55 protein-coding genes and 1 tRNA gene (1 of these 56 cut by a window edge) are annotated in these 57671 nt (G+C 40.5%); 4 read left to right on the top strand and 52 right to left on the bottom strand.

What is annotated here, in order from left to right; all coding sequences use genetic code 11:
* A protein-coding gene (gene rpoN / locus HNQ85_RS07975) for an RNA polymerase factor sigma-54 (protein WP_181537407.1) crosses the window boundary here: on the bottom strand, window positions 1-890 show its 5' portion. 409 nt of this gene lie to the left of the window's left edge; only the first 890 of its 1299 coding nucleotides appear in the window; the start codon lies at window positions 888-890; its stop codon lies off the left edge, out of view.
* An 82-nt stretch (window positions 891-972) separates the two neighbouring features.
* Between rpoN and yvfG the strand changes: the two genes are divergently transcribed.
* Window positions 973-1188: a protein YvfG gene (gene yvfG, locus HNQ85_RS07970; protein ID WP_181537211.1), complete on the top strand. Its 216-nt coding sequence runs from the start codon at window positions 973-975 to the stop codon at window positions 1186-1188.
* Between the two features lie 243 nt (window positions 1189-1431).
* Here yvfG and HNQ85_RS07965 read toward each other — a convergent pair.
* Window positions 1432-1503 (bottom strand) — tRNA-Arg (locus tag HNQ85_RS07965).
* A 228-nt stretch (window positions 1504-1731) separates the two neighbouring features.
* On the opposite strand from HNQ85_RS07965, the gene clpP reads away from it, so the two are divergent.
* Window positions 1732-2322 (top strand): ATP-dependent Clp endopeptidase proteolytic subunit ClpP, encoded by a 591-nt coding sequence (gene clpP, locus HNQ85_RS07960; protein WP_181537210.1) that lies wholly within the window; start codon window positions 1732-1734, stop codon window positions 2320-2322.
* A gap of 172 nt (window positions 2323-2494) precedes the next feature.
* Here clpP and HNQ85_RS07955 read toward each other — a convergent pair whose 3' ends face one another.
* The 16 genes from HNQ85_RS07955 to HNQ85_RS07880 form a co-directional block, all read right to left on the bottom strand.
* On the bottom strand, window positions 2495-2752 hold the full coding sequence (locus HNQ85_RS07955) for an HPr family phosphocarrier protein (RefSeq protein ID WP_181537209.1): 258 nt from the start codon (window positions 2750-2752) through the stop codon (window positions 2495-2497).
* A 21-nt stretch (window positions 2753-2773) separates the two neighbouring features.
* Window positions 2774-3736, bottom strand: a complete 963-nt coding sequence (whiA, locus tag HNQ85_RS07950) for a DNA-binding protein WhiA (protein WP_181537208.1) — start codon at window positions 3734-3736, stop codon at window positions 2774-2776.
* Between the two features lie 83 nt (window positions 3737-3819).
* Window positions 3820-4779, bottom strand: coding sequence for a gluconeogenesis factor YvcK family protein (locus tag HNQ85_RS07945; protein WP_181537207.1), 960 nt, complete (start codon window positions 4777-4779; stop codon window positions 3820-3822).
* Window positions 4776-5669 (bottom strand): RNase adapter RapZ, encoded by an 894-nt coding sequence (gene rapZ, locus HNQ85_RS07940; protein ID WP_181537206.1) that lies wholly within the window; start codon window positions 5667-5669, stop codon window positions 4776-4778. The genes HNQ85_RS07945 and rapZ overlap by 4 nt, the downstream gene beginning before the upstream one ends.
* A 26-nt stretch (window positions 5670-5695) precedes the next feature.
* Window positions 5696-6154, bottom strand: a complete 459-nt coding sequence (locus HNQ85_RS07935; RefSeq protein WP_181537205.1) for an NUDIX hydrolase — start codon at window positions 6152-6154, stop codon at window positions 5696-5698.
* 257 nt (window positions 6155-6411) lie between these two features.
* Window positions 6412-7359, bottom strand: a complete 948-nt coding sequence (gene trxB / locus HNQ85_RS07930) for a thioredoxin-disulfide reductase (protein ID WP_181537204.1) — start codon at window positions 7357-7359, stop codon at window positions 6412-6414.
* A 94-nt stretch (window positions 7360-7453) separates the two neighbouring features.
* Complete coding sequence (locus tag HNQ85_RS07925; protein WP_181537203.1) at window positions 7454-8941, bottom strand: tetratricopeptide repeat protein; 1488 nt, start codon at window positions 8939-8941, stop codon at window positions 7454-7456.
* Window positions 8942-9132: 191 nt separating this feature from the next.
* The gene (gene hisIE / locus HNQ85_RS07920; RefSeq protein ID WP_181537202.1) at window positions 9133-9768 is read right to left on the bottom strand and encodes a bifunctional phosphoribosyl-AMP cyclohydrolase/phosphoribosyl-ATP diphosphatase HisIE; all 636 of its coding nucleotides are present in this window, start codon (window positions 9766-9768) and stop codon (window positions 9133-9135) included.
* Entirely contained in the window at window positions 9765-10523 is a 759-nt protein-coding gene (hisF, locus tag HNQ85_RS07915) for an imidazole glycerol phosphate synthase subunit HisF (RefSeq protein WP_181537201.1), read from the bottom strand. The genes hisIE and hisF overlap by 4 nt, the downstream gene beginning before the upstream one ends.
* Entirely contained in the window at window positions 10520-11257 is a 738-nt protein-coding gene (gene hisA / locus HNQ85_RS07910; protein ID WP_181537200.1) for a 1-(5-phosphoribosyl)-5-[(5-phosphoribosylamino)methylideneamino]imidazole-4-carboxamide isomerase, read from the bottom strand. The genes hisF and hisA overlap by 4 nt, the downstream gene beginning before the upstream one ends.
* Window positions 11257-11892, bottom strand: coding sequence for an imidazole glycerol phosphate synthase subunit HisH (gene hisH, locus HNQ85_RS07905; RefSeq protein WP_181537199.1), 636 nt, complete (start codon window positions 11890-11892; stop codon window positions 11257-11259). The genes hisA and hisH overlap by 1 nt, the downstream gene beginning before the upstream one ends.
* Window positions 11893-12480: an imidazoleglycerol-phosphate dehydratase HisB gene (gene hisB, locus HNQ85_RS07900; RefSeq protein ID WP_181537198.1), complete on the bottom strand. Its 588-nt coding sequence runs from the start codon at window positions 12478-12480 to the stop codon at window positions 11893-11895.
* Window positions 12481-12495: 15 nt separating this feature from the next.
* Complete coding sequence (hisD, locus tag HNQ85_RS07895) at window positions 12496-13764, bottom strand: histidinol dehydrogenase (RefSeq protein ID WP_181537197.1); 1269 nt, start codon at window positions 13762-13764, stop codon at window positions 12496-12498.
* Between the two features lie 15 nt (window positions 13765-13779).
* On the bottom strand, window positions 13780-14403 hold the full coding sequence (gene hisG, locus HNQ85_RS07890) for an ATP phosphoribosyltransferase (RefSeq protein ID WP_181537196.1): 624 nt from the start codon (window positions 14401-14403) through the stop codon (window positions 13780-13782).
* Window positions 14404-14406: 3 nt separating this feature from the next.
* A complete protein-coding gene (locus tag HNQ85_RS07885; RefSeq protein ID WP_246326816.1) occupies window positions 14407-15585 on the bottom strand; it encodes an ATP phosphoribosyltransferase regulatory subunit in 1179 nt (392 codons plus the stop codon).
* 393 nt (window positions 15586-15978) lie between these two features.
* Window positions 15979-17196, bottom strand: coding sequence for an MFS transporter (locus tag HNQ85_RS07880; protein ID WP_181537195.1), 1218 nt, complete (start codon window positions 17194-17196; stop codon window positions 15979-15981).
* 202 nt (window positions 17197-17398) lie between these two features.
* On the opposite strand from HNQ85_RS07880, the gene HNQ85_RS07875 reads away from it, so the two are divergent.
* Window positions 17399-17770 (top strand): winged helix-turn-helix transcriptional regulator, encoded by a 372-nt coding sequence (locus HNQ85_RS07875; protein ID WP_181537194.1) that lies wholly within the window; start codon window positions 17399-17401, stop codon window positions 17768-17770.
* 440 nt (window positions 17771-18210) lie between these two features.
* On the opposite strand, the gene HNQ85_RS07870 is transcribed toward HNQ85_RS07875, so the two are convergent.
* The 12 genes from HNQ85_RS07870 to HNQ85_RS07815 form a co-directional block, all read right to left on the bottom strand.
* Entirely contained in the window at window positions 18211-18729 is a 519-nt protein-coding gene (locus tag HNQ85_RS07870) for a DapH/DapD/GlmU-related protein (RefSeq protein ID WP_181537193.1), read from the bottom strand.
* Window positions 18730-18733: 4 nt separating this feature from the next.
* Complete coding sequence (gene ppaX, locus HNQ85_RS07865; RefSeq protein ID WP_181537192.1) at window positions 18734-19375, bottom strand: pyrophosphatase PpaX; 642 nt, start codon at window positions 19373-19375, stop codon at window positions 18734-18736.
* Window positions 19372-20310, bottom strand: a complete 939-nt coding sequence (locus HNQ85_RS07860; protein WP_181537191.1) for a nucleoside recognition domain-containing protein — start codon at window positions 20308-20310, stop codon at window positions 19372-19374. The genes ppaX and HNQ85_RS07860 overlap by 4 nt, the downstream gene beginning before the upstream one ends.
* An 18-nt stretch (window positions 20311-20328) precedes the next feature.
* The gene (gene lgt, locus HNQ85_RS07855) at window positions 20329-21138 is read right to left on the bottom strand and encodes a prolipoprotein diacylglyceryl transferase (protein ID WP_181537190.1); all 810 of its coding nucleotides are present in this window, start codon (window positions 21136-21138) and stop codon (window positions 20329-20331) included.
* A 12-nt stretch (window positions 21139-21150) separates the two neighbouring features.
* The gene (gene hprK / locus HNQ85_RS07850) at window positions 21151-22086 is read right to left on the bottom strand and encodes an HPr(Ser) kinase/phosphatase (RefSeq protein WP_181537189.1); all 936 of its coding nucleotides are present in this window, start codon (window positions 22084-22086) and stop codon (window positions 21151-21153) included.
* Window positions 22087-22236: 150 nt separating this feature from the next.
* Window positions 22237-22599: a phage holin family protein gene (locus HNQ85_RS07845; protein ID WP_181537188.1), complete on the bottom strand. Its 363-nt coding sequence runs from the start codon at window positions 22597-22599 to the stop codon at window positions 22237-22239.
* Window positions 22600-22683: 84 nt separating this feature from the next.
* Window positions 22684-23793 carry a DUF4097 family beta strand repeat-containing protein gene (locus tag HNQ85_RS07840; protein WP_181537187.1) on the bottom strand — a complete coding sequence of 370 codons (1110 nt, stop codon included), beginning with the start codon at window positions 23791-23793 and terminating at the stop codon, window positions 22684-22686.
* Between the two features lie 61 nt (window positions 23794-23854).
* Entirely contained in the window at window positions 23855-24181 is a 327-nt protein-coding gene (locus HNQ85_RS07835; RefSeq protein WP_181537186.1) for a DUF4870 domain-containing protein, read from the bottom strand.
* 86 nt (window positions 24182-24267) lie between these two features.
* Complete coding sequence (gene uvrA / locus HNQ85_RS07830) at window positions 24268-27132, bottom strand: excinuclease ABC subunit UvrA (RefSeq protein ID WP_181537185.1); 2865 nt, start codon at window positions 27130-27132, stop codon at window positions 24268-24270.
* Between the two features lie 10 nt (window positions 27133-27142).
* A complete protein-coding gene (gene uvrB / locus HNQ85_RS07825; RefSeq protein ID WP_181537184.1) occupies window positions 27143-29122 on the bottom strand; it encodes an excinuclease ABC subunit UvrB in 1980 nt (659 codons plus the stop codon).
* Between the two features lie 221 nt (window positions 29123-29343).
* Window positions 29344-29565, bottom strand: coding sequence for a CsbA family protein (locus tag HNQ85_RS07820; protein WP_181537183.1), 222 nt, complete (start codon window positions 29563-29565; stop codon window positions 29344-29346).
* A gap of 151 nt (window positions 29566-29716) precedes the next feature.
* Window positions 29717-30901: a PDZ domain-containing protein gene (locus HNQ85_RS07815; protein WP_181537405.1), complete on the bottom strand. Its 1185-nt coding sequence runs from the start codon at window positions 30899-30901 to the stop codon at window positions 29717-29719.
* 246 nt (window positions 30902-31147) lie between these two features.
* On the opposite strand from HNQ85_RS07815, the gene HNQ85_RS07810 reads away from it, so the two are divergent.
* Complete coding sequence (locus HNQ85_RS07810; RefSeq protein ID WP_181537182.1) at window positions 31148-31654, top strand: MerR family transcriptional regulator; 507 nt, start codon at window positions 31148-31150, stop codon at window positions 31652-31654.
* Between the two features lie 122 nt (window positions 31655-31776).
* Here HNQ85_RS07810 and HNQ85_RS07805 read toward each other — a convergent pair whose 3' ends face one another.
* The 22 genes from HNQ85_RS07805 to HNQ85_RS07700 form a co-directional block, all read right to left on the bottom strand.
* Complete coding sequence (locus tag HNQ85_RS07805) at window positions 31777-33237, bottom strand: S41 family peptidase (RefSeq protein WP_181537181.1); 1461 nt, start codon at window positions 33235-33237, stop codon at window positions 31777-31779.
* Window positions 33238-34326: 1089 nt separating this feature from the next.
* Entirely contained in the window at window positions 34327-35127 is an 801-nt protein-coding gene (locus HNQ85_RS07800; protein WP_246326815.1) for an RHS repeat-associated core domain-containing protein, read from the bottom strand.
* Between the two features lie 395 nt (window positions 35128-35522).
* Window positions 35523-36134, bottom strand: coding sequence for a hypothetical protein (locus HNQ85_RS07795; RefSeq protein ID WP_181537179.1), 612 nt, complete (start codon window positions 36132-36134; stop codon window positions 35523-35525).
* A gap of 480 nt (window positions 36135-36614) precedes the next feature.
* Window positions 36615-38717 (bottom strand): RHS repeat domain-containing protein, encoded by a 2103-nt coding sequence (locus tag HNQ85_RS17925; protein ID WP_181537178.1) that lies wholly within the window; start codon window positions 38715-38717, stop codon window positions 36615-36617.
* A gap of 125 nt (window positions 38718-38842) precedes the next feature.
* Entirely contained in the window at window positions 38843-39148 is a 306-nt protein-coding gene (locus HNQ85_RS17575; protein ID WP_246326814.1) for a hypothetical protein, read from the bottom strand.
* A 162-nt stretch (window positions 39149-39310) separates the two neighbouring features.
* The gene (locus HNQ85_RS07780; protein ID WP_181537177.1) at window positions 39311-39556 is read right to left on the bottom strand and encodes a hypothetical protein; all 246 of its coding nucleotides are present in this window, start codon (window positions 39554-39556) and stop codon (window positions 39311-39313) included.
* A 194-nt stretch (window positions 39557-39750) separates the two neighbouring features.
* Complete coding sequence (locus tag HNQ85_RS07775; protein ID WP_181537404.1) at window positions 39751-41043, bottom strand: murein hydrolase activator EnvC family protein; 1293 nt, start codon at window positions 41041-41043, stop codon at window positions 39751-39753.
* A 45-nt stretch (window positions 41044-41088) separates the two neighbouring features.
* A complete protein-coding gene (gene ftsX, locus HNQ85_RS07770; protein ID WP_181537176.1) occupies window positions 41089-41982 on the bottom strand; it encodes a permease-like cell division protein FtsX in 894 nt (297 codons plus the stop codon).
* Window positions 41972-42658 (bottom strand): cell division ATP-binding protein FtsE, encoded by a 687-nt coding sequence (ftsE, locus tag HNQ85_RS07765; protein WP_181537175.1) that lies wholly within the window; start codon window positions 42656-42658, stop codon window positions 41972-41974. Before ftsE ends, ftsX begins: the two co-directional genes overlap by 11 nt.
* 309 nt (window positions 42659-42967) lie before the next feature.
* Window positions 42968-43297 (bottom strand): cytochrome c551, encoded by a 330-nt coding sequence (gene cccB / locus HNQ85_RS07760; RefSeq protein WP_181537174.1) that lies wholly within the window; start codon window positions 43295-43297, stop codon window positions 42968-42970.
* 62 nt (window positions 43298-43359) lie between these two features.
* Entirely contained in the window at window positions 43360-44220 is an 861-nt protein-coding gene (locus HNQ85_RS07755) for a YitT family protein (protein WP_181537173.1), read from the bottom strand.
* A 340-nt stretch (window positions 44221-44560) separates the two neighbouring features.
* Window positions 44561-45665, bottom strand: a protein-coding gene (gene prfB / locus HNQ85_RS07750) for a peptide chain release factor 2 (protein ID WP_220129146.1) whose coding sequence is annotated in 2 segments (ribosomal slippage) — window positions 44561-45589 and window positions 45591-45665 — 1104 coding nt in all. Because the reading frame shifts where the segments join, the coding sequence is not laid out codon by codon here.
* A gap of 113 nt (window positions 45666-45778) precedes the next feature.
* Window positions 45779-48289, bottom strand: a complete 2511-nt coding sequence (gene secA, locus HNQ85_RS07745; protein WP_181537172.1) for a preprotein translocase subunit SecA — start codon at window positions 48287-48289, stop codon at window positions 45779-45781.
* 482 nt (window positions 48290-48771) lie between these two features.
* The gene (locus HNQ85_RS07740) at window positions 48772-49830 is read right to left on the bottom strand and encodes a 2,3-butanediol dehydrogenase (RefSeq protein WP_181537171.1); all 1059 of its coding nucleotides are present in this window, start codon (window positions 49828-49830) and stop codon (window positions 48772-48774) included.
* A gap of 204 nt (window positions 49831-50034) precedes the next feature.
* Window positions 50035-50583: a ribosome hibernation-promoting factor, HPF/YfiA family gene (gene hpf / locus HNQ85_RS07735; protein ID WP_181537170.1), complete on the bottom strand. Its 549-nt coding sequence runs from the start codon at window positions 50581-50583 to the stop codon at window positions 50035-50037.
* A gap of 319 nt (window positions 50584-50902) precedes the next feature.
* A complete protein-coding gene (locus HNQ85_RS07730; RefSeq protein ID WP_181537169.1) occupies window positions 50903-51289 on the bottom strand; it encodes a hypothetical protein in 387 nt (128 codons plus the stop codon).
* Window positions 51290-51301: 12 nt separating this feature from the next.
* Window positions 51302-51652 carry a flagellar protein FliT gene (locus HNQ85_RS07725; protein WP_181537168.1) on the bottom strand — a complete coding sequence of 117 codons (351 nt, stop codon included), beginning with the start codon at window positions 51650-51652 and terminating at the stop codon, window positions 51302-51304.
* On the bottom strand, window positions 51652-52053 hold the full coding sequence (gene fliS / locus HNQ85_RS07720; RefSeq protein ID WP_181537167.1) for a flagellar export chaperone FliS: 402 nt from the start codon (window positions 52051-52053) through the stop codon (window positions 51652-51654). Before fliS ends, HNQ85_RS07725 begins: the two co-directional genes overlap by 1 nt.
* A gap of 23 nt (window positions 52054-52076) precedes the next feature.
* A complete protein-coding gene (locus HNQ85_RS07715) occupies window positions 52077-53609 on the bottom strand; it encodes a flagellar hook-associated protein 2 (RefSeq protein ID WP_181537166.1) in 1533 nt (510 codons plus the stop codon).
* A gap of 15 nt (window positions 53610-53624) precedes the next feature.
* The gene (flaG, locus tag HNQ85_RS07710) at window positions 53625-53978 is read right to left on the bottom strand and encodes a flagellar protein FlaG (RefSeq protein ID WP_181537165.1); all 354 of its coding nucleotides are present in this window, start codon (window positions 53976-53978) and stop codon (window positions 53625-53627) included.
* 239 nt (window positions 53979-54217) lie between these two features.
* Window positions 54218-55807 carry a hypothetical protein gene (locus tag HNQ85_RS07705; protein ID WP_181537164.1) on the bottom strand — a complete coding sequence of 530 codons (1590 nt, stop codon included), beginning with the start codon at window positions 55805-55807 and terminating at the stop codon, window positions 54218-54220.
* Window positions 55808-56533: 726 nt separating this feature from the next.
* Window positions 56534-57671: Ig-like domain-containing protein (locus HNQ85_RS07700; protein WP_220129145.1), on the bottom strand; the 1138-nt coding region annotated here is incomplete at its 5' end.

Raw genomic sequence — 57671 nt, 5'->3', positions numbered from 1 at the left:
ACATTTACTAACGTTTGCTTTCTTTGTTCTAAGCTTTTTACTAACCATTCAAATTGCTGATACTTTTCTTTAATAAACTGTTCAATTTGTTCATCATGCTCCCGGCTAATTTTCTTTTCGTAACTGCTATTCCAAATGATCTGTGGGAAGACTTCATCGTTTAATAAGACGCAAAAGCCTTCGTCACAACGTTCAACGATTAAATCTGGGGCAATAAAATGCGATTCCACCCTCGCATAGTGACTTCCCGGCCGCGGTTGAAGCGTACATATTAAGTCGGCGACTTGCTGAATATCCTTTATATCAACATTCAATTGTTTCGCCAACGTTTTCCACGCTTTTTCCGCAAACATGGAAAAGTGGTGCGAAACAATCCGTTCAGCTAATTCATTTCGGTTTGGTAAACGAACAAGCTGTAAATACAGACATTCTTGTAAACTGCGAGCACCGACTCCTGCCGGCTCTAACGATTGAAGCATACGAATCGCCTGCTGAACAGCTTCGACTGTTACAGCTAAATGGCTAGCTATTTCCGATTCTCCAATGCGCAAATACCCATCCCCATCAAGTGAGTGAATGAGATAATTCATAATCCGTCGCTGTTCGGGGGACAATTGAGCCATACTAAGCTGCATGGATAAATAGGAGGCTAACGTTTCAGAAGAGGCGCCAATATTTTCAAGCATGGCTTTCTTTTCCTGCTTATGTAGCCGTTTGTATCTTTCTGTACGTGGATTGTCTCTTATTTCAAGAAAAGGATTTTCTAGTGATTGTTCATACAAAAAAGATCGCAATTCCAACGTTGAGTATTGCAATAATTCGATCGCTTGTGTTAATTCTTTTGTGAGTGAAAGCTTCAGTTGCTGCTGCTGAAGTAATTCGGCTCTTATCATATAAACAGCCCCCTTCTCACTTATTGTACAATAAGAATACCAAACAGTGTATGGAAATCAGTTGTAAGGAGGAATAAGTATGGCTGAATTATTTTCTGTCCGCTATTTCGAGGAAAATTTACGTCAACATGTTGAAATGAACAAGAAGTTTCAAAGCAAAGTCGATGCGATGAACAGTTATTACCGTTCTGTCGTTTCCACCTTAGTGAATCAATCATTAACAAAAAGCTCGGAAATTGTGCGCCGTCTGCAAAACTTAGACGAGGCGTATAACAAAGTGAAAGCGGAAAGTTAAGGAATCATTTACCACTAACATATTCTACAATTTTATAGTATAATCCTAGTTGTAGCGGACAAGAGCCGCACCAGATTCAAAATTTTGTCCAGTGCTGGCACACTGGGCTTTTATTTTTACAATAAAAATAAAAAATCCCTGTGTTTTACACAGGGATTTTTTATTGTAGCTGAATAATGATGGTACCCTCTAAAATAAAAAACATTTTCTTTCAGTGTTAGGCGCTCACCATGTTTTTCTGTACGCCCTCGGCAGGATTCGAACCCACGCTAAGAGAACCGGAATCTCTCGTGCTATCCACTACACTACGAGGGCATGATTTTCAATTGCATATTCCATTATATTCAATAAACGTTTTATTTGCAAGAAGAAAATATGTTTAAAAAAAGAACAAAATGATTATGATGTATGAAGGTATGAAGAAGAAAAGAAGCGAATAATAATAAATGTGCCTAAGGGTTTTTGTTTGACCTTAATTGACCAATTATGTATGATAGAAAATACATAAGGTAATGATTACATATTATTAAAGGAGGAAGAACGATGAACTTAATTCCTACAGTTATTGAACAAACAAGCCGCGGGGAACGCGCGTATGACATTTACTCTCGTCTATTAAAAGACCGCATCATTATTCTTGGAAGCGCTATTGACGACCATGTCGCAAACTCAATTGTATCACAATTGTTGTTTCTAGCAGCTGAAGATCCTGAGAAAGATATTTCCCTTTATATTAACAGCCCTGGTGGCTCTATTACTGCAGGTATGGCCATTTATGATACAATGCAGTTTATTAAGCCTGATGTCTCAACAATTTGTATCGGTATGGCTGCCTCTATGGGTGCCTTCCTTCTTGCTGCAGGTGCAAAAGGAAAACGTTTTGCTTTACCGAACAGCGAAATTATGATTCACCAACCGTTAGGTGGAGCACAAGGTCAAGCAACAGACATCGAAATCGCTGCAAAACGCATTCTCTTCTTACGCGACAAACTAAATCGCATTTTAGCACAAAACACAGGTCAACCGATTGAGGTAATTGAGCGCGACACAGATCGTGATAACTTCATGACAGCGGAACGTGCAAAAGAATATGGAATTATCGATCGCGTGCTAACTCGAGTTGACGAGAAGTAATAGAGAATGAAAAAGGCTGACCTATCAGTTTCTGACCTCACGCGCAACCTTACAATCCTATATATGATGGTTGTGGGGTCTGACACTTTACTTTAGGGTCAGCCTCTTTCAATTGGTTAATCCGCTTCTTTTGATGCCCATCCTTCGATTACTTTGAGCAATATACACTCACTTACCCTTCCTGCTCTACATATTTTGCAAGAGCTTCAATCGCTTCTTTCTCATCTGGTCCTTCAGCAATTAGTTTGATGATAGAGCCTGAGCTGATGGCCAAGCTCATGAGCCCCATAATACTTTTAGCATTCACTTTTTTGCCGTTTTTCTCAAGATAAATGTCTGCAGTAAAACGGTTGGCCTCCTGCACGAACAAAGCAGCAGGACGCGCCTGTAACCCTGTTTTCAACCGTACTTCTACTTGTTTTTCTACCATGGTCCTCTTCCTCCCCTATTATTAAATCGATTTGTGGAAATCAATCGGTTGGCCGGCTCTTAATTTTTCAGCAATTTCATCAATTTTGCGGAGACGATGATTAATTCCAGATTTGCTAATTTTTCCGCTCGACACCATTTCCCCAAGTTCTTTTAATGTCACGTCTTGATAAGCAATTCTTAATTCTGCAATCTCACGTAGTTTTTCTGGGAGCGCGCTCAAACCAATCGTTTCATCAATATACCGAATGTTTTCCACCTGTCTAAGAGCAGCACCAATCGTTTTGTTTAAATTCGCTGTCTCGCAATTAACAAGCCGGTTAACAGAGTTTCTCATATCCCTGACAATACGAATATCTTCAAAACGAAGCAATGCTTGGTGAGCACCGATAATATTTAAGAACTCGGCTATTTTTTCTGCCTCTTTTAAATACGTAATGAATCCCTTTTTCCGTTCCAATGTTTTTGCATTTAAATAAAAATGGGTGTTCATTAATTCACATAATGAGTCATTATGCTCTTTATAGAGAGAAAAAATTTCGAGATGATAAGATGACGTTTCCGGATTGTTCACAGAACCACCTGCAAGAAACGCCCCACGTAAATAAGAGCGCTTACAGCATTTCTTTTTAACCAACTCTGGTGAAATCACACGAATCAACGAAAACCCTTCCGCAAGTATTTTCAAATCCTCTAATAATTCCCGAGCACCTTCCACTACACGTACAATATATACATTATTTTTCTTTAGCCGCATTTTTTTGCGCACAAGCAATTCAACCGTCACTGTGTAACCTTTTTTGATTAACGTATAAATTCTTCTTGCAATCGCTGCGTTTTCCGTTTGAACATCCAACGTTAGTTTCCGATTCGAAAACGAAAGAGAACCGTTCATACGCAACAACGCAGATAATTCTGCCTTCAAACAACAGGGCTTTACTTCAAGATTGGTTAATTCTTTTTTTGTCTCCGATGCAAACGACAACGTTCCCACCTCCACAATTAGTCAGTGGCAAAAGAAAAGGAAGGAGGTGCTTCTAAAAGGATTGAATATATTCGGAAGGCGCATTAACAAGGCAAAAGAGAAACAAGCAATGCTGCTACTTTCTGGGTGTCGTGACGAATCACATGGTCTTCGTAACTAATGATGCTATCACAAATAATCGACAATCCCAATTGTTTTAAATTTTCGATGTCATACTTAACCGGCTCTGCCAGCTCTTCTGCATAACGTTTTTGAATCTCCTCAGGAATATTACCATCATTGACAAGAATGATGTCAAGGAATGAGCATTTCATATGATCGTATAGCGCTTTCACATGATCGCTCGCAGTATAATTTAATGTCTCTCCTGCTTGGGTCATGACATTGCATATATAAATTTTTTTCGCTTTCGCCTTGCACACTTCTTCACCGATTTTCGGTACTAAAAGGTTGGGCAAAATACTGGTATATAAGCTTCCTGGTCCAACGACAATCAAGTCAGCGGAACGAATTTCCTCGATTGTTTCAGGAAGTGGTTCAATATGTTCCGGTGTTAAAAATACTTTTTTGATTTTTTTACCCGAGTAAGGGATTTTCGATTCCCCTGAAACAATCGTTCCGTCTTCCATTTCCGCATGAAGGACGACGCTTCGGTTCGCTGCCGGCAACACTTTCCCTCGTACGTTTAACACTTTGCTCATTTCACGAATGGCATTCACAAAATCGCCAGTAATGGAAGTCATGGCAGCTAAAATTAAATTTCCAAGCGAATGTCCTGATAGCCCGTTCCCGTTTTGGAAGCGGTGCTGAAATAACTCTTCAACGAGCGGCTCTACATCAGACAGAGCAGCCAGCACATTGCGAATATCTCCAGGAGGCGGAATATCCAATTCAGCGCGCAGCCTGCCAGAGCTTCCCCCATCATCTGCCACTGTTACGATGGCTGTAATATCGATGGGGTATTGCTTCAACCCGCGTAATAATACTGGCAACCCCGTACCGCCGCCAATGATGACGATCTTAGGATGTTTACTCGTTCTCATTTATGTTTTTCCTTTCTCCTCTCAATATCGCGGTGAGAAACATGTGTTTTATAGTCTTTCGAAAAATGGTTAGCAATGTATTCAGCTAACGTCACGGAGCGATGCTGCCCACCTGTGCAACCGATTGCGATAACGAGTTGGCTTTTTCCTTCTCTCTTATAATGCGGCAACATAAATGTGAGTAAATCAATGACTTTTTCAATAAATTTTTGTGTTTCGCTCCACTTTAACACATAGGAAGATACTTCTTCGTCAAGCCCTGTTTTCGGTCTCATATGTTCAATATAATGTGGATTTGGCAGGAAGCGAACATCAAATACTAAGTCCGCATCAATGGGAATTCCGTATTTAAAACCGAATGAAACCACGTTAACCGTAAAAGTCGGCTGGGCATTGGAGGAAAATTGCTGCAAAATTTTCTCGCGTAACTCTCTCGGCTTTAAATTAGACGTATCATAAATAATTTGTGCTCTTCCCTTTAATTCTTCTAACAGCTCACGCTCAAGTCGAATCCCTTCAAGCGGCAAACCATTAGGTGCCAATGGATGAGCACGTCGAGTCTCTTTATATCGGCTGACAAGTGTCGCATCATTCGCATCAAGATACAGAATTTGCGGTGTCACCCATGATTTTTCTGCCAGCTCATCTAATGCTGTAAATAAGCGATCGAAAAAGTCACGACTGCGCAAATCCATAACGAGAGCCACTTTGTTTATTTTATCCCCTGATTCTTCCATTAACTCAAGAAATTTCGGTAGCAATGTTGGTGGTAAATTATCGACGCAAAAAAAGCCTAAATCTTCAAAGCTTTGAATCGCGACCGTCTTACCAGCTCCTGACATCCCTGTAATAATCACCAATTGAATATTGTTGGCTGAACCTGCGCTCATAAACCGCCCCTCCTCTACATCTATGTTCAGCTTGGATCTAAGCGATACGATAGGAGTTCAAAGTTTTCCGTATAAGTAAAAGTGCCGTAAATAATGCCAGAACCTTTAATCACATAGTCTAAAATATGATAATCCCCCGGCGCCATTGGGAGTTGGCTAATCGTTTCAAGCGGATGCCACTCTAATTTTCCTTCTTCAGAAGTCTCTACATTCTCTCCATCAAATTGATTCGCAAAAAACGTGAACATCATCCATTCAGAAATGATTTGTTCATTCTTTTTGATAAGAATGGTAAAGATTCCTTTTAACTCGGGATTTTTTAAGTATATTCCCGTTTCTTCACGATATTCACGAATGCAAGACTCCCGAATGGATTCTCCCTGCTCCATCTTCCCGCCAGGAGCAACCCACCATCCACGGCTCGGCTTTTGTAAAAGCAATACTTTCCCATCTTTTACTAATACGCAATTTGTCACCCGTTGCAATTCGTTCACCTCAATATATGCATAACACTCTCGTTTTTATCATTATACTATTTGTGACAATGAACATGTAGAGGAGAGTTTAGCAAAATTATAATATATTTTTTACAGGATTATCCATAAAAAAGAAGCACGGGAAACTATACCCGTGCGTTATTTGAAATCTATATTAAAGGGGGTCAATTACTAACTTTAGCATATCGCAAAATTATTTCACCTATGTTACAGCGAAATTAAAGGTATATTACGTTTTAATGAATTTATTTAATATTTAACTTCTCTTTTAATTCCTCTACATAATGCTGAGCGCTCTGTGCAGCGATACTGCCATCTCCTGTAGCTGTAACGATTTGACGTAATGATTTTTCGCGCACGTCTCCTGCGGCAAAAATGCCAGGAATTTTGGTTTCCATACGCTCATTTGTCTCAATATAGCCATTTTCATTCGTAATTCCAAGCTTTTCAAACGGTTTTGTAAGAGGAACCATACCGATATAGATGAATACGCCATCGCAAGGGAATTCTCGTTCCTCTCCTGTTTTTGTGCTTACAAGCGTCACGCTACCGACCTTTCCATCTTTTGCATGAATTTGTTTTACTGTATGACTCCAAATAAAATCGATTTTCTCGTTCGCAAAAGCACGATCTTGCAGGATTTTTTGCGCGCGCAGCTCATCGCGGCGATGAACGATCGTTACTTTATTCGCAAAACGAGTCAAATATACTCCTTCTTCTACAGCAGAGTCGCCGCCACCGACAACGACTAGGTCTTTTCCTTTGAAAAACGCACCGTCGCATACAGCACAATAAGAGACACCGCGTCCGCCCAACTCATTCTCGCCAGGCACGCCTAGTTTTTTATACTCCGCACCTGTTGCGATGATGACGGCACGAGCTTTATATTGTTTATTGCCAGTAACAATCGTTTTATATTCCTCACCATCGATAATTTCTTTCACTTCTCCATAAGCATATTCCGCACCAAATTTTTTCGCATGTTCAAACATTTTTGTCGAAAGTTCAGGGCCTAAAATATGCTCATATCCTGGATAGTTTTCAACATCCTCCGTATTCGCCATTTGTCCGCCCGGAATGCCGCGCTCAATCATTAACGTCGATAAATTCGCGCGGGATGTATAAACAGCTGCTGTCATTCCGGCCGGACCTGCTCCTACAATAATGACATCGTAAATTTTTTCTTCAGACACCATTTTCCACTCCTTTAAAGTCCAACTATCTTTTGTTTATTATTTTCCTTAGCTCTATCGTATATAACTCATTGACAAACGTCTATTAATTTGCTCAACGTAATAGACTCTTTACCATTTTTACATATCTTTTCACGGTTGATATGGAAATTCCGTATTTTTCCGCTATGGACTGCTGTGTGGTGTTTTCCCCATTTTTCTTGCCCCATACATATTCCGTCGCTGCCGCCCAAGCGGAGTGATTTGAAAAATCGTACTCGAATTCGGCAGCTTTTCCAAAAATATAAAACCATGCAATACACATTCTCTCATCGGAAACATCGTTGTTTTTCCAAAGCTCATCAACAATGGAAAAACTATCCGCAACATTGGGAGAGACGATGCCCGATGTTGGAGAAACAATATAATTCGCAAACGACTGAATGAACGAATTGGAATGTAAATGCTGCTGAAAAGAAGTTTGTTTAATCAATTCATCCTTATAGAAAGATTTTCCGACTAAATATAATCCGTATAAAATTTCTGACGTGTTCTCACTATTTAGCCACTGTTGAATCCGCACCATTTCTTGCGGTTTTGCGGAAGAAGCAGAAGACCATGGCTCTTGTCCTTGTTTTTCTGGACTTAAATGAATGACTTTTTTCCACATGGTTTCGGCAAATTGTTTATATCCTCTATAATACGCAGCATAAGAAAGCCAGTAATAGAAAGCTCCATCGCCATCGAATCCCATTTTATATAAGTTATACAGCCACTTGAAGGCAAGGTCAAAGCGCCCAACAAGCGCAAATGTTGCACCTAACTTGTAGCGATGCTCAATTAAAAACGGATATACGGACTCCAGTTTCCTTATAAGACGATGAACTTCTTGTTCTTCATGCAAATAATAATAAAAGACAAGCATATTACAGAGCGCATGCAAGTTCCCCGGATTTTGCCTTAAAACTTCTGCAATCATATGCTGTGCCTTTTTAACATTCCCAATGTAAAAATAACATAGCGCTAAATTATTGTAGGCCGACCAAAATTGTGGATAATCTTGAATAATGGTCTCAAGCAGTTGAATCGCTTCCGTGAATTGTCCTTTTTCCAGCAAATTACGTGCCCGCTCTTGCTTCACAATCAAATCGTCTTGGTTATCCAGCATGTGTCCGTCTTCGTTTTCAATGCTTAACAGCTCCAGCAAATCTTCTGTCTCTTCCACGAAGTTACCATCCGGTTCACACTCGATATACATTTCCGCATATTTCATCGCTTCGCGGAACAAACCAAGATGAGCATAGTTGTTCGCAATAAAATAGAAACATTCTGTCATTTCTGGATCCAATTCATTTACAATCATTAAAAACAATTGATTTGCTGCTTGATATTCTCCCAAATCAGATAGCACAACTGCCAATTCGCATAAGAACATTGGTTCATTCGGACTCAAATGAACTGCCCGCTCTAAATATTTTTTTGCTCTATATAAATCACGCCGACGATAGGCGGCTAATCCTTTTTTAAAATAATACTCTCCGTTTTGCACAAACGGAATCACTTGTCCTGTTCGCCATTTTTTTGTCTTCAAATGTTTTCGCATTGAATCCTCCAATTTCCGTGAAATTTACCGAAAAGAAGTATAGCACATTCTTATCAAGAACAATAGTTAAAATAAAAAAAGGGCTGACCCATCAGTGTCTGATTTCACGCCCATTACACAATATATAGCTCATTTACTTAATGCTTATATATTATGTTGTGGGCCTGACACTTTTCTTTAGGATCAACCGCTTATTTTTGTTTTTTCAAATGACGTTCGGTTAATACTTGGAGAATATCATCAAGAGCCAATTTTTGTTCGCGCAATAAGACGAGCAAATGATAAAGCAAGTCTGCTACTTCCCATTTTAACTCATCATGACTTCGATTTTTAGCGGCAATGATTACCTCCGCTGCTTCTTCGCCGACTTTCTTCAAAATTTTATCAAGACCTTTTTCAAATAAATAGGTTGTATATGCTCCTTCTGGTCGTTCTGCTTCACGCTCAGCGATGATTTGTTCAAGCTGATTGATAATAGCAAAGCGGTCGTTTAATAGGGTCGTCGGCTGTTCATTGATTCGTTTGGCAAAACAAGAATAACTTCCTGTATGGCAAGCAGGTCCAGCAGGCTCGACAAGAACGAGAAGAGCATCTTTGTCACAGTCATAACGTATGTCAACGATGCGCTGCGTATTGCCTGATGTTGCTCCTTTATGCCAGAGCTCCTGGCGCGAGCGGCTGTAAAACCATGTCTCCCCTGTTTCTAACGATTTTTCCAGCGATTCCTTGTTCATGTAGGCAAGCGTTAACACTTCTTTGCTTTGTGCATCTTGAACAATAGCGGGAACAAGCCCTTTTTCATCAAATCGAATATCTGGGAGATTCATCGTACATTTACTCCTCTCTCTTTCAAATACGCCTTTACTTCTTTCACAGACGTTTCTTTATAATGGAAAATCGATGCGGCCAAAGCTGCATCTGCTTTTCCTTCAAGGAACGCTTCGACAAAATGCTCCGCTTTTCCTGCACCTCCTGAAGCAATCACAGGAACAGAAACCGCTTCACTCACCTTTCTTGTTAACGATAAATCAAAACCGTTTTTCGCCCCATCACAGTCCATACTTGTTAATAAAATTTCCCCTGCACCGCGCCGAACGACTTCCTTCGCCCATTCTACGACTTCCCAATCCGTAGCATTACGGCCACCATGCGTATAGACGCGCCAAGAACCGAGTTCTTCATCATATTTTGCATCAATGGCGACCACGATACATTGCGACCCGAAAAAGTCTGCTCCTTCATTAATAAGCTGCGGATTTTTAACAGCTGCCGTATTTAAGGAAACTTTATCCGCTCCAGCTCGCAAAATCTTTTTCATATCATCTAATGAGTGAATTCCGCCGCCGACCGTAAAAGGAATCGCCAACTGTGCTGCTACCTTTTCAACAACCTCTATCATTGTTTTCCGACCTTCATGAGAGGCGGAAATATCTAAAAAGACAAGTTCGTCCGCTCCCTCGGCATCATAAAATTTCGCAAGTTCCACAGGGTCACCGGCATCGCGCAATTGCACAAACTGCACGCCTTTCACAACACGACCATCTTTTACGTCCAAACAAGGAATAATGCGCTTTGTAATCATTCACCGGCCACCTCTTCCAATGCCTCAGCAACTGTAAATTGCTTCGTATATAATGCTTTGCCGACAATTGCACCAACGACTCCGTCTTTGGCAAATTCCTTTAATGCTTTTAAATCAGCAAGAGAGCTGACTCCTCCTGAAGCAATGACGTTTTTCCCTGTCACTCTTGCCATTTCGGCAACTGCCTGCACATTCGGTCCAGAAAGCATCCCATCAGTGGCGATATCTGTAAAAACGAACGTTTCTGCACCCGCTGCCGCTAACTCTTTACCTAGCTCTGTGGCTTTGATTGTTGAAGTGTTTAACCATCCTTCCGTCGCCACAAATCCATCTTTTGCATCAATGCCAATCGCAATTTGCGAACCGTATTGAGCGAGCATATCTTTGACAAACGGTGGATTTGAAATAGCCGCACTTCCTAAAATCACACGGTCCACACCATTTCCCAAATAATAGGCAACATCTTCTGCCGTGCGAATGCCTCCACCAATTTGTACTTTTACGTTTAAATGTTTTGCTACTTCCAGTACGAAACGGTCATTGACACGTTTTCCTTCTTTCGCGCCGTCAAGGTCAACCATATGAATCCATTCGGCTCCTTGTTCTGTAAACATCTTCGCCATATCAAACGGTGAATCTCCATAAACCGTTTCCTTATTATAATCCCCTTGAAGAAGCCGGACGCATTTGCCGCCGCGCATATCAATCGCCGGATAAATCGTAAATGTCGCCATCACCCATTCACCGTTCCTTCCACAATGTTCGCATAGTTTCGTAAAATGTTCATACCGATATCGCTGCTTTTTTCTGGATGGAATTGCGTGCCAAATACTTGACCTTTACCGACAACAGCCGGAACGTCCACATCATAAGAGCTGCTTGCTAACACCACTTCTTGATCATCCGTATTTACATAATAAGAATGAACAAAATACACATGTCCTTCTTCTACATTTTTTAAAAGCGGAGAAGACTGGCGAAAAATAAGACGATTCCAGCCCATATGCGGCACTTTGTATGTTTCACCGCTTGAGGTTACTCCAGGAAAACGAACAACCCGTCCCTTTAACAATCCAAGTCCTTTTGTTAAGCCGTTTTCTTCACTTTCCTCAAACAAAAGCTGCATGCCAAGGCATATGCCTAATAGTGGCTTTCCTTCTTTCACAGCCGTACGAATAAAGTCTGCCAAACCTGTTTCATGTAAAATATGCATTGCATCTTTAAACGAACCGACACCAGGTAAAATCAAGCCTTTTGATTCCTTTAGCTTTTCAAAGTTATCAGAAATGAAATATTCATAGTTTAAACGTTCTAACGCCTTGCTGACACTGTACAAATTCCCCATTCCGTAGTCGATAATGCCGATCATTTATAACATTCCTTTCGTCGATGGAACTCCTTGAACGCGCGGATCAATCATTGTTGCCTCATCGAGCGCACGCCCCAATGCCTTAAATACCGCTTCAATCATATGGTGCGTGTTGCGGCCATAATGAACAATTACATGCAAATTCATCCGCGCTTCGAGCGCCAATTTCCATAAAAATTCGTGAACTAATTCGACATCAAACGTTCCTACTTTTTGGCTTGGAAACTCGCCACGAAATTCAAAATGAGGACGGTTGCTTAAATCGACAACGACTTGCGCGAGCGCCTCATCCATTGGAACAAACGCATTGCCATAACGTTTAATTCCCTTTTTATCACCGAGAGATTCACGCAGTGCTTGCCCTAAACAAATGCCAATGTCCTCTGTTGTATGATGGTCATCAACTTCGATATCGCCTTTTGCGTTTACTTTTAAATTAAATTGCCCGTGCTTTGTAAATAAATCAAGCATGTGGGTTAAAAACGGTACGCCTGTTTCTAACTCCGCTTTTCCTTCGCCGTCAATCGTAAACTCAAGTTGAATGTCCGTTTCGTTTGTGGTGCGTGAAATGACCGCTTGCCTTACCATTTTTGCTTATCCCCCTTATTTTTTGAAACGTTCCTCTACTGCGCGCGCGTGAGCCTCCAGCCCTTCTAATCGTGCCAGCGCAGCAATTTTTTGATAATTTTCCTTCAAGGCCTGTTCGCTGTATAAAATGACGCTCGATTTTTTCACGAATTCATCAACGCTTAACCCACTGGAAAAACGCGCCGTCCCGTTCGTCGGCAACACATGGTTCGTTCCCGCAAAATAATCGCCGACAGGCTCAGAGCTGAATCGGCCTAAGAAAATCGCACCCGCATGACGAATTTGTCCAATAAGATTCATCGGCTCTGCTGTCATAATCTCTAAATGTTCAGGAGCCAACTCATTGACCGCATCTATTGCTTCTTCTAATGTATCGGTAACATAAATCGCTCCGTATTGTTCAAGCGATGCCTTGGCAATCTCCTTACGAGGTAATACTTCGAGTTGCCGTTCGATTTCACGAGCCACTTCCAATGCCAGTTTCATCGAAGGTGTGACAAGAATGCTTGACGCGCGCTCATCATGCTCCGCCTGTGATAAAAGATCCGCTGCCACTTCATTTGCCTTTGCCGTTTCGTCAGCAAGAACAACGATTTCGCTCGGCCCGGCAATCATATCGATTGCCACTTGCCCGAATACTTCTCGCTTCGCTAATGCCACGTAAATGTTCCCCGGACCGAAAATTTTATCAACCGGTTGAATCGTTTCCGTTCCATAAGCAAGCGCAGCAATCGCCTGGGCGCCTCCTACCTTATAAATTTCCTTCACGCCCAGCTCATTCGCAGCCACAAGCACCCCTGCCGGCAGTGTACCTTGCTCGTTCGGCGGTGAAACAATGACAATGCGCTTCACGCCCGCTACTTGCGCTGGAATGACATTCATCAGTACGGAAGAAGGGTAAGCAGCCGTCCCCCCTGGAACATACAAGCCAACCGCATCAAGCGGAGTTACCTTTTGCCCAAGAATGGTTCCATCTTCTTTCATCGTCATCCATGACTCGCGTTTTTGTCGCTCATGATAATCACGAATGTTGTCTGCCGCTTCGCGAATCACTTGAACGATTTCATCATCGATTTTCTCGTAGGCTTGAGCAATTTCTGCTTCGGACACTTGTAACGAATCGAGAGAAACACCGTCAAATCTCTTCGTATATTCTTTCAATGCCTGATCGCCGTTTCGTTTCACATCGTCTATAATGGCAAGCACTTGTTGTCGCTGCTCTTCTGTGCCGGTTTCAAGCGATCGTTTTAATGAAACTGTGTTTGCTACCCGTTCAATTTTCATATGCCGCACTCCTTTTTATTCGTCGCCAATTACACGCGATAAACGCTCCATCATCTCATCAATTTTTGTGTCTTTCATACGATAGCTGACCGGGTTAACAATCAATCTCGATGTAATTTCTGCAATTCGCTCCAACTCGACTAACCCGTTTTCCTTCAACGTTCTTCCCGTTGAAACAATATCGACAATGCGATCTGCTAAACCAATCAGCGGCGCTAACTCAATCGAACCGTTCAGTTTAATAATTTCGACTTGCTCGCCCTGCTCACGAAAATAACTTGAAGCAACATTTGGATATTTCGTTGCTACCCTTGGCGCAACTCCGTTCACTTTTCCATTTGGCAATCCAGCTACCGCCAAATGGCATTTGCTAATTTTTAAATCAAGGATTTCGTACACATCGCGTTCTTCCTCAAGCATAACATCCTTTCCGGCAATGCCTAAATCAGCCACTCCATGCTCCACATATGTGACAACGTCCATCGGTTTTGCCAAAATAAAACGCATCTCTTCTTCGGGAACATCAATAATAAGTTTGCGCGACTCTTCAAATTCAGGCGGAAGCCGGTATTCCGCTTTCCGCAGCAGCTCCACTGCTTCTTCGAAAATCCGTCCTTTCGGCATCGCAATTGTAATCATGTCTTATTCATCCTTTCCAGCACTGCCAATCAAATAGGTGATATCACTATATTGCTTTGTGCACGCATCAATATCGTTGATTCCTGAAATATGCTGCAATACTACTCTTTCGCCTTTTCTCCGTCGCTCATTTGCCAGTTGAACCGCTTCGGAAAACCGCTCCTGACTAAAAATAATGCAATGAATGTTTTTTTCTTCTCCTGGCTCGCCGAGCGCTTCAATTAAGCGGTCAACACGAATGCCAAACCCGGTTGCCGGTGCTTTCCGCTCAAACTTCGCAAGCAGCTCGTCATATCTCCCGCCGTTTCCAAGCGGAAAACCGACATTCTCTGCATACACTTCAAACAAAATACCTGTGTAATAATTCATATGGCTAATGAGATTTAAATCAATTTTGATGCAGTCAATGACCCCATATAGACGAAGATGTTCGCAAAGCTGCTCCAGCTCAACAATCGCTTTTGCGCCTGCTTCTGTGTCGATTTGCTCTCGCGCCTCAATGATTGTCGTTTCATCACCACGCAACTCAAGAAGCTTTAATAACCGCTGTTTGTCGATGGAAGAAAGAGGCAAAGATTTGACATGCTCACGATAACCGACATAATTTTTTTCATATAAAAAGCGGCGCAATACATTCGCGCGTTCCTCATTACCTAAAACATCCAAAAACAGTGCGTTCACATAACCGATATGACCAATCGCTACCGTAAACCGCTTTAACCCCGCCTGCTCTAAAGCAGCAATCATTAAGCTGATGACTTCCGCATCAGCGGCAATCGTTCCATCACCGATACATTCCACACCGATTTGTTCAAATTCTGCCGGTCTGCCACCTTCTCGCTGCTGTGCGCGAAACACGTTTGCGTTATAGGCAAGACGAAGGGGATTCCCATCCTCATACAGCCTTGATGCTGCCAAACGGGCAATCGGTGCTGTCATATCGGGACGCAATACAAGCGTGTGCCCTTGTTGATCCAACAGCTTAAACAATTGTTGGTCAAGGATGGCTGAAGCAGCGCCGACGGTTTCGTAATATTCCAATGTCGGCGTTTCAATGAATTGGTAGCCCCATTTTTCAATTTCATTTGTCATTGCATGACGGATTCGCTTTTTCACTTCATATAGAAGAGGCAACGTATCCCGCATTCCTAACGGTTTTTCGAACATAAATAATTTTGACATGTTCACACGTCCTTTATCCCTAAACGCTTTAGTTTGCTAATATGGTAGAGAAGTGAAGTTATTTGTAGTTTACTCCTCATCGCCAAATGCGTCAACTATAAACTTTTACAAAATTGTACGAAAAATACGAAACATCGGCTACAAAGAAAAAACGCAACTCAATCGATGTCCTCTATTCGTCTTTTAAAAAGGATTCACACGAAGTTTTTGATATAAGAGAATGAAAATACACCTCATTCTTTCACTTGCATGGAAGAATAAAATTTCTTCCACTATCTGTAGTGAAGCTCGCTTCATGGTTGGATAACGGGTAGCTAAAGTTAAATAAAAAATAAAAGGTAAGCACATATATTCGACCTGAAATATGTGCTTACCTTTTTATTTTGAAGAATTTTAGATTTTGATAAATTCCGACTGCACCTTCTGCACTTTTTGATCCTTTCGTTCTAGGGCTAGACTCCAGCCTGTGAGTAGCACAGCTCCAAAAACCATTACTCCCCCTATCCATGGTGTATGAATAAGTCCAATCGAATCGGTAATCATACCACCCAAGTAGGAGCCGATAGCGATTCCAGCATTAAATGCTGCAATATTAATCGCAGAAGCTACGTCTACTGCCCCCGGTACAAAACGTTCAGCCAGCATCACGACATATACTTGCAGTCCTGGAACATTCATAAAAGCCAACAATCCCATTAAGATGATGGTAATTAATGCAGCTACTTTAAATGGAGCCGTGAATGTTAAGATACAGAGCACAATGGCTTGCACAATAAACATATAAAATAACGCGCCAATTGGATTTTTATTCGATAGCTTTCCACCGATTACGTTGCCAATCGCAATGGCCACTCCATAGACAAGCAGAATAACCGCAACCGTTTTCTCACTAAATCCCGTGATATCTTGAAGAAGTGGGGATAAATACGTAAAGACAACAAATGTCCCCCCATATCCTAAGGCTGTAATGATAAATAACAGTAATAAACGGCCATTTGTCACGAGTTTGAACTGATCGCCAAATGTAGTACGAGCCCCTTTTTGCAAATCAGATGGAACGAGAATACTGTTTGCAATGAGAGCAACAATACCAACAGCAACAATAAATATAAAAGCCAGTCTCCAACCGAATTGCTGGCCAATGAATGTGCCAAAAGGTACACCAGTAACAGTTGCTACAGTGAGTCCTGAAAACATAATAGAAATTGCACTAGCTCTGCGATTTTCTGGCACTAAACTTGCTGCGATCGTCGATCCAATTGACATAAATACACCATGTGAAAAAGCGGAAAGCACACGAGCAACTAACAAAACACCAATACTAGTAGCACTAGCCGCAATGCTATTACCAACAATAAAAATAATCATAATCCAAAGTAATAAAACTTTGCGTGACATATGAGATGTTAAAGAGGTTAGAATAGGAGCTCCAAATGTTACCCCTAAAGCATATAAGGAAACGGTTAACCCGGCAGTTGAGACAGAAACATGTAAATCTTGGGAGATCAGCGGCAGTAGTCCTACACTAATAAATTCTGTTGTCCCAATGGCAAATGCACTCACGGCTAATGCTAACAATGCCAATGTACTTCGTTTTTTATCTAAACTCATTTTTTCTCCTCCTAATCATTGTCCAGTTATGTTTTTCAATCTCTGCAAACAAACAAATAAATAAAAGAGTATGGTGAAAACCGGCCGGCAAATGTTATTATGTTATATATAAATCACAAAGGAAAGTACGTACTTTTAAGTAATATAGATACTCAAAAGTAATATAGATACTTTTTAGTACCTATCGATTAGGAGGTATAATATGCAGAAAAAGAAGTACAATATTCCTGTTGAGGCAACATTAGAAGTCATAGGAGGAAAGTGGAAATGTGTCATCCTTTGCCATCTAACACACGGTAAAAAACGTACAAGTGAGTTGAAACGTCTTATGCCAGGCATTACACAAAAAATGTTAACTCAACAATTACGTGAATTAGAAGAAGATGGAATCATTAATCGTATTGTTTATAACCAAGTTCCTCCCAAAGTGGAATATGAGCTTAGTGAATATGGATGGAGTTTAAAAGATATTTTAGACTCTTTATGTGCATGGGGAGAGCAACATATTACCAAAGTATATGGTGATAAATTTTCCGTCTTAGAGAAGAGCGTTTTAAATGATAATCTGAAATAACATGCATTGCATAGATAGAACTCTTTAAATCCTATTATCTAGACTTTTTGCTTATCAAGAACATAAAAACCAACAACACCACTCCAGTGCACTGGAGTGGTGTTGTTAGTCAATCTACAAGTGTTGAGTGATAAAAAGTTGTTTCGTTTCATTTTACTATCCTGAAAATGAATATTTTCATCCTTCTGATGGTATTGCAATTATGCGGCATGGATGTCTCTCATAGAAGAAAAGCATTTCTGTGGTGCCACAAAATGCCGCATGAGTAGCTAACGGGTAGTAACGTTGAAGATGGGCTTGAAATTAAAAAATTGTAAGTAATGATATAGAAACATTCTAAAGCATTGCACTACATTGAGTAAGAAAAAGGAAGACACATATTAAACATGACTAATATGTGCCTCCTTTTATTTTTGTTAAGGATTTTTAGATCTCTATCATCATTGTTGAAGGTGTATTTTTCGCTGCTCCATCTCTTCCTTTGTATAAATAATTCGCATCGGATTGCCGCCGACAAAAGCTCCGGGAGGAACGTCTTTATGAACGACCGTGCCTGCAGCCACAACCGCGCGATCACCGATCACCACTCCTGGCAGCACCGTTGAATTGGCACCGATCATTACTTCATCGCCAATGACTACATCACCGAGACGATATTCGTCAATTAAATATTCATGAGCAAGAAGCGTCGTATTGTAGCCAATAATCGAATTGCGTCCGACCTTAATTTTCTCAGGAAACATGATATCCGGCATAACCATTAAAGCAAACGCCGTATTTTCGCCGATTTCCATTTTTAAAAACGTGCGGTACAACCAGTTTTTGACCGGCAAAAGTGGCGTATAACGGGCGATTTGAATGATGATAAAATTTTTGACGACTTTCCAAAACGAAACGGTTTTATAAATTTGCCAAAGCGAATTGGTTCCCGATACCGGATATTTTGTCGTTCGTCTCACCGTTTTATTTCACTCCTACAATTTCTAGCAAATCACTCATTTTTTCGAGCATAAAATCCGGTTCATATTTCTCTAAATACTTGCGCCCTTTAATCGACCACGCTACTGCAGCCGTTTTTGTTCCGGCATTTTTCCCCGCTAAAATGTCATGGTAATTGTCGCCGACCATGATTGTTTCTTGCGGTGATGACTGTAATATGGATAGCGCCTTAAAAATCGGTTCTGGATCCGGCTTTGCTCTTTCGACATCATCGAGTGAGACAATGCATTGAAAGAAGCGGTCAAGTTTTGTCAGCTTAAGTCCCATTAAAACAGTGGGACGCACTTTCGTTGTGACGATTCCTAATTTAAACCCTTTGTCATGAAGCGTCTCTACCGTCTCATACACCGTTTCATACTCTTTTACAAGTGCATCGTGCTGGGCATGATTAAACACGCGATACGTGTCAATCATCTCGTGAACCCGCTCTGGGTCGATTGCTACAAACGTATCATACAGAGGCGGCCCAATGAATGGCAGCACATCTTCACGTTTGTATTGATTAGGATAATATTTTTCCAACGTATGCAAAAACGACTGAATGATGAGCTCATTTGTATCGATTAACGTTCCATCCAAGTCAAATAAAATGGTGTTCATGTTCATAGCGCTGCTTCCTTTCTCTCCGTTTTCTGCATTCTACTCCAAATGAATCCGACCGACATCGTTAAAAGAATGGCCGCCACTAAGCGAGTGACTAATAATGGCCAAACAGGAATGCCAAGCGGCACAAACAATAAAGTGTCTTCCACAACCGCATGGCAGGCGACTAGAAAAATAAACGCTAGCGTTAAATCTTTCTTAGAAACATGATCTTCTTTGACCGCTTGAATCATCACTCCGGCACCGTAGGCAAGCCCAAATAAAAGCCCGGCTGCAAGCGTCATCGATGTGTTTTCTTTCATGCCAAGCGATCTTGTTACAGGTGACATCCAACGTGAAAATTGATCAAGCCATTTTAAATCTTTTAAAATTTGAATACCTATCATTAACGGAATAACAATCATGGCTAATTGCCCAATGCCGAGCAATGCTTTTTCAACCCCGGAAAGGAAAATAGCTCCCCAACTCGTCAGCTGTTCCGCTGTTGTCGATACAAGACCATATTGCGCGATTTCATTTCCGCCTTGCCAAAAGATATTAATGAAAAACGCAGAAACAATGGCTAATCCAACGCGAACCGCCACCATCATCGCTACGCTTACACCGACTTTCGCTGCCACACTCGATTCAACGAGCAAATTATGAGAAAACGAAAGCATAATCGCTAAAATGAATACTTCTTTTACCGTTAAATCGAGCGTTAAAATCGCGCCAATTCCAGCATATAAACTCAAGAAGTTTCCAAGCACTAATGGAATGGCTGCATCCCCAGATAAACCAAGCCATTTCATAAACGGCGTGATAAAATGAATCATCCAATTAAGAATGGGTGTATGCTGTAAAACAGTTACGATCACAGTAATGGGAAAAATCACTTTTCCGAGTGTCCATGTTGTTTTAATCCCGACAAACAAACCCCTTTTGAAAGTATCAATCAATTTGTTTCTCCCCTTTGATTAATCAAGATATCGTTCCTTCGCCAACCCTTTTGTTCTTCTAAATATCCAAATGCCAATAGATGCTATAATAAGGACGATTGAAATAAATTGCGCCATTCTCAACGTATCTGTCAACATTAAGCTGTCCGTTCTCATCCCTTCGATGAAAAAGCGGCCGATGGAATACCAAATGATATAGCTGAGAAACAGCTCCCCGCGGCGCAAGTTCATTTTTCGCAGTAAAAGCAACATAAGAAAGCCTGTTACATTCCAAAGAGACTCGTATAAAAAAGTCGGGTGATAATACGTTCCGTTAATATACATTTGGTTAATAATAAATTCCGGCAAACGCAAACTTTCGAGAAACTCGCGCGTGACCGGACCACCATGAGCTTCTTGGTTCATAAAATTTCCCCAGCGACCAATCGCTTGACCTAAAATAATGCTTGGCGCAGCGATATCAGCGAGCTTCCAAAATGAAAGCTTACGCACCCTTGCAAAGACAATTCCAGTGATAATCGCACCGATTAAACCGCCGTGAATCGCTAACCCACCTTGCCAAATTTGCGGAATTTCAGCGGGATGCTTAGAATAATAATCCCACTGAAAAATGACATAGTACGCGCGGGCACATAAAATGGCTATCGGTACCGCCAATAAAACGAGATCGACAAATGTTTCTTTAGGAAGACCGCGCCGTTCGGATTCTCGCATCGCTAGAAACAAACCGAGCAAAACACCTGTGCCAATGATGACTCCATACCAATAAATTGTAATTGGACCCAGCTCTAAAAAGACACGGTCCAACGGCTGGATATTTGCTAACATATCGTCAACTCCTTATTCGTAATCATGCTCGCTATCTTCAATGGCATCTGTCAGGCGGGCAGAAAACTCTTCCGCAGCATTCATCCCCATTCGTTTTAAACGAAAGTTCATCGCTGCTACTTCAATAATGACAGCAAGGTTTCGTCCTGGTCTTACCGGAATCGTTAACTTCGTTAATTCCGTATCGATAATTTTCACTTTTTCCTCTTCAAGACCTAGGCGATCATATTGCTTTTTCGGATCCCATAATTCTAAATCAATCACGAGAGAAATACGTTTATGAGGCCGAACGGCTCCTGCACCAAATAACGTCATTACGTTAATAATACCTAGACCGCGAATCTCCAACAGATGCTCAATTAACTCCGGGGCACTGCCAACAAGTATGTCTTGATCCTCTTGGCGAATTTCCACGCAGTCATCGGCTACTAAACGGTGGCCGCGCTTCACAAGCTCAAGCGCAGTCTCACTTTTCCCAACGCCACTTTTTCCGGTAATTAATACACCAACACCATAGACATCGACTAACACCCCATGCACAGCCGTTGTTGGGGCCAATTTGCTTTCTAAATAGTTTGTCAGGCGGCTGGATAAACGCGTCGTTTTCATATTCGAACGCATCACTGGCACAGAATTACGCTCAGAAGCCTCAATAAGCTCCGCGGGTACTTCTAAACCTCGAGAAACGATAATTCCTGGTGTAATGTCAGTACAAAGCTTTTCCATTCTCACTTTTTTGTCTTCTGGGCTTAATTTTTCAAAAAAAGATAATTCGGTTTTCCCTAAAAGCTGAATACGCTCTGCCGGATAATATGTAAAATAACCAGCCATCTCAATTCCTGGACGTGATATATCGCTCGTCGTAATCGGACGGTTAATCCCTTCCTCACCGCTCACAAGCTCTAAATTAAACTTTTCAATCAAATCTTTCGTACGTACCTTTGGCACTTCTAATCCCCCCTTTTCATCTTTTACCATTGTAGCACTTTTCCCCAATTGTTTGAATGGGGGTCTGACCCCCACCACTTCACCGCGTTAACGCGATGGGGGGCTGACCCCAAAAAAGAACGTTCCCTACTAAATTCACGAGGGAACGTTTTAATGATTACGTTGCAACGGTTCAATAATCGCTTTTTGGATCAGCAAATGAAAAAAGGAAAGAACGATGGATGCAAGGATAGCTGTACCAAATCCGTCAATTTGAAAAGAATCTCCCATGATCGAAGATGTTATCATTAAAGTAATCGCGTTAATGACAAACAAAAATAACCCAAGCGATAAAACGGTAATTGGTAATGTCAAAAAAATTAAGATTGGCTTTAGAAAAATATTTAAAATGGAAAGGATGACGCTTGCAAAAAGAGCAGCTCCAACTCCTTCAAGATGAAATGAATCAAAATAGCCGGCTATAACGATTAATAGAAGAGCATTGATGAAAATACTAATAATCCAATTCATCATATGTCTACTTTGGCACGGCTCTCGATGAAATTATGACAATACCGGCTAATTTGTCGGTTTCTTGAATATGGCAAAATTCGTTCATTACACACCATCTCCAATCGATTTTAATGAAATAGATCCTGTTTTTGTATCCACATAAAGATGCGTGCTCTTCTTTTCATCTCCATTTACCTTAAAGCGTAGCCACTTTTGAATCGTCTCATGTTTTTCATCAATAATTGTTATTCCCGGATAGTCATATGAAAATCCGCCAATATTCGTTTTTAACTCTCCATCAAGTGACATTTTTGCTGGAAGTAATAACTTTACACTTCCTGCTACAGTTTTGATAAATATGGTATCGCTATCTGCATTTTCTGTCTCGCATACGACACTACCGCTAAAACTTTGTAAATTAATTTTATGACAATTGCCACTTACATCAATAACTCCGTTAATATTTTCTACTTCCAATTGACGAACCGAGCTTTTCGTCATTGTAACAGCCCCATGCACTGTTTCCAACCTTGCTTCTTCTCCTAGAAACTGCTCAAACATAATGGCACCATTCGCTGTTTTTGCACGCAGCTTTTTTATTTGCAGTTTTTCGCCACGAATTTCTCCATTAAACAAACGAATGTTTCCACTATCATAGATTGCTTGTGGAAGATAAATAACCGCATGCACTTTTAGTTGCTGCTTTGGAATGGAAAAACGCAAGTGACCATTGTCTACCGTAAAAAGAACATCTTGTAAAAATAGCTGCCGTGCCGCTTCAGCAGAGTCGACTCGATATACTTTCGCCTCACACTCGATACGAATATCTGAATCATTCCATGGAATAAGTCTGACACTGCCATTGGCGATGTGAATATCCATTGTGCGGAAGGAAACGTTATTTTGCTGAAAAATATGCTTTACCTCAAAATAAGTACCAAAGTTAAAATCCAAATCAAAATCCTTTAACTTTTTAACAGTCATGTCAAGAAAGTCGAGGACCTTCTCTTTGAAGGAAGACCATTTTACCGCGGAAGACGTCTCTTGCTTCGTTTCTTTAAAATGCACATCCGTTGACAAAGCTGTAATCATTTTATTCGCTTTTTCTTTTCCTTCCTTTTCTGCCTGCTCCAGTTGCTCTAGCAGCACAAGCGCTTCTTCCGCCGTTAACTTCCCCTCTTCTACCATCTTTAAAATTCGCTTTCTTTCCTCCATCTTTCTTTCCTCCCTTTTGGGGTCTGACCCCCACCACTTTACCGCGTTAACGTAATGGGGGTCAGACCCCTTTTAATACTTTAATTCCCTTTATGATATTCCAGATGATGACGATGAAATTAATAATACCGGCAATGATGACGCCTAAAAATGCAATTCCCGGAAGTGCATCAGTAAATCCGGCTTGATTAAACGCGCCAACTGTTAAAGCTATAATCCCAAAGAAAATAATTGTAATGAATGGAATTAGATGCGACAGAAATGCTTTTTTCGCATGTTGCTTCACATCGTGCTGGTCGCTTACGAAATAAACGATAATCGGGAAAATAAACCCGGCAAAAAAGACGCTGAAATAGCATAAAGAAGACAGAACTTTATTGGAATGCATTGTTATTTTCCTCCTTTTGTTTTTTATATACGAAACCTTCTATAAAAAGTTTCTAGGAAAGTAAAAAAAGATACGAAGCCCGAGCATTACACGCTCGTTGCTTCATATCTTTTTTTCATGCGCTCACGGTCACGCTCTAAAATTGGTTTTAAATATTTTCCCGTGTAAGAGCCTTCTACTTCGGCGACTTCTTCCGGCGTTCCAGTTGCGACGATTTGTCCGCCTTTATCGCCGCCTTCTGGACCAAGATCGATAATGTAGTCGGCTGTTTTAATCACGTCAAGATTATGCTCGATGACAAGCACCGTATCGCCATTATCGACTAAGCGTTGAAGCACTTTCAACAACCGTGAGATGTCATCGACATGTAATCCTGTTGTCGGCTCGTCCAAAATATAGAGCGTGCGGCCTGTAGAACGGCGATGCAATTCGGATGCCAGCTTCACGCGCTGCGCCTCCCCGCCTGATAAGGTCGTCGCCGGCTGCCCCAATTTAATATAACCTAAACCGACATCATAAATCGTTTGAAGCTTCCGCTTAATTTTCGGGATGTTTTCAAAAAACTTCAACGCATCTTCAACCGTCATTTCGAGCACTTCAGCAATATTTTTATCTTTATATTTCACTTCCAACGTTTCGCGGTTATAGCGCTTGCCATGGCACACTTCACAAGGTACGTAAACGTCCGGCAAGAAATGCATTTCGATTTTAATAATTCCATCACCGCGGCAAGCTTCACATCTTCCGCCTTTGACGTTGAAGCTAAAACGACCTTTTTTATAGCCGCGCACTTTCGCTTCGTTCGTCGATGCGAACACTTCGCGAATGTCATCAAATACGCCTGTGTATGTGGCAGGATTCGAACGCGGCGTACGGCCGATTGGAGATTGATCAATGTCAATCACTTTATCTAAATGCTCAATCCCTTTAATCGCTTTATGCTCACCTGGTTTCGCTTTTGCATGATGAAGTTTTTGCGCCAACGCCTTATGCAAAATCTCATTGACAAGCGTACTTTTTCCGGAACCCGATACACCCGTAACCGCAATGAACGTGCCGAGCGGAATTTTTACAGACACATTTTTTAAATTATTTTCGCGCGCGCCGACAATTTCAAGCCAACGTCCATCGGGCTTGCGGCGCTCCGCAGGAAGCGGAATAAATTTTTTCCCTGACAAATATTGCCCTGTTAACGAGTTCGGGTCGTTCATCACTTCTTCCGGCGTTCCCGCAGAAACCACTTGACCGCCGTGAACGCCAGCTCCCGGTCCAATATCAATCAAATAATCCGCTGCAAGCATCGTATCTTCATCATGTTCAACAACAATAAGCGTATTGCCAATGTCACGCATACTTTTTAAAGTAGCAATCAAGCGGTCATTATCACGCTGATGCAGACCGATGGAAGGCTCGTCCAAAATGTACAGCACTCCCGTTAAACGCGAACCGATTTGCGTTGCTAAACGAATGCGCTGCGCTTCTCCACCTGAAAGCGTACCAGCTGAACGACTTAGCGTTAAATAATCAAGCCCAACGTTATTTAAGAAACCAAGACGCTCAATAATTTCACGCAAAATCATATTGGCGATTTTCATTTCTTTTTCACTCAAAGATAAGTTTTGGAAGAACTCGAGCGCTTCCGTTACAGAAAGAGCGGTGACTTCGCCAATATGCTTTCCGCCGACAAAAACAGCTAAGCTTTCTTTTTTCAAACGGTTTCCTTTACATGTCGGACATGGCTGCTGTGCCATGTACTTTTCCATTTGCTCGCGAATATAATCGGAGCTCGTTTCGCGATAGCGGCGCTCTACGTTTCGAATGACGCCCTCAAATTCAATATAGTTTTCGCGAATTTGCCCGAAATCATTTTCATAGCGAAAATAAATTTTTTCCCCGTTGCTGCCGTATAAAATCTTATCAAGCTGATGCTTCGGCAAATCTTTGACAGGCGTATCCATATCAATGCCATAATGATTGCATACCGCTTCTAAAAGCTGCGGATAATATTGCGAGCTTTGCGGTTCCCAAGGCGCAATGGCATGTTCACGCAACGTTAACTCATCGTTTGGAATGACTAGATCAGGATCCACCTCTAACTTCGACCCTAAACCATCGCAATCTGGACATGCCCCATACGGACTGTTAAAGGAAAACATGCGCGGCTCCAACTCCCCAATCGAAAAACCGCAATATGGGCAGGCATGATGCTCGCTGAATAATAGCTCTTCTTGTCCAATCACATCGATAATGACTTTACCATCCGCAAGCTTTAAAGCCGTCTCTAACGAATCGGCCAAGCGCCCCTCAATGCCCTCTTTGACAACAATCCGGTCAACAACGACTTCAATCGAATGTTTTTTATTTTTCTCAAGTTCAATCTCTTCCGTTAATTCACGCATTTCTCCATCGACACGTACCCGCACATACCCTTGCTTTTTAATGTCCTCCAATGTTTTCACATGCGTTCCTTTGCGCCCTGATACAACAGGAGCAAGAATTTGAATTTTCGTGCGCTCCGGATATTCTAAAATTCGATCAACCATCTGTTCAATGGTTTGTGACGTAATTTCAATGCCATGCTCCGGGCAAACAGGACGACCGACGCGGGCAAACAACAAGCGCAAATAGTCGTAAATTTCCGTGACCGTCCCCACTGTTGAACGCGGATTGCGGCTCGTTGTCTTTTGATCAATCGAAATCGCCGGAGACAGTCCTTCAATCGCATCGACATCCGGCTTGTCCATCTGCCCTAAAAATTGCCGCGCATAAGCAGACAGCGATTCAACGTAGCGCCGCTGCCCTTCCGCGTAAATCGTATCAAACGCAAGCGATGATTTTCCAGATCCCGATAAACCCGTCACCACAACGAGTTTATCGCGGGGAATTTCTATATCAATATTTTTTAAATTATGAGCTCTTGCTCCTTTAACAATAATTTTATCCATCGCCATAAGCTTACGATCATCCTTCCGCTTTTAACTCTAAAATTAAATCGCGCAATTCGGCTGCTCTCTCGAAATCTAGCGCTTTTGCCGCTTCCTTCATTTCTCGCTCGAGGTCGGCAATCAGCTTTTCACGCTCTTTCTTCGTCAGCTTGCTGTAATCTTTCTTCGCTTCGTACGTTTCTTGCTCTTCAGCCGCATAAGTTGCACGAATGACATCCCGAATTTCTTTCTTCACCGTTTGCGGCACAATGCCATGCTCTTTGTTATATGCCTCTTGAATCGCACGACGGCGCTTCGTTTCGTTAATCGCAATTTCCATCGATTTGGTAATCGTATCCGCATACATAATGACATGACCATTTGCATTACGTGCCGCACGGCCAATCGTCTGAATGAGCGAACGCTCTGAGCGTAAAAATCCTTCCTTGTCCGCATCTAAAATCGCCACAAGCGATACTTCCGGAATATCCAATCCTTCCCTCAGTAAGTTAATACCGACTAACACATCATATTTGCCAATGCGCAAATCACGGATAATTTCAATCCGCTCAAGCGTCTTAATTTCTGAATGCAAGTATGCCACTTTAATACCAATTTCTTTTAAATAATCCGTTAAATCTTCCGCCATTTTCTTCGTTAAAGTAGTGACCAACGTCCGTTCATTCCGCTTTATACGCTCATGAATTTCACCGATTAAATCATCGATTTGTCCCTCAATTGGACGGACATCAATGGTCGGATCTAACAATCCTGTCGGGCGGATAATTTGTTCCACAACCTCAGGGCTATGCTCTAACTCGTATGGTCCCGGTGTGGCTGAAACGTAAATAATTTGATTGATTTTCTCTTCAAACTCTTCAAATTTCAACGGACGATTATCAAGCGCGGACGGCAAACGGAAGCCATGGTCGACAAGTACTTGTTTACGCGCTTGGTCTCCATTGTACATCCCGCGAATTTGTGGAATCGTCACATGCGACTCGTCAATCACAATTAAAAAATCATCAGGAAAATAATCTAAAAGCGTGTATGGTGTTGAACCAGGCGGTCGCAACGTTAAATGACGCGAATAGTTTTCAATCCCTGAGCAAAAGCCCATTTCCCGCATCATTTCAAGGTCGTAGCGCGTTCTTTGCTCCAAACGCTGCGCCTCTAGCAATTTACCTTGTTCACGCAGCTCTTTTAACCGTTCCTCTAATTCTTTTTCGATATTTTGAATCGCAATTTGCATTTTCTCATCGCGCGTAACGAAGTGAGAGGCTGGAAAAATCGCCACATGTTCGCGTTCTCCAATAATCTCTCCCGTTAAAGCATCGACTTCGCGAATCCGGTCAATTTCATCGCCGAAAAACTCAACGCGAATGCAATGCTCATCGCGCGAAGCTGGAAAAATCTCAACAACATCGCCGCGCACACGGAACGTTCCGCGCTGAAAATCAATGTCATTCCGCTCATACTGTACATCGACAAGACGGCGCAGCAGCTGATCCCGCTCGATCTCCATGCCGACACGTAAGGAAACAACAAGCTCGCGGTATTCTTCCGGTGAACCTAAACCATAAATACACGATACGCTGGCAATGATGATAACATCTCTTCGCTCAAACAACGCCGATGTTGCTGAGTGCCGTAATTTATCAATCTCATCATTGATGCTAGCATCCTTTTCAATATACGTATCCGTTTGCGGTACATACGCTTCCGGTTGATAGTAATCATAGTAACTTACAAAATATTCAACCGCATTATTAGGGAAAAATTCTTTAAACTCACTGTATAACTGACCAGCTAGCGTCTTATTATGGGCAATAACAAGCGTTGGCTTGTTTACCTCTTTAATCACGTTCGAAATCGTAAATGTCTTTCCCGTTCCCGTTGCTCCTAATAACGTCTGATGCTTTACTCCGTTCCGAATGCCTTCTACTAATTTTTGAATCGCTTTCGGCTGATCTCCCTGCGGCTTATAGTTTGAAACGAGCTCAAAACGTTCTCCCACGAAACACACACACTCCTATTCGAAATCATCATGCTTCCATTTTACCACACTAACAAGAAAAATACACAAAAATACGAACTGGTATTCGTAACCTTTTCCAAAGACTTCGTTAAACAATGTCGTTGATTTTTATGTTTCAGGAGAGGAACCATCACCTTAACCTCTATGATTACTCATAAAGCCTAAAAAAAGAGCGCCTTCCTTACTAGAAGACACTCTGCTCATTTCTTTATCTTTTCCACCATTCTTTTCGAATACAAAAATCCAACTGTCAATGACACGATATCAGCAATAAATTCATGCAGCTCATCTGTATATCCTTTAAAGTAAGAAGCAACTAATAGCGCAACCGTTAATAGCGTTCCAACATAATAGCTATACGTCACGCGCGTAAATAACATGACTAACAACGCCGGAACAATTAAGGCAATGATAAACCACATAACAAAAACTCCTTATATGAACTACCCTCTCCATTAATAGATGCGAGAGCTTGTAAACAATGAGCACGTCCTCACTAAATAACGAGGAAGCCTTATCACTATAAAACCATTGTATCACACCTAAAACCGCTTTTCATCAGCCTACGCCTAATTAAACGGCCTCAGATTCCCATTTTTTCTCGTCTTGCACAAACAACAGTCCGAGCTCGTGGTGCTGGTCTTCATATAAAGCTCCTTGCACAAAGCGAATTTCCCCGTTTCGATCTAATACTTCCAGCTTGCAAAATGCCCGGTTTCGCTGCAGCGCTTCGTAAAATTCAGCCTCTGTTTTCACAGCAATTCCATTCGCCTTTACAATGATTTCACCGACTTGAAGCGCCATTTTTTCCGCTGGAGAATGAGGAATAATGCCTAAAATAACAAGCCCATGCTTTTGCTGGGAAAAAAACGGGGATTGTGAATCATCTTGAAACCGCTGATAAAAAGCAATCCATTCTCTTCCGATAAAAGCGACGGCCACTGCAATAATCGCAAGCGGCGCATACCAATAACCCGCCATTGCTAAAATACTAACAGCAAGAGCCAAAAGCCGCACGCGCTGTCCCGTCAGACGGACCGAATCGCTTGGATGCATGCCTTGAACACGCTGAGAAAAGCCGATTAAAAACGGAACAAGCAGAAACGAATACGTCTGTTCATTGAAAGAAAAGACTGGCCACCATGAAAACAAGGATGTAATCGCCTCTCCTGGAATCGGCAACAGCACCGGAACAAACCAAAGCCGTTCTGCCCAATGAACACCGATGAATAAGCCACGCTTACTTTTCATCAATTGCGGAGAAGTTGCCACCGAACCGTTCCGCAAAATAAGCCACGCTTCCACAAAAAGAAGCATACCTAACAAAATCGCCAGCGCTGATAAATCCGTCTTCGCAAGACCGGCAAAATACTTCTCAAAAAATGACTTCGTTCCTTCATATTTCACTAAAAAACTCGCACAAAAAAACGTCAATCCTACCGTATAAGCAGGCGACAATAAACGAAGCTGCAAGGTCAATCCAAGCAATATCGTCGCCGCAGAAAGCAGTGTTAATGTATCGAGTGGAAACACAAAACCGATGCCAACCATGAAAATGGACAGAACGAGTCCTGGCAACAAGCCACTTATAAACAAAAATTTGCTTTCATGAAACGAATGATAGACGCGAACATGAAAATGACGCCGCTCTTTTTTCACGCGCAGCCAGCCGACAAAAAGCGCAAGGAAAATACCGTAATAAAAAAGCGGTTGAGTAAATATCCGTCCGATCCCTTTTAACCATTCCAACACCCACATAGAAACCACTTCTCTCACCACCAATCTCGCTAAAACGTTTCTCTCAATCTATTTTCTATTCTAGCAAATCACTTTGGCAAATCCTATTGCCATGATTTATTTTTTTCCAACATATTTTGTCAAACTCCTACAAACAAACACTAGTTTTCACTTTTTCTGACGAACGAACACTAGTTTTGTCTAAGGCAAAGGAAATCGCTATTATTTGTAAAATTATATAATTAATACGATCAAGGGGGAAGGAAGATGGAATTGAAAACGAGCAGTGTTGCAAAACGTCTCGGTGTGTCACCCAAAACGGTTCAACGTTGGATTAAAAAGTATAACATTCCATGCCCAAGAAACGAAGCAGGCCATTATGTATTTGACGCAGAAACAATCACGCTTCTCGAGCAGATTAAATTTGAGCAGGGAGCTGCTTTAGAAGAAGAAAGTGATATGGATATAGAAACAACCGCAAAAGAAACATTATATCCGGACGATATTTTTGAAACACATGTGAAACCCCATATTGAAGAAATGACTGCACGCCTCCAATCAGTCGAACGGAAACTCGAACAAAAAGCTGATGATGTCGTCTCATTTCAAGTTTTACAACACCGTAAAGAAATCGACGAACTCGTCGAACATATTCAGAAGCTAGAAAGCCGCATCGTCCAATTAGAACAAGCCAACCGCCACCTCGCTGCTGAACAAGAACGATTAAAAAAGCCAAAACGTCGCGGGCTTAGTCGAATTATTAGCCTATTCTAGTTCCCTAATTTTTCGCAAAACAAAAAGGGCAGGCTCCTCACATTGTTATATGTGAGGAGCCTGCCCCTTTGTTTTCCATCACTCAGTAAGCCGCATGATCTAAGAAAACGGGAATGCACCGCTTACTTTTGTTCCGCTAACAGCTTCATCGCTGCTTTTAACTGCTTATCATTTTGCTCATCGCGTATAGCTTCAATAATTTTTGCTTCCAATAGTCCTGCTGTCTGTTTATCGATTTTTCCGGTAACCGGAAGTTTGTTAGCCTTTTGGAATGCTTTCACAGCCGCCACTGTTTCTTTACTGAAATAGCCGTCCTCACGTCCCGGGTCGAAGCCAAGACCTTTCAACATTTGCTGAGCACTTTTAATTTTCTCATTGTTCATATCGTACACAAGCTCTTTTTCAAAGTTAATTGGATTAGCATAAAAATACTCTGGCTGTTTGACAGCTACATCCGGCTTGATTCCTTTTTTATGAATCCAGTGTCCATCAGGAGTGAGCCATTTATAAAGCGTCAACTTAATGTTGCTGCCATCGCCCATCGGCACCGCTTGCTGCACCGTTCCTTTGCCAAACGTTGTTTCTCCAACAAGCTTATATCCACCCGCTTCTTTCATCGCACCCGCTAAAATTTCCGATGCAGACGCACTTCCATTATCAATAAGCACGGTAACTGGATAGTCCTTTTTCTCCGTTAAGTTGGAGAAGAAACGCTGCTTGTCGCCATCGCGCTCTTGAATTTGCACATAAGGCTTATCTTTCGGAATAAACTCTTTTAAAATGTCCTCCACACTCTGCAAGTATCCGCCCGGATTACCGCGCACATCAATAATTAACCCTTCAATTCGTTGATTCTCCAATTTTTCCAGCTTTTCTTTAAAATCTTGGGCGGTATTTTCGGAAAATGACGTCACTTCTAAATATCCGATTTTCTTGCCTTCATACGTTTTGACATCATCGTACACCGTTTCAACCGGGATTTCGTCACGAACCACTTCGACTTTCATGACTTCCTTTACCCCTGGCCGAATCACATCTAAAACAACCTTCGTTCCTTTTTTGCCTCGAATTTTTAATACTGCCTCATACAAATCCAATCCTTCAACGCTTTCGCCATTGACTTTAATAATCTGGTCGTTCGGCTTTAACCCCGCCTTTTCCGCCGGGGAGTTTTTAAACGGAGCGACAATCGTTACCTTGCCGTCGACCATGCTGACTTCGGCGCCAATTCCTTCAAAAGAAGAATCTAATGACTCATTAAATTGATGGGCTGTTTCTTTATCCATATACACGGAGTACGGATCATCGAGCGTCTCAATCATTCCTTGAATCGCGCCCTCAATGAGTTGTTTTTCGTCGACTTTTTCAACATAGCGGCTTTTAATAAGCTCATAGGCTTGCTCAATTTTTTCTAAATCTTCATTCTCGTTGCCACTTGTCGCTTTTTCCATTGCTTCTTTCGGCTGAACAATCAACGTGTTCTCGCCACCTTGGCTCTCAGCTAGCTGCATGCCGGCATATGTACCGCCTGCTCCCACGATCAAGGATAAAGCCATTAATATTGCTGTCGTCTTTTTACTCACCATGCATCCTCCTCACCCTTTGCCATACAGGAAAGGCATCACACAAAGCGCCGTGCGATGCCTTTTACTATCATCATATGGAATGCTTGTACACAATATGTATAAAATCTGCATGTACTATTAGTTTACACGTTCATGTTGATTTTCTCAACTAAGAAACATTTTCACTTAATTTATATTAATCAAAGCGCCAAGGCATTATAAACTGCTAATATCCAGGTTAGTGACAATCTTTTTTTAGTCTTGGCAGTACATTATTAATAAAGTCATTCTTTTTCTTTTCATGGTAATTAGTGAAGAGCCTTCCTCATCTTCAAAATGGCCTATCGTATACACATACTCATCAAATGGTCTTTTTTCAAAACAAAAACCCCCCTTATCGACCAAGAGGTGGTTATCTTAATTTTTTGTATAGATACAAAAAAGTTTTAAAAAGAATTTCTTTCTGAACGGATTGTGACAAAAACTTTTAAAAACGGACTACTTACTTGGAATTAAAATTTGTATATTTATACAACACTGTACTAAAAGGAAATTCTCATTTTTCAACTACACATTTTATTGAGTAATCAAGATTCCAAATAAAAAACCTACTTAATAAATACTGTTATTTTTAATTATACCTTAAATTCTTAAATATTTGTTTAGTAATTAGACCTAATTATATACGAAGGTAATGTTAAGAATTTTAACTAGATAATGGGAGGGTATTCCTTGAGAAAAACAAAATACGACAAAACCACAACGTGAATTGGCTCGACGTAATAAATTTTAAATAACAAAACCTTACTCCGGTCGGAGTAAGGTTTTGTTTATTTTCTTCTAAAAAAGGTTTTGTCTTTCCTCCTGACAGGGGGAAGCCCATGATGGCATCCTTTTACTAAAGAAATAGGTAAAACGGTTTTAAGAATTATGTTTTATTTTTATCACTTTTTTCAAAAAGATATAGTATTAAAAATACACCCCCAAAAATTAAAGGAACACCTATTAGGAAATAGTAAATGTTTTTAGGTATTTCAAAGAAATTGACTAGATATAGAAAAAGAGTCACCCATATAAATACAACAACGTTGTCCAACCAACTTTTCATTAAATATCAATCCACCCATTTCTTGGATTTCGGTCACGTTTATCAATTTCTTTTGCAATCCGTGTACCTATGTCATAATAGTCCATCGCAACGCTCACAGCTACGCCAACAGTCCAAGCTAATTTTTTAGCGCCCCAAGCAGTTAGACGGTCGACCACAGTCCTGTAAAACAGTCTTTTCGCTGCTTCTTTTCCTTTTTTAATAATAAAAGCTTGAATTGCGCCAAGACCACCACCAACAGCAGCACCGATAGCAACATTTAAAATTGAGCCTGCTAAGTTCACGCCTATTATTCTTAAATGTCCACTTGGATCAATATACATAACAGGATTATTATGTGTATAAGCATACTGATTTAGGCTTATTGGATCGTCTTCAAATCCATGGAATGTATCTCTTGTAATAAATCGACCAATATTTGCATCATAATAACGTGCCATGAGATAGTATAACCCAGTTTCCTCATCATATCGATATCCTGCATAACGATATGGGTTTTCAGAAGCCAATGGACCAGTTTGATGTAGGATATTCCCCCATGCATCATATTCATACTCCGCCACGACATTTCCATTGTTGTCAGTTAACGCGACCACATCTCCGTGACCATTTAAATGATAGTAATACGTTTGTCCATTTTTAATCATCGTAACAGGGTGACCTTCATCATCCCATGTATATTCTGCAATGATATTGTTATTTTCATCCGTTTCGTAAATCACTTTATCTTGGTGGTAATGGAAGTAGATTGTTCCATTGGCAGTGGTCATGCTTGTGCGTTTTATACTATGATTTGACAAGTGTCTGGCACCAAAAATCAAAGAGTTTCTCGGCAAAGTATACTGAAAGGGAACGTCTAATAAATTAGATAGAGCCACTAGCATTGGATAAAAAATAGTAATAGCAATTAACCCTTCTATATTCAGGTTATGCACCTATCGTTTGGCTTGTTTCATACGAAATCAAGGATGTTCGAAAAGTCCTAAAAAAGCAGATGAAGAATGACACACCGTTTTTCTTCATCTGCTTTTCTTATGTGATGAATGGAATTAGTGAGGCGTATGTCTGCTACTTTCAGAAGATTGAGTAGTAATGCCACATCTCAATCTCTGTATACGGATTCTGGAACTTTATTACTCATCATAAAAAATCGCAATGGAAATTATATCTTTGGGACGAGAAAGTCTCTGTACTATTACTCGTACTCACAAATTCTAGGATATACAAATTCCGGAAAAGATTCAATTATCTTTTCATATGTTGAGAAATATGAATTATTTGAAATAACCGAAATGCTAGTACAGTCATAGCCAATCCAAAAGATACTTGTACCAGTTTTTAACCTGACCACTAACGTTTCTAAAACTTTTCCTTCCCAATTCCCATACCATTTTTTTTGTTTAACACTAAAAACATCCTTATTTGTTGACCATAAAACTAAGTCTATTTCATTGCATAGTGTAAGATAAAAAGGTATAATACTCCGAAATTGATATTCATTCTGAATTTCCGTAACTGATACTGTAAAATCTGGGTCACTATTTAAATAGCTGTAATTGATATTGAATTTTTCACAAGAATGTTCAAAGTCCTTTTTCCAATACGAATTAATTTGTGCACAAAAATAAAGAGGGAAAGCATCTATATTCCTCATCCAAATTGGTAAAAAGTTTTCATTACAATCTGGCAGGTAAAATCCGTCCAAACAAAAAACATACGGAGCATGCCCTTCTAGTGCGAATGGAAAAAAGCCACCTGGATTTAAGCTATAGTATTTTTTTGGTAAATAACCAACTTCTATATTCATTTTTATCGTCCTTTCGTTCAAATATTATTATTTTAAAAAATTATAAATTTTGATTAAAACATAGTCCATTCTCTTCTGACTCAGTAAAATTCCTATTGATTAGGAGAATAGTCATGTTACTCTTTCTAAGTACTTATACGAAGATTCATTAAGTCATACGTTATGCGGACGATGTAATATCTACGTTCGTTCCTGAAAGTTGGAGAAAGGGACATGAAAACCATAACAATACTTTATCTTTTCATGCAGACTCATCGCAATGTCATCTGGCCGTATATGAGATCCGTGCTATTAGGGGCAGAATTTCCTTCACTGTTAAGGACTTTCTCCTTAGAACCTGGCACACATGGAAAAGCAAGAAGACTAATGTCCTCTTGCTTTTTTGTAATAAAATATTTCATGTCCAGGAAGCTATTTCTCTAATTCCCCAATATCTATTGATATATTCATCCCTTAGGAATTTAAAGTAAAAACTCACAATTACCATACCAATCTATAATAATAATTTGTTTCATACAAGGTATATCCGTTCGGAATAGACCATCTAAATACGTAATGCACCTTGTCATCGTTCAAATGATAATGCCATACATCTATATTTTTCACTTTCCCCTTCTTACCTATTTTTTTAAGAGGAATGTTATCGTGATAATCAAGACTAAATACACGCTTATTATTATTTTTTTTGTCTAATATTAATACAACAGCGCTGGAACTACTAGTAATCCTATAACGGTCAGTTAAACTTTTAAATAACTTCTTTGCATAGTTGTATATCTTATCCCTTACAAAATTAATAGCTTTTGAACCATATTTTTTAATAGCACTTTTAATTAATGGTGCTGCAAATCTTAATAGGGTACCAGCTAAAGCTATGAGAACTGGGTGGTTACCATCTGGATCAACATACATCACAGGATTATTATTCGCATACGTATACCCATTTTGAGTGATAGGATTATCTAAAACTCCTGGATGTGGATCTAAAGATAAAAAATTCCCGTGTTTAGGATTATAATATCTTGCCATTAAATAATATAGATCAGTTTCCTCATCATACCGATATCCCGCATAACGATACGGATTTTCAGAAGCCAATGGACCAGTTTGACTTATGATATTTCCCCATGCATCATATTCATACTCCGCGACTACATTTCCATTGCTGTCGGTTAACGCGACTACATCTCCATGACCGTTCAAATGATAATAATACGTTTGGCCATTTTTCGTCATGGATACTGGGTTGCCTTCTTGATCCCAAGTGTATTCCGCTATGATGTTATTATTTTCATCTGTTTCGTAAATGACTTTATCTTTATGATAATGGAAGTAAATCGTTCCATCGGCAGTGGTCATGCTTGTGCGTTTTCCACTATCATCATACGTAAATTTCGCAATCCATTGTCCAGACGCATTGCGAACTTCGATCAGTTGGTCAAATGCATCGTAAATATACGTTCGCTCACCGTCATTCGTTAAATTTCCGTTAACATCGTACTGGTACGCTTGTCCATTTACTTCTGTTAATTGATTCGCCTTATTGTATGAATACGATGTTGTTGTACTGTTTCCATCTTTGGTGACAATTTTTTTCGTGCGGTTTCCAACTGAATCGTATTCATAGTTAATGACGGTACCATCTAACAACGTTTCACGAACTAATTGATTTAGCTCATCATATTGATACGAAATGGTACCATGATTTGTAACAATATTTTCTATGTTGTTATTCCGATCATAGTGATACGTATATGAATTTAATTCTGTACCATTCGTCAATTTGTTAGTCAAGGTTTCTAAACGATTGGCTTGGTCAAACGTTTTGCTTGTAGATGTTCCGTTTCCACGATTGACCGACTCAATCGCTCCTAAAGAGTTATAAGCAAATGTGGCAAGTGTTTGTGTGCTGAGTGTTTGATCCTTTCGTATCAATGTTTCAAGTTGATTGAGCTTATTTGGTGTAAATTCTAGTGAAAATGTTGAATCTCCAACTGCCACATTGATGGAAGATAAGAAATCATTCCCTGCATAGCCATAGCTAATGGTATGATTCCCATTAACCACTTGCTGAAGTAAGCCGTTGTCATAATAGTGATATGACTTCAAACGTCCTTGTGAATCAGTAATCGTCTCTACATTTCCATTTTCGTCATACGAATAGCTCCACTGCTTGAGCCCATTCACATATACATCTGTTAATTGATTTAATTCATTATAGTCGTATTCGATCATATCTCCAGAAGGAGCGATCAACTTTTTTCGATTTCCGTTTAAATCATATTCTATCGATGTAGTATGGTTTAAAGGATCAATAATCTTTTCTAACAAATTCATTCCGTTATATTTATATTCCGTCACATGACCCTTTGCATTTATTCTCTTCGTAAGATTTCCCGAGCCATCGTATTGATAGGTTGTCTCATTCAATTTTGGATCTATTACTTTCTCTAGCTGATTTTGCTGATTATATTTAAATTGTGTTTCATACCCTTTTCCATCGATATAATTAGTGACATTTCCCACTTCATCTGTAATCGTTGTCACTGTATTACCAGCTGGGTGGTCGGTTACTGTTTTCACATAGTTGCCCTTGTCATCATAATCATACTCTTCAATCGTACCATTTGGATACTTTTTTGTTTTTAAATTTCCATATGCATCATAAGTAAAAATGGTTTTTTGGTTCTTCGGATCTGTAATAGTTATTAAATCTCCGTATTCATTGTAATCATAAGTGGTCGTATTTCCTCTTGAGTCTGTTTCGGTTTTGACATTGCTGAATGAATCATAAGTATAGATTGTTCGATTCCCTTCTTCATCCGTCGTCGTTTAGTATCCTTTTCTCCATTTTTATAACCAAAAATGTAATTCCCATCTTCCCTATTACCATTGATATTTGCAGAGTATTCTCCTTTCCAGTTCTCACCTTCCCCAGAAAGAAAAATGTGTTTATTATTACATCCAACCAAAATCAAAACCAAGAGAATTACAAATAAGAAAGGTTTTTTCATCGCAACCTCCCATAAAGCTTCACTCTTATTTACTTATTCTTCCTGTTTAGCTTTTATTCCTTTTTCAACCAATCTGCCCCGTTAGCACAATAAGCAAAAAGCGATACCCCTTTGTTGAAGTATCGCACCGTTAGTTGAATGATAAAATAAATATTTAGCAAGTTAAGACCTATAAAAAAACAATAGATATATAAACCCGACTACAATACTTAATCCTAATAAAAATAGGAATACCCTTCTTAAAATAGGTGGGAAAAGTTTATAAATAATCATTAAGAAAAAGTCAGAAAAATCTGCTGGTATTCCAGAACTAAACTCTTTAACTTCTTTCTTAGTACCAAAAATAGCTTTCCACATTACAAACAAACCCACTAAAATAAAAACGATTGAAAATAAAACTAACCCCATCTTTCCTCGACCATTCTTGTCATTATGTATTACCATCTCAAATCAAATTATAGTTAAAACAAGTTCCATTTTCATTTTTTTTCAACAGTCTAACGGCACTGAAACCTTGCCAAAAAAATACACAACTTGCTTCGACATGATCATCGGCAAGTTGTGTATGTTTCTGTAAAACTTTTTTTGTCACTACTCAAAGCTTAGAAATTAATATAGTTCCGCGGATTCACCGCGTTTGATTTTGATGGAGTCCACGGGCCGCGGTGAATTTCGAAGTGAAGGTGAGCGCCAAAGGAACGTCCTGTGTTGCCCATGTAACCAATCATTTGCCCTTTGCTTACCGTTTGTCCTTCGCTTACTAAGCGCGATTCTAAATGGGCATAAACCGTCGTATATACTTGTCCATCAATGACATGCGTAATAAATACCACGTTTCCGTATGAATCCGAATAGTAAGAACGGAACACGTAGCCATCCGCAGCTGCTACGACCGGCACGCTGGAACCACGTTTGCCAATGTCGATTCCATAATGGAATTTACCCCAGCGAGCACCAAATTCTGATGTAACTGGGCCATTGGCTGGACGCATAAAGGCGCCGCTTGTAACCGGCGGAACATTACCTGAAGAAGATGCATCGCTTGTAGTCGATGAAACATGACCTGAATCATGCTGACTGCTTGTTACATTTCTTTTTCTACTTTCTGCTTTTTGTATTTCGGCTTTTTGTCTTTCGATCAGTTGCTGAAGCTGTGAACGCATCGCTGCTTCTTGCTTTTCTAACAATTCTTGTTCTTCCTTAAGCGCAAGTTTGTCCTCATGAAGCTCTTCTTCTTGATGTTCGAGTTTTTTCATCAACTGTTCTTTTTGAGAAATTTGCGCATTTAACTTTTGCTTTAACTGCTCCAATTCTTTTAAATCGTTCTCAAGATTAGCCAGATTCGTTGTTAATTCCTTTTCTTTCGCTTCCTTCAGCGCTTTATCTGCTTCTTGTTCCTTAATAATTTGTTTGTCCGCTTCAAAAATCGTTGTGACTGCGCTGATACGGTCAATAAAATCACTGAAGCTTTGTGAGCCTAACAACACTTCAAGATAGCTAATCACTCCGCCACTTTCCTGCAATGAACGAACACGTTGCTTAAGCAGTTCATTTCTTTTTTCGATTCGGGCTTGAACTTCGGCAATTTGCCGTTTTAACACTTCAATGTTTTGCTTTGTCTTTTCGATTTGCTGTGACTTCTCATAAATTTTTCCGCTCGTTTCCGATACGGCCATGTCTAACTTTTTGATTTCTTCCGTTAACTTGTCTTGATTGGCCTGCAGACGCTTAATTTCTTGATTGGCTTCATTAATTTGTTTTTTAACGGATGATTGCTTCGACTCAATGTGATTAAGTTCGTTTTTCTTCTGTTGAATTTCCCGATTGCTCACTGCATTTGCTAGATTGGGTGTAAAGCTTGTTACCCCCACAACTGCAGCGACCGCTAATGTCATAATTTTGCGCTTCACGGCCTCGTTTCCCCTTTCTCTCTTTCTCTCTTAAACTTTTAAAAACCTCCGGACAGACACCATACTTCCCCAAACACCGATGCATGCCCCCAATGCGACTAAGATCGCAGCAACTTGCCATGCAAACGGGCTAAACGGTAACAATTGAAGGAACGGATTCGTTAGCTTCGGCTCTAAAAAGGTATAAAGGTTGTAATAGGAGAATAATAGTAACGTAATTGGTATCACCGCACCTAACAAGCCAAGCCATAACCCTTCAAGGAAAAACGGCCAGCGAATAAAGCCATTTGTTGCTCCTACTAATCTCATAATTTCTATTTCTTTTCTTCTCGCAAAAATCGTAATTTTGATTGTGTTCGAGATTAAAAACATAGCGGTAAATAACAAACCGAGAATCAATCCCAATCCAATATTTCTCGCCACTTTTAACGTTTTAAACAGCTTCTCTACCTGCCCTTGTCCGTACTTGACCTTGTGAGCAAATTTAAATGTTTCAATTTTTTTGGCCACTTTGATCGTATCGGTCGGTTTGGCAGTTTTTACGACATATACATCACTTAATGGATTGTCTTGTTCGAATAGTTTAAAAGAAGAACCTTCTTCACCAAAACTTTTAATCAGATTTTTCAATTCTTCTTCCTTTGATGAATATGTAATTTCCTTTACTTCAGGAATCGCCTCAATTTGCGCCTTAAGAGCTTCTTTATCTTTTGGCGTTGCCGTCACATCAATATGAACACGAATTTCTACATCGCTTTCGATTTTTTTCGCAAAATTGTTCATGTTTAACATAACAATGAGAAAAACACCAACAAGCAATAACGTCACTGTCACGGCACTGATAGAAGCAAACGTCATCCAGCCATTTCGTCCAAGGCTTTTGATGCTTTCGCGCAAATGCCGCTTGAGGGTGTTAACTGTCATAACCGTATTCCCCCTTTGCTTCATCGCGCACAATCTTGCCGTTTTCAATCGCGATAACACGCTTCTTAATCGAGTTAACAATCTCGCGGTTATGCGTTGCCATCACAACTGTCGTGCCGCGGTTATTAATCTCTTCAAAAAGATCCATAATTCCCCATGATGTATCAGGGTCTAAGTTTCCTGTCGGTTCGTCAGCAATAACGATTTTAGGCGAATTCACAATCGAACGCGCAATGGATACGCGTTGTTGCTCTCCGCCTGACAATTCATCCGGATAAAAGCGCGCTTTATTCTTCAATCCGACAAGATCCAATACTTCCATGACTCTCTTTTTAATGTTTTTCGGCGATTCTTCAATTACTTCTAAAGCAAACGCGACATTTTCATAAACCGTTAGCTTTGGAAGTAATTTAAAATCTTGGAAAACAACACCGATATGTCTGCGCAGTAACGGTACTTTACTATCTTTTAACTTTGCAAGATTAACACCGTTAATCATAATGGAACCGCTCGTTGGCTTTTCCTCGCGGTACATCATTTTAATAAACGTCGATTTTCCGGCACCGCTTGGACCAACGACATACACAAATTCGCCTTGCTTAATGCGTACGTTGATACCGTTTAGAGCCATCACGCCGTTTGGATATGTTTTATATACATCCTGCATTTCTATCATGCTATCACCTAATCTATTTTCAGCTTTATAGTTAAACTCGAATTTCAACGATTTATCGCCATTTTTCGAAACAATTATACAAAATTCTACGAAAGATATTATAGCACTATTTCTGGCAATTTATTTTACATTTATATTTCAAATACATTACACAGCTACCTGTATTTCCATTATCGGAGTATAAGCGGAAGCTTTATTCTATCGGGGAACTTTGAAAAGAGAAGCGCATAAGGGCACAACAACAAAGGGCTTGGACTCTTCTCAGCCATATGGCTATCGCCCGAGCCAACCCCTTATCAAACACCCACTTTATTTTTTCGCTGCTAACCATTCAGCGACTTTGTCGGCATCTTCGCCCTGGATTAATCCGCTAGGCATGCCTCCTCGACCTTTTTCAATAATTTGTTTAATTTCATCTTTCGAATATTTGCTGCCAACTTTCTCTAAGCTTGGACCGACTTGTCCTCTTAAATCTTGCCCATGACAGCTTGCACAGTTTTGCTTGTAAATGTCTTCAGCCGATGCCGCAGTTGCACCGCCACCGCCATTATTATTGTTATCAGTAGCTTCTTCTCCCCCACCACAGGCTGCTAATGCAAGCGATGTTCCTAATAATAAGCCAAATAGTTTCTTTTTCATGAGTGAACTTACCCCCTGTAAAAGATTGCATACAGCCCTTATTATATCCCATTTTTCTCAATCTAAGCACGTTTAAATCCTTCGCCAAGCACTTCCGTTGCATCCATAACGATGACAAACGCAGAAGGATCAATGCCTTTTACCAATTGTTTCAATTTTGTGAACTCCGACTGCTCTACCACACACATCAGCACCGGCCGCTCATTTTCCGTATATCCTCCGTACGCTGACAACTTTGTCACTCCGCGGTCGATTTTATGTAAAATGGCCTGTCGTACTTCTTCTTCTTTGTTTGTAATAATCATCGCCATTTTCGAATAACCAAAACCAACTTGTACAAAATCAATGGTTTTGCTTGTTACAAATAAAGCAATCAATGCATATAGCGCTTGTTCCACATCAAATACGAGCGCCGCCGTTAAAACAATAAGCCCATCAATTAATATGACACACGTACCAAGCGATAATCCCGTATACTTATGAATAATTTGCGCCGCTAAATCCGTACCGCCTGTTGAAGCTTTACCGCGAAATACAATTCCAAGCCCTGCTCCGACACCAATTCCGCCAAACAATGAGCCAAGAAGTGGGTCAGGTGTGACAGGTTCAAAGTCTTTTGTTAAGTAAACAACAAATGGTAAAAATAGCGTACCAACTAACGTTTTAATTCCAAATTGTTTTCCAAGTAAAACAACCCCGGCAATAAACAGCGGAATATTAAACGCCCATTGCACATAGGCCGGCTGCCATCCTAACGTTGCGTGTAAAATCGTGCTAATCCCACTTACACCGCCTGATGCGATACGATTTGGCAATAAAAACACATTAAACGCAATCGCGACGATGGCTGAACCCATTAATATATATAAATACTCAATTAGCAATTCCCATTTCGGACTTAACGTCCGCCTTCTCTTTTTCATCATCCAATCACCCCATGTGAGTATAGCACGCACGCTTCGACAAGTAAATGACAGTCAAATAACGCAGTAATAAGCTAAAACATTAAAGGACGATATGTAATCATCCATTATTTTGCTATTAACCCCGGCAGAAAAGCCATTTTGTTAACCATAAATCACTGTATTTTATTAGTTAATCAACATACCTGCTATATTTTAGTGTGCGCTATCAAAACAACAATGATGAATTAATGTTAGTGTTTATGTTCATAAAAAAGAGACCAACTCAACAAAAGAATCTTCTTCCTCTCGCAAATGTTCGAGGAAGACAGACCTTTGTGAGTCAGTCTCCATCAAGGGTTTATTTTAATTTAGAACGCAAATACGCATCGATAAAAATATCAATCTCCCCGTCCATAACCGCTTGCACGTTGCCGACTTCGGTATTCGTACGGTGGTCTTTTACAAGCGAATACGGGTGGAAGACATACGAACGAATTTGGTTTCCCCAACCGATTTCTTTTTGCTCGCCGCGAATTTCCGCAAGCTCTGCCTGTTGTTCTTCCAATTTCTTTTGATATAGCTTCGCTTTTAACATGTTCATCGCTTTTTCGCGGTTTTTAATTTGCGAACGTTCTGACTGACATGTTACGACAATGCCAGTTGGAATATGAGTAATGCGCACCGCTGAGTCGGTCGTGTTGACGTGCTGACCGCCGGCACCACTTGAGCGGTACGTATCGACTTTAATTTCATCTGGTCTTATTTCAATTTCAATATCTTCGTTAAATTCCGGCACCACTTCGCAAGAAACGAATGACGTATGACGGCGTCCAGAAGCATCGAACGGCGAAATACGTACTAAGCGATGAACGCCTTTTTCTGCCTTTAAGTATCCGTATGCGTTATGACCTTTAATTAAAAGCGTCACACTCTTAACACCTGCTTCTTCACCCGGAAGATAATCGAGCGTTTCGACTTTGAAGCCTTTTTTCTCCGCCCATCTTGTATACATGCGAAGAAGCATCGAAGCCCAGTCTTGCGATTCCGTACCTCCCGCACCTGGGTGAAGCTCTAAAATCGCATTGTTTTTATCATACGGCTCATTAAGAAGCAGCTGCAACTCAAATTCACTAAACTCTTTAGCGAGCTGCTTGACTTCCGCCTCTAACTCCTGTTGCAGCTCTTCATCCGGTTCTTCTTTCACAAGCTCATACGTCACTTCTAAGTTTTCATAACGTTCTTCTAATGACTTAAATTGTCCAACTAAATCTTTGAGCGCATTCGCTTCGCTAATAACGGTCTGTGCTGACTTTTGGTCGTCCCAAAAGTCCGGCGCCGCCATTTGTTCATCTAACTCACGAATGCGGGCTTCTTTCGCTTCGAGGTCAAAGAGACCCCCTAATATCCGCTAATCGCTTAGCCATTTTTTCAAGGTCTTGCTTAATTTGCACTAAATCTATCATGACATGTTCACCTCGGTACACATTTTACTTTATAAGACACATGATAATCAATGGGCACATCGTCAAAAATAAAGTGAGAGGCGGGGTCCCCACCCTCACTTTATATTTCTTGTTTACGCATTTTTTCCGCAACAATGTTTATATTTTTTGCCGCTTCCGCAAAAGCACGGATCGTTGCGGCCAATTTCAATAGCCTTTCTTACCGGCTTACGTTTGACCTCTCCTTCTTCTTTCGGATGCACCGCCTGCCCCTTCGCTACTTCCTGACGCTCTAAGTTGTTTTGAATCTCCGCTTTCATAATATACTTCGCCACTTCTTCCTCAATGGAAGCGATCATGTTTTCAAACATCTCATATCCTTCCATTTGGTATTCGCGAAGCGGATCGATTTGTCCGTATGCACGCAAATGAATGCCTTGACGCAATTGCTCCATCGCGTCAATATGATCCATCCATTTCATATCAACCGCACGAAGAACAACGACTCTCTCAAATTCGCGCATTTGCTCTGGCGCAATTTGACGTTCTTTTTCGTCATAGCGCTCTTTCACTTTTTCCCAAATGAGCTCAATCATTTCTTCTGGCTCTTTGCCGCGCAAGTCATTGAGTGTTACGTCGCCTTCATCCAAAAGATTCGCATTGACATAGTCGATAATCCCTTTTAAATCCCAGTCTTCCGGCAATTCTTCTTTTGGCGTATGGGCATTCACAACACGTTCAATGACCGATTGAATCATTTTTTCAACGATATCTCGAATGTTCTCCGCATCAAGCACTTGGAAGCGTTGACGGTAAATGATTTCACGTTGCTCGCGCAGCACATCATCATATTGTAAAAGCTGCTTACGCGCATCGAAGTTGTTTCCTTCTACCCGTTTTTGCGCGGACTCAACCGCTTTGGAGACAATTTTACTTTGAATCGGCTGCGAATCATCCATACCAAGTCGGTCCATCATCGCCATCATATTCTCAGAACCAAAGCGGCGCATCAATTCGTCTTCTAATGACAAATAGAACTGCGATACGCCCGGGTCTCCCTGACGGCCGGCACGACCGCGCAACTGATTGTCAATACGGCGGCTTTCATGGCGCTCTGTACCGATCACCGCTAATCCACCAAGCTCGCGCACTCCTTCGCCAAGCTTAATGTCCGTACCGCGGCCTGCCATGTTCGTCGCAATAGTCACGGCACCTTTTTGACCGGCTTGTGCGATAATTTCTGCCTCTTTCGCATGGTTTTTCGCATTTAATACGTTATGAGGAATTCCTCTTTTCTTCAGCATCTGCGAAATTAATTCCGAAGTTTCAATCGCCACTGTACCGACAAGCACCGGCTGACCCTTCGCATGGCGTTGGGCAATATCTTCCACCACCGCACGGAATTTGCCTTCCATCGTTTTAAAAATCAAGTCTGGACGGTCTTCACGAATGACCGGTTTGTTTGTCGGAATGACAATGACTTGCATGTTATAAATGTTGCGGAACTCTTCTTCCTCTGTTTTTGCCGTACCGGTCATTCCCGCCAATTTTTCATACATGCGGAAATAGTTTTGGAACGTAATCGTCGCAAGAGTCATTGACTCATTTTGAATTTCCAAACCTTCTTTTGCTTCAATCGCCTGATGCAAACCGTCACTGTAGCGGCGTCCTCTCATCAAACGGCCTGTAAATGGGTCAACGATGACGACTTTTCCGTCTTCCACTACGTAATCGACATCGCGATGCATCGTCACATGCGCTTTTAACGCTAAGTTAATATGATGGTTCAGCGTCACATGCTTAAGATCGAATAAGTTGTCGATGCCAAATGCGCGCTCTGCCTTTGTAATTCCTTCTTCTGTTAATTGCACGCTTTTCGTTTTTTCATCATACGTGTAATCAACGTCTTTTTTCAACGTACGAACAAATGCATTCGCTTGAATGTACAGCTTCGTTGATTTCTGCGCTGTACCGGAAATAATGAGCGGCGTGCGCGCTTCGTCAATTAAAATAGAGTCGACCTCGTCAATCACCGCAAAGTGAAGCGGACGCTGCACCATATGTTCTTTGTAAAGAACCATGTTGTCACGCAAATAGTCAAAGCCGAACTCGTTATTTGTTCCATACGTAATGTCAGCATTATATGCCGCTTGTTTTTCTTCGCGCGACATACCGTTTAAGTTTAAGCCGACTGTTAAGCCTAAAAATTCGTACAGCTTACCCATTTCATTGGCGTCACGGCTTGCCAAATATTCGTTGACCGTAACGACATGCACACCTTTTCCTGTGAGCGCATTTAAATAAACCGGCATCGTCGCCGTTAACGTTTTCCCTTCACCTGTTTTCATTTCGGCAATATTGCCCTCATGAAGCGCAATACCACCCATAATTTGCACTTTATATGGATACAGTCCAAGGACGCGCTTTGCCCCTTCGCGCACAACGGCAAACGCTTCAACTAACAAATCGTCAAGAGACTCACCGTTTTGGTAACGAGCTTTAAACTCGTCCGTTTTTTGGCGCAATTCACTATCCGAAAGCTTCGCCATTTCCGGACCAAGCGCATCAACTTGGTCTGCCATTTTTTCCAAGCGTTTGAGTATTCGTTTGTTCGGGTCAAATACTTTGTTTAAAATACCAAGCATTCATGAACGCTCCTCTATTTGAATTTGTGCTTAGAAGCACTTTATTAAGATATAGTGATGGTGAAGTGAGTTGGAATGAAATAGGTTACATATTAAAACATGTAACATTGAGATGATGATCGGGTAATTTAAATAATTTCCATTAACTATTTTGTGTTACATAATGACGTGCTAGAGTTTATGATAGTCATTCTAATGATATTAATTAGAAGTTTTGATGTTATAGCAGTTTTAGATTATGATATCTTATTGTGTTACATAGTCCAATTTTTATCATATCACGTTCGCGTGACGGTCACAACAATAAGGGATTGGTAAGGATGAATATCATCATTGGTTCGGAGTGAAAAAGAGGATGAGTGAAAATAGGAAAACATGATGTCACTCTTTGGAATAACGGTTATTCATGAAAAGATCCCTCCTGTGCAAACAGGAGGGGGGGTAGCAACTGTCAACACAAGAGGGAACATCTATTTTTTGATTTATTTGGATGGGCTGACCAAAATTTTGATTTGACTTTTATTCTTCGTTAACGCTTCAAAACCTTCTGATACGATTTCATCCAAGCCGATATATTTCGTGACTAAATCCAATGCTTTTATTTGGTTGTTCGCAATGAGTTGAATGACTTGCGGGAATATATTACGGTACGCAATAATGCTTGTCATTTTCTTTTCTGTCAAAATCAGATTGTTCAACGGAATGGTCGCTGGCTTTTCCCAAATGCTGATATTAACCACATTTCCTTCTGATTTTGTGGATTGAATCGCAGTGTTTAACGTAACATCAATTCCAGCAACCTCATACGCGACATCCACTCCTAAACCGTCTGTATGAGATTTAATTTCGCTGACAACATCTGTTTCAATCGGATTAATGACAAAATCCGCGCCCACTTTTCTAGCAAATTCTTGACGTTCTGGTGAAACTTCCACCGCGAAAATTTTACTTGCCCCTGCCGCTCTTGCTGCTTGGATCACAAGTAAACCAATAGGTCCCGCTCCAAACACCGCAACCGTATCTCCAATTTTCAAATCGCTTTGACGAACGGCATGAACAGCAACCGCCGTAGGTTCTACCAACGCTGCTTGTTCCCAAGACATATGATTAGGAATTTTATGAACCATATTGGAAGGAACAACACTGTACTCCGCAAATCCTCCATATCCACCAGACAAACCAACAAACCCTAACTTTTCACAAACATTGTAATGTCCTTTTTTACAAGACTCACACTCGCCGCAGCTGTAAATCGGTTCCACGCACACGCGGTCTCCTACTTTTACATTTGTAACACCTTCACCGACCTCTACTACTTCCCCTGCAAATTCATGCCCCATCACAATCGGTGCTTTATCTTTTGAAAGCGGATGCAGTTCGTCTACGGGTACAAAAATCGGTCCTGCCAAATATTCATGCAAATCGGAACCGCAAATCCCGCAGTACGCAACCTTAATTTTCACTTTCCCCTTTTCCACTTTCGGTTCTGGAATTTCCTCTACTCGAATATCTCTTGCGTTATACCATCTCGCCGCTTTCATATGAAACACCTCTTTTATTTTTTAGAAACCATCTATAATGTTTCTACAACTTTATTATAAAACCTTCGTCGCTTTGATACAGTGAACAATTTGTGAAATTTTTCACATTCTATAAATGAATGTTTGCTGCATCACTACACCATGCTAGGCGCATAAAAAAGGTCAGACCCTCCGGTAAACGGAGAGTCCGACCTTATTGACTCATTAGTTCGCTTCGATTAAGCCGTATTTTCCATCTTTTCTTTTATATACAATGTTGGTCCGGTTTGTTTCCGCATTCGTGAAAATGAAAAAGTTATGACCAAGCATGTTCATTTGTAAAATCGCTTCTTCGCTGTCCATTGGCTTTAAGCTGAAATGCTTTGTGCGCACAACTTCAAAATCCTCTTCTTCTGGCTCTTCTATAGCGGCAGAAGCCCCAACTGGCGCCAATACTTGCTTTGCTTCTTTATCGCGCAATTTGCGATTTAATTTGGTTTTATGCTTGCGAATTTGTCGCTCCAACTTATCGCTTACTAAATCAATCGCTGCATACATATCATCATGACGCTCCTCTGCACGCAACACGAATTGCGGCATTGGAATCGTTACTTCAATTTTTGATTGTTTATCATTATATACTTTCATGTTCACATGAACTTGCACATTGTCCGTCATTTCAAAATGCCTTTCCAATTTGCCAATCTTTTTCTCTACATATTCTCGTAAAGCCGGAGTTACTTCAATGTTTTCGCCACGAATGTTGTATCTCATCGTGAACCCCTCCTTATATTAAGGCTATGTTTTACACTTCTACAATTCCCTGCAAAATCCTTCTTAAAAACGACAGAAAACTATGAACATTTTATGAAACCATATTTTACTTATATAAAAATTTCTTTTACCTATGTAGGAGTTGTATTTTATATATAAATATTATGCCACTTAATGATGTTATATTATGATTCCTTATATTTCTTCGGTTGTATTTGGAGTGTTTTGCTGATGAGCAAGTTACATATATCAGAGGCAAAAAGCGGTGAGGTGCTTGCAGCATTAAAAAAACCAGATTCCCGTCTCCGGGAATCTGGTTTTATTGCTCCATATACTTTTTTAACGCCTGTTGAATCGATAATTTCCACGCTTGGAATGCAGGGGATAGTTGCTGTTGAATGACTTGTTGTTTGAAATTGGCATCATCCAGCTTGCCGTCAAGCTTAAACGCTTCTTCTAAAACGCCCGCAAAAAGCTGCAAATGCTTGACAATTTCTTGCTCTTCGGCAAACAAATGACTTAACTGAACATTTGTTTGATTAATTCGCGAAAAAGCCTCAAAAATATCGGCAAGTATTTCGTCTCCTTGCGTCCGTTCATAATTCATAAAGCTTTCCTCAATATACTCAAATCCTTCCTCAATCGTATCAAGCAACGCTGCGTACTGTTGCACCATCTCAAATTGGGCGTTTGTTAATTGAACCATCTTTGTCACAACCTATCTTTTTTTATCGTAAAACATGCCGTCAATCGCGAGCGGCTCATACGGATTCATATAATTTTGATTCGCCATCTTTTTTTGTTTAAGCGCTTTTAAATCTTGTTGAATTTGTTGCTTCAGTTGCTGCAACTTTTCACCAATGGCTTCATTCAAAGAAACCATTTGCATCCCAAGCTCCTGCTCCTCTTCGCTATACGGCGGTTGTAGTTGCTGAATAAGCACATCTCTTTGAGAAAGCAACCGCTGAATCGCTTCAATCGTTTCGTCACGCTTCTCTTTGCGAGTAGGCTGCTCTAATAATTCATATAATTCCTTCGTCACGCTATACAACTCAGACACAACGCTCACTATACTTGCCCACCTTGCGCATATTGACGTTGGCGATTCAACTGAATCACTTGTTTCCACGTATCGCGAAACTCGGTCACATAGCCTTCGACTTCATCTAAAATCGCAACATCGTTTTTAATATTCGCCTCGACAAGACGACGGTAGATGTAATCGTACATCGTCATCATATGTTTCGCTACTTCATAATCCATGTTGAGAGTTACCATAAGTTCTTGAATAATTTTTTGCGCTTTTACAAGATTGGTATTTCTCTCTTCGACATTCTTTTCTTCAATGGCCTTGCGAGCGAGTTTAATAAACTTTAAGCAGCCATTGTATAACATGAGCGTTAACTCACCAGGTGATGCGGTTTGTACTGAATTTGCCTGATAAGATTGATACGGATTTTTGGTTGCCATTCGTTAAAACACTCCTTTAGGAATTATTGCATACCGCCACCAAAGGCATTCATAAGGTACATGGATTGTGAATTCGCTTTATTAATCGCTTCCTCCATTGCCGTAAACTGACGCCAATAACGATCTTCGATTTGTTTGAGACGATCTTCAAAACGATCGATTTGGTCGTTAATTTGATTTAAGTTTCGACCGATCGCAAATTGTTGGTTTGTCCAAAGTGTCTTACCCGCTTTTTGTTCAATTTTGCCGATGGTGTCTTTAATCGTATCTCTTAATCGACGGGCAATGCCTTTTTCTGAGTAATTGGTGCTATCGTTATTAAACAAACGATAAATCGCATCTGGGTTTTCTTGGATTTTCTCGCGCAGCTTTGTCTCATCAATAATGAGTTTACCACCATCTAAATAGTTGGAGGAAGTCGTAATACCGATTTCTGCCAACTGAGAAAATCCGCTCGTAATATTAGAACCTTCTACTTTCGTATAAAGAGCCATCCGCATCTTACTTAGACCGCTCGATAAAATCGAATCGTTTCGCAACATCCCGCTCCGCGCTTTTTCCTCCCAAAGCTCCACTTGCTTTTCCGTCATCGCTTCTTTTTGCTCATCAGTGAGTGGTGGGTAATCTCGGTAGCGTTCTTCTTTAAGCTCGGCGTTAATTTTATCAATAATCTCGTTGTATTTGTCAACAAACCCTTTAATTGTATTAAACATTGCATCCGTATCGTTTGTTGTCGTAATCGTAGCGGATGCCCCTTCTTTTTTCAATGTATAGGTCACGTTATTAATAGTAAATGTATTAGTCGAACGGGTCGTTGCTAAACCGTTAATCGTAAATTGTGCGTCTTCCCCCGCTGTTTTGACAGCTGCATCATTGGCATCAACAACACCATCACCGTTCGTATCACCAAGCTCTTTACCAACAGCGGCGTTAGTAAATCCAAGTTCTTGAAAAAATGTAGCGGTAGCAGCATCATTTATAACCAAACGTACAGCTGATCCCGTATCTTTTTTCGTTATAACTACTTTATCCGTCTGCGGATCATGGAAAACTGTAATCCCTAAATCATTGTTACTATTTAATTTAGAAATGACAGAATCTAATGTATCAGATGCATCAATAGTGACAGTTACACCGTTTTTCGTACTGCCATCTCCATTCGTTACATCGAGACTAATGGTTCTTGTTGTACCGCTTTGAAAATTCTCTGTTCCATTTGAAATCCATGTAGCGGCTTTTGCAATTTTTGTTACATTTATGGTTGTGCTTATATTTACAGCTGAAGAATTAGCTGTTGCTGTTACTGCACTTTCATCAGAGCTTGTTACCTTCTTTTTTAACATACTGCTTTGTAATGTTAAATTATTAAAAATATAGTTATCAAGGTCTTGCAATAAAGTATTCATCGAACGATAATCATCGCGCTGCCACTCAAGAATTTGCTTTTTTTGATATAACTTATCAAGCGGCATTCGCTCTGCTTTCATTAAGTCACTAACAAGTTGGTCAATATCCATACCGCTCGCTAAGCCACCAATACGCAAGTTGCTTGCCACTATCAATCACCGCCTTTAAATTTTTTTGTCTACGATTAGTCCGACAAACTGCATCATCGTCGCGTACATATCAAGAAGCTTTTTCGGAGGAATTTCTCGCACAACTTCTTTTGTGCGCTCGTCAACAATTTGAACATAGTATTCTTTGAGTTCATCATGTAATTCAAATTTTAAGGTTGTGTCACTTGGTTGAAGAAATTCGTTTAAACCTTTGACGACTTCTTCTAGTTTTTCTTTGGATACTTCTTGTGTTTCATTTTGTCCTTCTACTATCGATGAGTCTACTGATTGTTTAATATTCCTCTGCTGGTTGGGGGTACTTTCATAAAAGGCATGAGAAGGTTGAGAAGAAATTCGCTCTATTGCCATTGCTTTCTCGCTCCTTTAATACAGACATTATCTACTATTAATATCGGTTAGAGAGGGGGAAATGTGAAGGGATTCGCTGTATAGAAAATTTATCCCACCGCATTTCTATACATCTACTCATTCAGCGGTAAATAGGAAGACGCTCCCTTAATGCGTGTGGTGACAAATATGTAATCATCTTATTAATTTTCAACAAAGTTCGAGGAGTGACTAGGTACCTAGCAAAGATGTTGCCAAGCTTAAATGGTTAAGCATATTCCCTTATTTCTTAACAAAGATATAATCCTATTAAATCCCTTTTCCCGAAAATCATCGGGCATAATTGCGATAAACTCATAGTCCTTCAACGATTGAAAAAATTCAATTTTTCTATCCGCTTTTTCTTTATAAGTTTTATAACGATTTGAACCATATAAACCAAAATACTCTATTACGAATTTGCGGTTATTTTGATAAATAATCCAATCGGGAATATACACTTCCTCGTATCGATTATTCACAAAGCGCTGACTTTCTCTAATTACTTTTGCGGAGACGAGTGTCTGAACTAAAAAATTATGGATGGCTAGTTCCTCTTTTGAATCACACAATTGTCCGTCAATCCCAACTAGCAAATTAAATTCCTCAGGTTGAAATGTATATTCGGGGAATGATTCCATAATCCAATGATAAAATTTACTATCATAATGCCGATCGACCATACTGATAAATCGAGGGAAATATTTCCGAAAGTATGCACGATTTAAAAGAGGCAACCATTCTCTGCTAATCTTTCTCTTTTCACAAAAAACTCTTAATGCTTGCGCTCTATTATTTTGAGAGTGCCAATATTGATTTGGTACCCGCTGAAACTCGGTGATATCATATTTTCCTGGAAAAACAGCGTTAACAATTTCGATTGGCGAACCGTTATATTCATGTAACAGTCCCCCTAATCCCTCTTGCATTAATCTTTTTTTCGTAATAAACTTTGGAACATCCTCCTCCGCTATCCCTTCCTTTTTAATCAAGTCTATGATGGCACGCTTCACATTCGAAATATCTTTCCAATATCCGTTTGGTCTCATATGAAAACTATCAACAGAAAATAAACCTGGAAAAAGATATGACATCAATTTCGATGGAGAATTTTGGTGAGTTTTTAAAGCAGCGCTAAAACGGTATTTAACCAACATCTGTTGCGTTACTTTCTTAGGAGCATCTTCTGGGGAGATATTTTCTCTCTTTAACATATCAAGGAATTGTTCTCTCAAAAAATTGCTGTCATTTGCATAGTGATGGGGAATTTTTTTAAAATCTGTTTCTTTAAATACATCGGGATACAAATTATCGATCAAGCGAAACGGAGAATCACCATATCGCTTTAGCGGGTTAGAAAATCCCCATTTAATTAACAAATCATAATTTACTTTTTGCGGTATTTCCTCTATCCTGATTCCCTCTCTTCGCAAATACCATTCAAATCGGTCTCGTATATTTTGAATATTGTTCCAGTAATTAATTGTCACTCGACTGAAATCAAATTCATTATATCGCCCAATATATACAAATTGAATTAATTTAGGAATAGATTTAAAACGGTTTAAAGCTCCCCAAAGCTTCTGCTCTTTTATTATAGCTCTATTGATCCTTGGGATTTGTTCCTTCTTCAAGCCAAGATTCACTTCTAATGCGTAACGAGTAAGAATGATAACATTTTTGTCTTTGTCCCACGTACCTGAAGGAAGAACCTTTCTATTTCCGCTGATGACTTCCTTATAGATGTTCACAATCGGTAATTGAGATAACTCGGAATGACAAATATTTCTATAATAATTTAGATAATCCATATGATTCCCTCCCTATTTTATTATAACAAAAATAAGAATATATGTTCCGTGTTTATTACAAAATTAAAGTGCAGAGATGTGCAAAATTTTTATGCAAATGGTTATGCAGAGGGGCTTTACATGGAGGAGTAGCCATGATAACCTGTTTGGGTTTGCCAAATCTGTTACAGATGGTTGCTTGGCAAAAGAATCATAGCTGCAGAGGCTCCATGTCAAGCCATTAATAGCGAGAATTCGGATTGAATTTTCATGCAATATAAACGAATTTATATACTTCAATACTCTGCACTTTTTTCTTGCAAAAAACACCTAGATAACTAGATCTCATTTCGTTAAGCAGCAATATGGGTTTTCCTATCTTTGTTACCTGGTACCTTATTACAAGTGGGAAAACAACATGGAAGTCTTGACCTCCTCGATCTCTGAGATGACTCAAGCAATACAAGAATGACAAAAGAAAACAGAGAAGTGAGAAGTGAGAACTGGAAATGAAAACACCCTATCTTTGATCAACAGATCAAAGATAGGGTGTTTTTGGTTGAGAAGCCAAGTGTTACATGACATCTTTTGCACTTAGTTCGACTAGAGTTAGGCCACTTAACTACACCATAAACCGCATCGATTGTACTATTAAACCATTCGAAGATAAGTTTGATACTACTATGCTACCACCCCTCACTAAGATTCGATTACTACTACTCACATACTTCGTAGTACTGTCGCTTTCTACTTCTTTACCAGCACATTGATTGTAACTTCCTTACCTCCGTATGTCACTTTGACCGTCCCTGTTAGACCGTCCGGAGCTAGGTTCGATGCCACGATGCTTCCGCCACTGACCACAATTTTACTGTCGCTGCTCACGTACTTCGTCGTACTGTCAGTAGTTACGTTCTTTGTACTGCCATCGCTCATGTTCGCCACAATACTAATCGGCACACTTTTCCCAGGTGCTACCGTCACATCCACTGGGGTTGCTGTCAAGCTTTCTACGGTTACCCCCGTTTTCTTTACCAGCACATTAATTGTAGCTTCCTTACCTCCGTATGTCACTTTGACCGTCCCTGTTAGACCGTCCGGAGCTAGGTTCGATGCCACGATGCTTCCGCCACTGACCACAATTTTACTGTCGCTGCTCACGTACTTCGTTGTACTGTCAGTAGTTACGTTCTTTGTACTGCCATCGCTCATGTTCGCCACAATACTAATCGGCACGCTTTTCCCAGGTGCTACCGTCACATCCACTGGGGTTGCTGTCAAGCTTTCTACGATTACCTCTGTTTTCTTTACCAGCACATTAATTGTAGCTTCCTTACCGCCGTATGTCACTTTGACTGTTCCCGTCAGACCGTCCGGAGCTAGGTTCGATGCCACGATGCTTCCGCCACTGACCACGATTTTACTGTCGCTGCTCACGTACTTCGTCGTACTGTCAGTAGTTACGTTCTTTGTACTGCCATCGCTCATGTTCGCCACAATACTAATCGGCACACTTTTCCCAGGTGCTACCGTCACATCCACTGGGGTTGCTGTCAAGCTTTCTACGATTACCTCTGTTTTCTTTACCAGCACATTGATTGTAGCTTCCTTGCCTCCATATGTCACTTTGACTGTTCCCGTCATACCGTCCGGAGCCAGGTTCGATGCCACAATGTTTCCGCCACTGACCACGATTCTACTGTCGCTGCTCTCATACTTCGTCTTACTGTCAGTGGTTACATTCTTTGTACTGCCATCGCTCATGTTCGCCACAATACTGATCGGCACACTTTTCCCAGGTGCTACCGTCACATCCACTGGGGTTGCTGTCAAGCTTTCTACGATTACCTCTGTTTTCTTTACCAGCACATTGATTGTAGCTTCC

Source organism: [Anoxybacillus] calidus (genome assembly GCF_013760845.1).
Taxonomy (GTDB): domain Bacteria; phylum Bacillota; class Bacilli; order Bacillales; family Anoxybacillaceae; genus Paranoxybacillus; species Paranoxybacillus calidus.
The sequence above is the reverse complement of the archived record's forward strand: the minus strand, read 5'-3'. Positions and strand labels throughout refer to the sequence as shown.

Excerpts from the sequence above, each read along its gene's own strand:
- HNQ85_RS07845 (WP_181537188.1), bottom strand. The coding sequence starts at position 22,599 with ATGATGAATTGGATTATTAGTATTTTCATCAATGCTCTTCTATTAATC.
- yvfG (WP_181537211.1), top strand. The coding sequence starts at position 973 with ATGGCTGAATTATTTTCTGTCCGCTATTTCGAGGAAAATTTACGTCAA.
- HNQ85_RS07755 (WP_181537173.1), bottom strand. The coding sequence starts at position 44,220 with ATGAAAAAGAGAAGGCGGACGTTAAGTCCGAAATGGGAATTGCTAATT.
- HNQ85_RS07880 (WP_181537195.1), bottom strand. The coding sequence starts at position 17,196 with ATGAGTTTAGATAAAAAACGAAGTACATTGGCATTGTTAGCATTAGCC.
- HNQ85_RS07740 (WP_181537171.1), bottom strand. The coding sequence starts at position 49,830 with ATGAAAGCGGCGAGATGGTATAACGCAAGAGATATTCGAGTAGAGGAA.
- HNQ85_RS17575 (WP_246326814.1), bottom strand. The coding sequence starts at position 39,148 with ATGAAAAAACCTTTCTTATTTGTAATTCTCTTGGTTTTGATTTTGGTT.
- HNQ85_RS07875 (WP_181537194.1), top strand. The coding sequence starts at position 17,399 with ATGCAGAAAAAGAAGTACAATATTCCTGTTGAGGCAACATTAGAAGTC.
- hisD (WP_181537197.1), bottom strand. The coding sequence starts at position 13,764 with ATGAAAATTGAACGGGTAGCAAACACAGTTTCATTAAAACGATCGCTT.
- hisG (WP_181537196.1), bottom strand. The coding sequence starts at position 14,403 with ATGATTACAATTGCGATGCCGAAAGGACGGATTTTCGAAGAAGCAGTG.
- rapZ (WP_181537206.1), bottom strand. The coding sequence starts at position 5,669 with ATGAGCGCAGGTTCAGCCAACAATATTCAATTGGTGATTATTACAGGG.
- hisH (WP_181537199.1), bottom strand. The coding sequence starts at position 11,892 with ATGATCGGCATTATCGACTACGGAATGGGGAATTTGTACAGTGTCAGC.
- lgt (WP_181537190.1), bottom strand. The coding sequence starts at position 21,138 with ATGTTAGCAAATATCCAGCCGTTGGACCGTGTCTTTTTAGAGCTGGGT.
- HNQ85_RS07780 (WP_181537177.1), bottom strand. The coding sequence starts at position 39,556 with ATGGGGTTAGTTTTATTTTCAATCGTTTTTATTTTAGTGGGTTTGTTT.
- HNQ85_RS07840 (WP_181537187.1), bottom strand. The coding sequence starts at position 23,793 with ATGGAGGAAAGAAAGCGAATTTTAAAGATGGTAGAAGAGGGGAAGTTA.
- flaG (WP_181537165.1), bottom strand. The coding sequence starts at position 53,978 with ATGGCAATAGAGCGAATTTCTTCTCAACCTTCTCATGCCTTTTATGAA.
- hisA (WP_181537200.1), bottom strand. The coding sequence starts at position 11,257 with ATGGCGACATTTACGATTTATCCGGCGATTGATATGCGCGGCGGCAAA.
- HNQ85_RS07885 (WP_246326816.1), bottom strand. The coding sequence starts at position 15,585 with ATGTCAAAATTATTTATGTTCGAAAAACCGTTAGGAATGCGGGATACG.
- cccB (WP_181537174.1), bottom strand. The coding sequence starts at position 43,297 with ATGAAAAAGAAACTATTTGGCTTATTATTAGGAACATCGCTTGCATTA.
- HNQ85_RS07730 (WP_181537169.1), bottom strand. The coding sequence starts at position 51,289 with ATGGTTCAATTAACAAACGCCCAATTTGAGATGGTGCAACAGTACGCA.
- ftsX (WP_181537176.1), bottom strand. The coding sequence starts at position 41,982 with ATGACAGTTAACACCCTCAAGCGGCATTTGCGCGAAAGCATCAAAAGC.
- HNQ85_RS07705 (WP_181537164.1), bottom strand. The coding sequence starts at position 55,807 with ATGGATTATCTAAATTATTATAGAAATATTTGTCATTCCGAGTTATCT.
- HNQ85_RS07955 (WP_181537209.1), bottom strand. The coding sequence starts at position 2,752 with ATGGTAGAAAAACAAGTAGAAGTACGGTTGAAAACAGGGTTACAGGCG.
- fliS (WP_181537167.1), bottom strand. The coding sequence starts at position 52,053 with ATGGCAACCAAAAATCCGTATCAATCTTATCAGGCAAATTCAGTACAA.
- HNQ85_RS07810 (WP_181537182.1), top strand. The coding sequence starts at position 31,148 with ATGGAATTGAAAACGAGCAGTGTTGCAAAACGTCTCGGTGTGTCACCC.
- HNQ85_RS07775 (WP_181537404.1), bottom strand. The coding sequence starts at position 41,043 with ATGACATTAGCGGTCGCTGCAGTTGTGGGGGTAACAAGCTTTACACCC.
- ftsE (WP_181537175.1), bottom strand. The coding sequence starts at position 42,658 with ATGATAGAAATGCAGGATGTATATAAAACATATCCAAACGGCGTGATG.
- hisB (WP_181537198.1), bottom strand. The coding sequence starts at position 12,480 with ATGGTAAGGCAAGCGGTCATTTCACGCACCACAAACGAAACGGACATT.
- HNQ85_RS07925 (WP_181537203.1), bottom strand. The coding sequence starts at position 8,941 with ATGCGAAAACATTTGAAGACAAAAAAATGGCGAACAGGACAAGTGATT.
- HNQ85_RS07835 (WP_181537186.1), bottom strand. The coding sequence starts at position 24,181 with ATGCATTCCAATAAAGTTCTGTCTTCTTTATGCTATTTCAGCGTCTTT.
- clpP (WP_181537210.1), top strand. The coding sequence starts at position 1,732 with ATGAACTTAATTCCTACAGTTATTGAACAAACAAGCCGCGGGGAACGC.
- ppaX (WP_181537192.1), bottom strand. The coding sequence starts at position 19,375 with ATGAACATGAACACCATTTTATTTGACTTGGATGGAACGTTAATCGAT.
- uvrA (WP_181537185.1), bottom strand. The coding sequence starts at position 27,132 with ATGGCGATGGATAAAATTATTGTTAAAGGAGCAAGAGCTCATAATTTA.
- hpf (WP_181537170.1), bottom strand. The coding sequence starts at position 50,583 with ATGAGATACAACATTCGTGGCGAAAACATTGAAGTAACTCCGGCTTTA.
- hisF (WP_181537201.1), bottom strand. The coding sequence starts at position 10,523 with ATGATTACAAAGCGCATTATTCCTTGTTTGGACGTAAAAGATGGTCGT.
- hisIE (WP_181537202.1), bottom strand. The coding sequence starts at position 9,768 with ATGAATCTCCCAGATATTCGATTTGATGAAAAAGGGCTTGTTCCCGCT.
- HNQ85_RS07815 (WP_181537405.1), bottom strand. The coding sequence starts at position 30,901 with ATGTGGGTGTTGGAATGGTTAAAAGGGATCGGACGGATATTTACTCAA.
- HNQ85_RS07945 (WP_181537207.1), bottom strand. The coding sequence starts at position 4,779 with ATGAGAACGAGTAAACATCCTAAGATCGTCATCATTGGCGGCGGTACG.
- HNQ85_RS07795 (WP_181537179.1), bottom strand. The coding sequence starts at position 36,134 with ATGAATATAGAAGTTGGTTATTTACCAAAAAAATACTATAGCTTAAAT.
- secA (WP_181537172.1), bottom strand. The coding sequence starts at position 48,289 with ATGCTTGGTATTTTAAACAAAGTATTTGACCCGAACAAACGAATACTC.
- HNQ85_RS07820 (WP_181537183.1), bottom strand. The coding sequence starts at position 29,565 with ATGTGGTTTATCATTGCCTTAATTGTTCCGGCGTTGTTAGTCATGTTA.